The 54,763-nt window shown below is 67.7% G+C and carries 54 protein-coding genes, 2 tRNA genes and 1 riboswitch; of the genes, 21 read left to right on the forward strand and 35 right to left on the reverse strand.

Features of this window, described 5'->3' with window-relative positions:
* Window positions 1-87 precede the first annotated feature (87 nt).
* From VGF12_RS02855 to VGF12_RS02875, 5 genes are all read right to left on the reverse strand, one after another.
* Window positions 88-801: an RNA polymerase sigma factor gene (locus VGF12_RS02855; RefSeq protein ID WP_414709986.1), complete on the reverse strand. Its 714-nt coding sequence runs from the start codon at window positions 799-801 to the stop codon at window positions 88-90.
* 263 nt (window positions 802-1,064) lie between these two features.
* Entirely contained in the window at window positions 1,065-1,658 is a 594-nt protein-coding gene (locus VGF12_RS02860; protein WP_331174536.1) for a PEP-CTERM sorting domain-containing protein, read from the reverse strand.
* Between the two features lie 41 nt (window positions 1,659-1,699).
* Window positions 1,700-3,946 (reverse strand): phosphocholine-specific phospholipase C, encoded by a 2,247-nt coding sequence (locus VGF12_RS02865; RefSeq protein WP_331174537.1) that lies wholly within the window; start codon window positions 3,944-3,946, stop codon window positions 1,700-1,702.
* Between the two features lie 79 nt (window positions 3,947-4,025).
* On the reverse strand, window positions 4,026-4,751 hold the full coding sequence (locus VGF12_RS02870; protein ID WP_331174538.1) for a PEP-CTERM sorting domain-containing protein: 726 nt from the start codon (window positions 4,749-4,751) through the stop codon (window positions 4,026-4,028).
* 657 nt (window positions 4,752-5,408) lie between these two features.
* A complete protein-coding gene (locus VGF12_RS02875) occupies window positions 5,409-6,878 on the reverse strand; it encodes a S8 family serine peptidase (RefSeq protein ID WP_331174539.1) in 1,470 nt (489 codons plus the stop codon).
* Between the two features lie 418 nt (window positions 6,879-7,296).
* Between VGF12_RS02875 and VGF12_RS02880 the strand changes: the two genes are divergently transcribed.
* A complete protein-coding gene (locus tag VGF12_RS02880; protein WP_331174540.1) occupies window positions 7,297-9,921 on the forward strand; it encodes a glycoside hydrolase family 3 C-terminal domain-containing protein in 2,625 nt (874 codons plus the stop codon).
* Between the two features lie 39 nt (window positions 9,922-9,960).
* The gene (locus VGF12_RS02885) at window positions 9,961-10,887 is read left to right on the forward strand and encodes an alpha/beta hydrolase (RefSeq protein ID WP_331174541.1); all 927 of its coding nucleotides are present in this window, start codon (window positions 9,961-9,963) and stop codon (window positions 10,885-10,887) included.
* Between the two features lie 629 nt (window positions 10,888-11,516).
* Here VGF12_RS02885 and VGF12_RS02890 read toward each other — a convergent pair.
* From VGF12_RS02890 to VGF12_RS02960, 15 genes are all read right to left on the reverse strand, one after another.
* Window positions 11,517-11,592, reverse strand: a tRNA-Lys gene (locus VGF12_RS02890).
* Between the two features lie 73 nt (window positions 11,593-11,665).
* A tRNA-Lys gene (locus VGF12_RS02895) sits at window positions 11,666-11,741 on the reverse strand.
* Window positions 11,742-11,819: 78 nt separating this feature from the next.
* Window positions 11,820-12,596, reverse strand: a complete 777-nt coding sequence (locus VGF12_RS02900; RefSeq protein ID WP_331174542.1) for a tRNA threonylcarbamoyladenosine dehydratase — start codon at window positions 12,594-12,596, stop codon at window positions 11,820-11,822.
* Window positions 12,597-12,666: 70 nt separating this feature from the next.
* A complete protein-coding gene (gene ybgF / locus VGF12_RS02905) occupies window positions 12,667-13,446 on the reverse strand; it encodes a tol-pal system protein YbgF (RefSeq protein ID WP_331174543.1) in 780 nt (259 codons plus the stop codon).
* Between the two features lie 5 nt (window positions 13,447-13,451).
* Window positions 13,452-13,985: a peptidoglycan-associated lipoprotein Pal gene (gene pal / locus VGF12_RS02910; protein ID WP_331174544.1), complete on the reverse strand. Its 534-nt coding sequence runs from the start codon at window positions 13,983-13,985 to the stop codon at window positions 13,452-13,454.
* Between the two features lie 102 nt (window positions 13,986-14,087).
* A complete protein-coding gene (gene tolB, locus VGF12_RS02915) occupies window positions 14,088-15,362 on the reverse strand; it encodes a Tol-Pal system beta propeller repeat protein TolB (protein WP_331174545.1) in 1,275 nt (424 codons plus the stop codon).
* A 70-nt stretch (window positions 15,363-15,432) separates the two neighbouring features.
* A complete protein-coding gene (gene rng, locus VGF12_RS02920; protein WP_331174546.1) occupies window positions 15,433-16,926 on the reverse strand; it encodes a ribonuclease G in 1,494 nt (497 codons plus the stop codon).
* A gap of 48 nt (window positions 16,927-16,974) precedes the next feature.
* A complete protein-coding gene (locus tag VGF12_RS02925) occupies window positions 16,975-17,577 on the reverse strand; it encodes a Maf family protein (protein WP_331174547.1) in 603 nt (200 codons plus the stop codon).
* A complete protein-coding gene (gene rlmH, locus VGF12_RS02930; protein WP_331174548.1) occupies window positions 17,570-18,037 on the reverse strand; it encodes a 23S rRNA (pseudouridine(1915)-N(3))-methyltransferase RlmH in 468 nt (155 codons plus the stop codon). The genes VGF12_RS02925 and rlmH overlap by 8 nt, the downstream gene beginning before the upstream one ends.
* Window positions 18,037-18,714, reverse strand: a complete 678-nt coding sequence (gene rsfS / locus VGF12_RS02935; RefSeq protein WP_331174549.1) for a ribosome silencing factor — start codon at window positions 18,712-18,714, stop codon at window positions 18,037-18,039. Before rsfS ends, rlmH begins: the two co-directional genes overlap by 1 nt.
* On the reverse strand, window positions 18,715-19,302 hold the full coding sequence (gene nadD, locus VGF12_RS02940; RefSeq protein ID WP_331174550.1) for a nicotinate-nucleotide adenylyltransferase: 588 nt from the start codon (window positions 19,300-19,302) through the stop codon (window positions 18,715-18,717).
* Window positions 19,299-20,234, reverse strand: a complete 936-nt coding sequence (gene hemF / locus VGF12_RS02945) for an oxygen-dependent coproporphyrinogen oxidase (RefSeq protein WP_331174551.1) — start codon at window positions 20,232-20,234, stop codon at window positions 19,299-19,301. The genes nadD and hemF overlap by 4 nt, the downstream gene beginning before the upstream one ends.
* Complete coding sequence (locus VGF12_RS02950) at window positions 20,231-20,860, reverse strand: 1-acyl-sn-glycerol-3-phosphate acyltransferase (protein WP_331174552.1); 630 nt, start codon at window positions 20,858-20,860, stop codon at window positions 20,231-20,233. The genes hemF and VGF12_RS02950 overlap by 4 nt, the downstream gene beginning before the upstream one ends.
* Window positions 20,857-22,137, reverse strand: a complete 1,281-nt coding sequence (gene purD, locus VGF12_RS02955; protein WP_331174553.1) for a phosphoribosylamine--glycine ligase — start codon at window positions 22,135-22,137, stop codon at window positions 20,857-20,859. The genes VGF12_RS02950 and purD overlap by 4 nt, the downstream gene beginning before the upstream one ends.
* Window positions 22,137-22,859 carry a YebC/PmpR family DNA-binding transcriptional regulator gene (locus VGF12_RS02960; protein ID WP_331174554.1) on the reverse strand — a complete coding sequence of 241 codons (723 nt, stop codon included), beginning with the start codon at window positions 22,857-22,859 and terminating at the stop codon, window positions 22,137-22,139. The genes purD and VGF12_RS02960 overlap by 1 nt, the downstream gene beginning before the upstream one ends.
* A 76-nt stretch (window positions 22,860-22,935) precedes the next feature.
* Between VGF12_RS02960 and VGF12_RS02965 the strand changes: the two genes are divergently transcribed.
* The 7 genes from VGF12_RS02965 to VGF12_RS02995 all read left to right on the forward strand — a co-directional run bounded on the left by VGF12_RS02965 (window position 22,936) and on the right by VGF12_RS02995 (window position 31,032).
* On the forward strand, window positions 22,936-24,489 hold the full coding sequence (locus VGF12_RS02965) for a helicase HerA-like domain-containing protein (RefSeq protein ID WP_331174555.1): 1,554 nt from the start codon (window positions 22,936-22,938) through the stop codon (window positions 24,487-24,489).
* A 69-nt stretch (window positions 24,490-24,558) separates the two neighbouring features.
* Window positions 24,559-26,121 (forward strand): methyl-accepting chemotaxis protein, encoded by a 1,563-nt coding sequence (locus VGF12_RS02970; protein WP_331174556.1) that lies wholly within the window; start codon window positions 24,559-24,561, stop codon window positions 26,119-26,121.
* Window positions 26,122-26,207: 86 nt separating this feature from the next.
* Entirely contained in the window at window positions 26,208-27,275 is a 1,068-nt protein-coding gene (locus VGF12_RS02975) for a sensor histidine kinase (protein WP_331174557.1), read from the forward strand.
* Window positions 27,272-28,051 carry a LytTR family DNA-binding domain-containing protein gene (locus tag VGF12_RS02980; RefSeq protein WP_331174558.1) on the forward strand — a complete coding sequence of 260 codons (780 nt, stop codon included), beginning with the start codon at window positions 27,272-27,274 and terminating at the stop codon, window positions 28,049-28,051. Before VGF12_RS02975 ends, VGF12_RS02980 begins: the two co-directional genes overlap by 4 nt.
* A gap of 48 nt (window positions 28,052-28,099) precedes the next feature.
* Window positions 28,100-28,357 (forward strand): hypothetical protein, encoded by a 258-nt coding sequence (locus tag VGF12_RS02985; RefSeq protein WP_331174559.1) that lies wholly within the window; start codon window positions 28,100-28,102, stop codon window positions 28,355-28,357.
* A 23-nt stretch (window positions 28,358-28,380) separates the two neighbouring features.
* Window positions 28,381-29,196, forward strand: a complete 816-nt coding sequence (locus VGF12_RS02990) for a hypothetical protein (protein ID WP_331174560.1) — start codon at window positions 28,381-28,383, stop codon at window positions 29,194-29,196.
* A gap of 66 nt (window positions 29,197-29,262) precedes the next feature.
* On the forward strand, window positions 29,263-31,032 hold the full coding sequence (locus tag VGF12_RS02995; RefSeq protein WP_331174561.1) for a glutamine--tRNA ligase/YqeY domain fusion protein: 1,770 nt from the start codon (window positions 29,263-29,265) through the stop codon (window positions 31,030-31,032).
* A 15-nt stretch (window positions 31,033-31,047) separates the two neighbouring features.
* Here VGF12_RS02995 and VGF12_RS03000 read toward each other — a convergent pair whose 3' ends face one another.
* The 4 genes from VGF12_RS03000 to dbpA form a co-directional block, all read right to left on the reverse strand.
* Window positions 31,048-31,776, reverse strand: coding sequence for a substrate-binding periplasmic protein (locus tag VGF12_RS03000; protein WP_331174562.1), 729 nt, complete (start codon window positions 31,774-31,776; stop codon window positions 31,048-31,050).
* A gap of 130 nt (window positions 31,777-31,906) precedes the next feature.
* Window positions 31,907-32,131, reverse strand: coding sequence for a hypothetical protein (locus VGF12_RS03005; RefSeq protein WP_331174563.1), 225 nt, complete (start codon window positions 32,129-32,131; stop codon window positions 31,907-31,909).
* A 118-nt stretch (window positions 32,132-32,249) separates the two neighbouring features.
* Complete coding sequence (locus VGF12_RS03010) at window positions 32,250-33,104, reverse strand: hypothetical protein (protein WP_331174564.1); 855 nt, start codon at window positions 33,102-33,104, stop codon at window positions 32,250-32,252.
* 127 nt (window positions 33,105-33,231) lie between these two features.
* The gene (gene dbpA / locus VGF12_RS03015) at window positions 33,232-34,632 is read right to left on the reverse strand and encodes an ATP-dependent RNA helicase DbpA (RefSeq protein ID WP_331174565.1); all 1,401 of its coding nucleotides are present in this window, start codon (window positions 34,630-34,632) and stop codon (window positions 33,232-33,234) included.
* Between the two features lie 136 nt (window positions 34,633-34,768).
* On the opposite strand from dbpA, the gene VGF12_RS03020 reads away from it, so the two are divergent.
* The gene (locus VGF12_RS03020) at window positions 34,769-35,287 is read left to right on the forward strand and encodes a hypothetical protein (protein WP_331174566.1); all 519 of its coding nucleotides are present in this window, start codon (window positions 34,769-34,771) and stop codon (window positions 35,285-35,287) included.
* Window positions 35,288-35,294: 7 nt separating this feature from the next.
* On the opposite strand, the gene VGF12_RS03025 is transcribed toward VGF12_RS03020, so the two are convergent.
* The 3 genes from VGF12_RS03025 to VGF12_RS03035 form a co-directional block, all read right to left on the reverse strand.
* Window positions 35,295-35,639: a translation initiation factor Sui1 gene (locus VGF12_RS03025; RefSeq protein ID WP_331174567.1), complete on the reverse strand. Its 345-nt coding sequence runs from the start codon at window positions 35,637-35,639 to the stop codon at window positions 35,295-35,297.
* A 50-nt stretch (window positions 35,640-35,689) separates the two neighbouring features.
* Window positions 35,690-36,322: a PEP-CTERM sorting domain-containing protein gene (locus VGF12_RS03030; protein WP_331174568.1), complete on the reverse strand. Its 633-nt coding sequence runs from the start codon at window positions 36,320-36,322 to the stop codon at window positions 35,690-35,692.
* A 107-nt stretch (window positions 36,323-36,429) separates the two neighbouring features.
* Window positions 36,430-38,661, reverse strand: a complete 2,232-nt coding sequence (locus tag VGF12_RS03035; RefSeq protein ID WP_331174569.1) for a S9 family peptidase — start codon at window positions 38,659-38,661, stop codon at window positions 36,430-36,432.
* Between the two features lie 141 nt (window positions 38,662-38,802).
* On the opposite strand from VGF12_RS03035, the gene VGF12_RS03040 reads away from it, so the two are divergent.
* Window positions 38,803-39,462: a peroxiredoxin gene (locus VGF12_RS03040; RefSeq protein WP_331174570.1), complete on the forward strand. Its 660-nt coding sequence runs from the start codon at window positions 38,803-38,805 to the stop codon at window positions 39,460-39,462.
* On the opposite strand, the gene VGF12_RS03045 is transcribed toward VGF12_RS03040, so the two are convergent.
* Window positions 39,463-40,401: a LysR family transcriptional regulator gene (locus tag VGF12_RS03045; RefSeq protein WP_331174571.1), complete on the reverse strand. Its 939-nt coding sequence runs from the start codon at window positions 40,399-40,401 to the stop codon at window positions 39,463-39,465. It lies immediately after the preceding gene.
* A 119-nt stretch (window positions 40,402-40,520) separates the two neighbouring features.
* Here VGF12_RS03045 and VGF12_RS03050 point away from each other — a divergent pair, with 119 nt between their 5' ends.
* Window positions 40,521-41,762, forward strand: a complete 1,242-nt coding sequence (locus VGF12_RS03050; protein ID WP_331174572.1) for an MFS transporter — start codon at window positions 40,521-40,523, stop codon at window positions 41,760-41,762.
* Window positions 41,763-41,926: 164 nt separating this feature from the next.
* Window positions 41,927-42,610: a Crp/Fnr family transcriptional regulator gene (locus VGF12_RS03055; protein WP_331174573.1), complete on the forward strand. Its 684-nt coding sequence runs from the start codon at window positions 41,927-41,929 to the stop codon at window positions 42,608-42,610.
* Here VGF12_RS03055 and VGF12_RS03060 read toward each other — a convergent pair.
* Genes VGF12_RS03060 through VGF12_RS03070 form a run of 3 tightly spaced genes read right to left on the reverse strand, consistent with a single transcriptional unit; the run spans window position 42,607 to window position 44,584 of the window.
* Complete coding sequence (locus VGF12_RS03060) at window positions 42,607-43,530, reverse strand: tRNA dihydrouridine synthase (protein ID WP_331174594.1); 924 nt, start codon at window positions 43,528-43,530, stop codon at window positions 42,607-42,609. The two genes, VGF12_RS03055 and VGF12_RS03060, sit on opposite strands and share 4 nt — an antisense overlap.
* A 14-nt stretch (window positions 43,531-43,544) precedes the next feature.
* The gene (locus VGF12_RS03065) at window positions 43,545-44,039 is read right to left on the reverse strand and encodes a M48 family metallopeptidase (protein ID WP_331174574.1); all 495 of its coding nucleotides are present in this window, start codon (window positions 44,037-44,039) and stop codon (window positions 43,545-43,547) included.
* A gap of 53 nt (window positions 44,040-44,092) precedes the next feature.
* Window positions 44,093-44,584, reverse strand: a complete 492-nt coding sequence (locus tag VGF12_RS03070; RefSeq protein ID WP_331174575.1) for a 6,7-dimethyl-8-ribityllumazine synthase — start codon at window positions 44,582-44,584, stop codon at window positions 44,093-44,095.
* An 85-nt stretch (window positions 44,585-44,669) separates the two neighbouring features.
* A riboswitch (FMN riboswitch) is annotated at window positions 44,670-44,820 on the reverse strand.
* Between the two features lie 55 nt (window positions 44,821-44,875).
* Here VGF12_RS03070 and VGF12_RS03075 point away from each other — a divergent pair.
* Window positions 44,876-45,154 (forward strand): 2Fe-2S iron-sulfur cluster-binding protein, encoded by a 279-nt coding sequence (locus VGF12_RS03075; protein ID WP_331174576.1) that lies wholly within the window; start codon window positions 44,876-44,878, stop codon window positions 45,152-45,154.
* Here the strand turns inward: VGF12_RS03075 and VGF12_RS03080 are convergent.
* Window positions 45,138-46,805 (reverse strand): serine hydrolase domain-containing protein, encoded by a 1,668-nt coding sequence (locus VGF12_RS03080; protein WP_331174577.1) that lies wholly within the window; start codon window positions 46,803-46,805, stop codon window positions 45,138-45,140. The genes VGF12_RS03075 and VGF12_RS03080 overlap by 17 nt on opposite strands.
* Before the next feature lie 237 nt (window positions 46,806-47,042).
* Here VGF12_RS03080 and VGF12_RS03085 point away from each other — a divergent pair, with 237 nt between their 5' ends.
* Entirely contained in the window at window positions 47,043-47,633 is a 591-nt protein-coding gene (locus tag VGF12_RS03085) for a 1-acyl-sn-glycerol-3-phosphate acyltransferase (protein WP_331174578.1), read from the forward strand.
* Entirely contained in the window at window positions 47,630-47,872 is a 243-nt protein-coding gene (locus VGF12_RS03090) for a VF530 family protein (protein WP_331174579.1), read from the forward strand. The genes VGF12_RS03085 and VGF12_RS03090 overlap by 4 nt, the downstream gene beginning before the upstream one ends.
* Window positions 47,873-47,992: 120 nt before the next feature.
* Here VGF12_RS03090 and minE read toward each other — a convergent pair whose 3' ends face one another.
* Genes minE through minC form a run of 3 tightly spaced genes read right to left on the reverse strand, consistent with a single transcriptional unit; the run spans window position 47,993 to window position 49,959 of the window.
* Window positions 47,993-48,250 (reverse strand): cell division topological specificity factor MinE, encoded by a 258-nt coding sequence (gene minE, locus VGF12_RS03095; RefSeq protein ID WP_331174580.1) that lies wholly within the window; start codon window positions 48,248-48,250, stop codon window positions 47,993-47,995.
* Window positions 48,251-48,263: 13 nt separating this feature from the next.
* Entirely contained in the window at window positions 48,264-49,082 is an 819-nt protein-coding gene (gene minD, locus VGF12_RS03100) for a septum site-determining protein MinD (protein ID WP_331174581.1), read from the reverse strand.
* Window positions 49,083-49,122: 40 nt separating this feature from the next.
* Window positions 49,123-49,959, reverse strand: a complete 837-nt coding sequence (gene minC, locus VGF12_RS03105; RefSeq protein ID WP_331174582.1) for a septum site-determining protein MinC — start codon at window positions 49,957-49,959, stop codon at window positions 49,123-49,125.
* Window positions 49,960-50,553: 594 nt separating this feature from the next.
* Here minC and VGF12_RS03110 point away from each other — a divergent pair.
* The 5 genes from VGF12_RS03110 to VGF12_RS03130 all read left to right on the forward strand — a co-directional run bounded on the left by VGF12_RS03110 (window position 50,554) and on the right by VGF12_RS03130 (window position 54,760).
* A complete protein-coding gene (locus tag VGF12_RS03110) occupies window positions 50,554-50,736 on the forward strand; it encodes a hypothetical protein (RefSeq protein ID WP_331174583.1) in 183 nt (60 codons plus the stop codon).
* Between the two features lie 36 nt (window positions 50,737-50,772).
* Window positions 50,773-52,818 carry a methionine--tRNA ligase gene (gene metG, locus VGF12_RS03115; protein WP_331174584.1) on the forward strand — a complete coding sequence of 682 codons (2,046 nt, stop codon included), beginning with the start codon at window positions 50,773-50,775 and terminating at the stop codon, window positions 52,816-52,818.
* Window positions 52,819-52,871: 53 nt separating this feature from the next.
* Entirely contained in the window at window positions 52,872-53,591 is a 720-nt protein-coding gene (locus VGF12_RS03120) for a YoaK family protein (protein ID WP_331174585.1), read from the forward strand.
* A 29-nt stretch (window positions 53,592-53,620) separates the two neighbouring features.
* A complete protein-coding gene (locus VGF12_RS03125; RefSeq protein ID WP_331174586.1) occupies window positions 53,621-53,818 on the forward strand; it encodes a DUF3460 family protein in 198 nt (65 codons plus the stop codon).
* A gap of 99 nt (window positions 53,819-53,917) precedes the next feature.
* Window positions 53,918-54,760, forward strand: coding sequence for a ScpA family protein (locus VGF12_RS03130; protein ID WP_331174587.1), 843 nt, complete (start codon window positions 53,918-53,920; stop codon window positions 54,758-54,760).
* The last annotated feature ends 3 nt before the right edge of the window (window positions 54,761-54,763 follow it).

Here is a 54,763-nt window from a genome sequence, read left to right on the forward strand (position 1 = left end):
CATGCTGGGCTCGGCAAGGTAGTTGGCCAGCCGAGTGCCTATCGCCGAAAGCGGTATGTTCACGCGCACCTCTTGGGGCCCGACGCCTCACTCGCTGGGAGAAGCTCCATCGGAAGCGGCTCGGGCCAGCACGGCCGCGACGACGCGGTCGCAACGCGCCCCGTCGAAGGCAAACGCATCGCCAAGGGCGACGTCGATGTCGCTCGCCAAGCCTTCACGCAGCAGACTGCGGGCACGGAAGAAGCGTGTACGCACTGTGGCCTCAGGAATTCCGAGCACCTCCGAGACTTCCTCGACACTCAGCTCCTCGACGGCGCGCAGCACGAACACGCTGCGGAAAGTGTCGGGCAACAGGTCGATTCGCGCCTCCATGAGCTGACGGAGTTCCTCGCGCATGGCGATGCGCTCAGGCTGCCGATCCGGGTCGGCTGTCAGCGACATCAAGGTCTCGGGTTCGGTCGAGTTCATCGCGGCGTCCAGAGGAATGACTTGGGCTTCAACCCGCCGCAGCCGCCCGAAGGCTTCATTGATCACGATGCGTACCAGCCAGGTGGAGAGCTTGGCATCGGCTCGAAAGCGACTGAGCGCTCGCCAGGCACGCAGGTAGGTCTCCTGCAACGCATCCTCGGCTTCGGCGTCGCTCCTCAGGATGCTGCGCGCGGTGCGGAACAGCAATCGGTTGTTGCGACGCATGATGGCCTCGAAGGCACCGGCGTCGCCATTCGCGGCGAGCGAAACGAGGTCTTCATCCGGCGCCTGGTCGGCATGGGGCGTGGACATGGGGTGGTGCAGGTTTTGCATGAGGGCCTCCGCGCATTAGACGCATTGCCGGAGCTCGGCGTTCCCGAGTCTTTGCTCAATCGCCGATATGGCTTCCCGCCAGGCGCAGCAAATGCCCAGCGGCGTAGCCCCTCGGGCTTTGGCGCCTCCTCAAGGTTGAACAGCCCGCGATCGGCACGGTTTTGGGCGTGGAGACAATGACCAACGGCTCCGGGGAGCACCGTGGGGAGACCGCAGCTGTCCTCAACTCCGGCCAGTCCATGCAAGCACGGACTCCAGCTCTTTCACCGTCCAGCGCCGGCCGCCCGCCGCGACATGCGAGCGATGACAACGCCACCAGCCAGCATCAAGGCCCAACTGGCCGGCTCGGGCACGTCGCTGACCGGCGAGTAGGCAAAGTCGTCCATCACGTAGAACGCGTGCAGCGGGCTGGAAACGACCACCTTGTCGACCGTGCCGCCCCAGCCAGAAGCCAGGTAGGTCGGCGTGGCGGACAGGGTCAGTGTGGACGAGCTGGCCACCAGTTGACCGCCGCTGTAGAGGTCGAAGCGCACGGTAGCCTCACTGTAGCCGGCGAACCAGGCGCCCTCGAAGACGGCCGGCTGCGTGAAGCGGATGCTGCTGTCCGCGTCGTTGCTGCCCCAGGCAAGCGTGATGCGACCCTGGTCGGAATGCGGCGTGTACGGCGCCTGCTCGCTGGTCAGCACAGACCAGGTCGAGGCCGACCAGTCCAGGCCGCCGTAGCTGGCTGGAACAGCGCTGTAGTCATTGCTGCCGACGATACCGTCGAACGTCAGAACGGTGGTCGCAGCGGAGGCGAGCGGCGCGGCGAACGCCAGGCCAGCGCCGATCGCAGCCAGAGTGAACAGGGATTTCATCAAAGTTCCTATCAGTCTTGAGTGGGCAGGCAGGGTTCGGGTCAGCGCTGGCCCATGGCCGGGTCGCTGACGGTGTGCCGGCCGGTCTCAACGCGGCCGGCGAAGCGCCGCACGTACTCGGGCAGGCCGCTGACCTTGACGCTGAAGTCGTACCAGTAGTCCGCCGCGGCGACCGGCACGCGCAGCGTCGTCTCGCTGCGCGCCGTCAGCGTCTGCACGCTGCTCCGCGTGACGTAGGCATTCGCTCCCAGCGTGAAGGTGCAGGGCGCCGCGCCAGCATTGATAAAGCGCAGCACCAGCTCTCCAGTCGCTGCATCGCACTGCACCTGCACCTCAGGGCGCGGCTGGCCCGCAGCCGCGGCGCGCAGCGCACTGCCGGTGAAGTGGCGGTGGAAGCCGTTCGGGCCCAGCACCCACAGGTCGTAGGCACCCCCGACGGCAGGCGTCCAGGTGTCCGACAACGTCTTGCCCGACTCGACCATGTAGCGGCGCGGCAGCGCGGCCAGGTTGTTGCGGTCGTAGACGTGGAACACGGCAGCCTGGCGGCCAGTGTTGGCGAAGCTCAGCGCGACGGTCGTGGCGGCGAGCGACGCGACGCCGGGCTGCACTTCGCACATGGCGGCCAGTTCATACGGCAATGCGCGCGAAGGCCGCGTACCAGCCGCCTGCACCGGCAGCTGCGCGTTGGCGGGCGGCGTGATCTGCGGCAACTGCGCCTGTGCGCTGCGCAGCGCATCCGCCTCGGCTTTGGTGCGACGCCCGGCCAATGTCGGCAGCACCTCGGTGTTGGGCGTGGCGAAGTTGAAGGCACTGGTCAGATCGCCACAGACAGCGCGCCGGAACGCGCTGATGTTGGGTTCCTGCACACCGAATCGGGCCTCGAGGAAGCGCAGGACCGACGTGTGGTCGAACACCTGCGAGTTCACCCAGCCGCCGCGACTCCACGGCGAGATCACGAACATCGGCACGCGCGGGCCGGGGCCGTAGACGCGGCCGTCGGCGGCGGGCTGGCGCGTGCTGCCGGCCGGCTTGGCGTGGGTGTAGTACTCAGGGCCCATGTCGGCGGCCGACAGCGTGGTCTTGCCGGCATAGCCGCCGGCGCCGTTGGGCGACGGCGCGGAAGGCGACGGCACGTGGTCGAAGTAGCCGTCGTTCTCGTCGAAGTTGACGAGCAGCACAGTCTTGCTCCAGACCTCAGGATTGGCCGTCAGCGCGTCCAGCACCTCCTGCAGGAACCACGCGCCCTGCACCGGGCTGGACGGCCCCGGGTGCTCGCAGTAGATCGACGGTGCGTTCAGCCAGGACACCTGCGGCAGCTTCCCGGCGGCGATGTCACGCTTGAAGGCGTCGAGGTAGTTCTCGGGCTTGGTGCCGGGCAGCGTGTTCGCGATGCCCTTGTAAAGCGGGTTGTTGGCGTTGTCGGTGGCCGCGTCGTAGGCGTGGTACGGAAGAGCCTGGCCGGTGTTGGTGTAGGGCGAGTTGGGCGCGCCGCCACTGGATACCGGGTAGCCCGACGCGATGTTGGCGCGCTTGAACTGACGGAACGCGCCGAGCATGTTGTCGCCCCATTCGTCGGGCATGTTCTGGTAGCTGATCCAGTTGATGCCGGCTTCCTCCAGCCGTTCGGCATAGGTCTTCCACGTGTAGCCCGTGTTCACGCCGCTGGCCAGGCCGTCGATCGCATCCCACTCATTCGTGACGAAGGCGGCGCCGGTCGGCAAGGCGCCGTTGGTGCCTGTCAGGAAGAACGAGCGGTTCGCATCCGTGCCGGTGTGCATCGCGCAGTGGTAGGCGTCGCACAGCGTGAATGCATTGGCCAGTGCGAACTGGAAGGGGATCTCGTTGGCATTGAAGTACCCCATCGATATCTGGTTCTTGTAGCGCGGCCACTGGCCCATGCGGCCGTTGTCCCAGGCCTGCTGGCTATCGTTCCAGTCGTGCGGCGTGCCGTTGGCGCGCTGCGCATTGCCGACGCTGCCGTCCAGATGGAAGGGCAGCACGACATTGCCGTTGGCGAGGCGCTGCTGCCAGACGCTGCGACCATCGGAAAGCGGGATCGTGAAGCGATCACCAAAGCCGCGCACACCAGCCAGCGTGCCGAAATAGTGGTCGAACGCACGGTTCTCCTGCATCAGGATGACGACGTGCTCGACGTCCTGGATGGTCCCGGTGGCGTTGTGGGCCGGGATGGACAGTGCGCGCCGAATGGAGGCCGGGAAGGCGTTGAAGCTGGCGGCGGAGAGGCCGGCAGCGGCCGCGCCACCGAGGAACTTGCGACGTGAGGTCATGGCAGTTGTTCTGGCAGGAGATGACGTAGACGTACGAATGCGCCGTCAGGGCGCGTCCGCGGCGTGGGTGAGGCGGAGGTCAGCGACGGCGCAGGCGCAGCGCGCCAAGGCCCAGCAGCCCGGCGCAGAACAAGCCCAGCGTGGCGGGCTCGGGCACCGGCGTGAGGACCAACGACAAGTTGTCGGCATAGCCGTCGTTAGAGCTGCCGTTTCCGAAGCGTGTGGCCGTCAGCGTCAGGCGCGCCGCCACCGAGCCCGTGGGCACGAGGCCACTCGCCTCGCGGTACAGCAATCCCGTGGCGTTACCGCGGTCGGCGGCGGTGACCGGCGCCAACGTGGTGGTGCCGAGCACCGTGCCGAGTGGGCTGAACCAGGTCAGCGACAGGCTCATACTGTCGCTCTGCGAGGCGTAGCCGCCCAGCCATCCCGAGAGCGCGAAGCGCACACCGTCACCGGCCAGAGCGGCGGAGGCGAACGACAGGTTCAGCAACTGGCTGGCCGTGGACACAAGAGCGTTGCCGCCGGCGAAATGGTTGAAGCCGGCATTGGCGGGGCCGGGATTGGCCGGCGTCGTGCAAGGGTAGCCCGCCGGACAGCCGAGCGCGTAGGCGATGCCCATCATCTCGCCGGTGACGTCCCACCCCGGCAGGTTGCCGACGAAGCTGCTGCTGCCGTCGCCGCCCAGGCCGGCTTCGGCGCCTGCATTGACGATCACGTTGGTGGCGAACTGTGCCGATGCGGGCGCACCGCTCAACAGTGCGCAGAGCGCCAGTGGCAGCGCGGATTTGGCGGAAGGGATTTGCACTGGGGACTCCTCGGCAGGTCAGACGCTTGCCATGGCAGCGCGTCGAAGTGGCCGTAGGCTAGTGACCCACGGTGACCTCGGGATGACCCGGCAGTGACCTCGGAATGACGGGCCCCTAACCGATTGAGCCGACGGCACACGGCGAGTCGGTCGCTCGTCGCGAAGCCGTGGAGGATGCGCGTCTCTTCATCAAGAACCTGGAGTCACCGGGACCCGATGGACTGCGCCAGACCCGCGGCCGGCATCTTTCATCCGGCAAGAGAATGCTGAACGTTCTCAGTCAGCCCGGTCATTCGCAAATTCGCACGTTGAGGGCCCGTGCAACTCGCGGCAGCGACCGAGGGGTCCTCGTCGGGGAGGCTCCCCAAGGTGAATCACCCTCCTGAGCCGACCTTCAAGCGGGTGTCCGGCACCGGGATACGTTGCACCTGCTCGGAGATCACCCACCCTGGAAGCGCATCCCGAAGTGCGGTGATTGCTTCAGAGCTGGCGACACTCACCAGCATCGTCCGGCCACTGTTGTCCAGGATGTCACCACGTTGCGATGCAACGGCAGCGGCCACTTCGGCGGAGGAAGCGGCACTCTCCTCTGAACGGCGAAGGACGAGTCGCACCATGGCCAAAACTTAACACATCCGGCAGTTCCGGGTTGGCCGTCTACGGGATCAAACCGACTCCTTCCATGGGCTGGATGAACCCCAAGGTCTTGGCCGAACCCGTGATCAAGCCCATGATGGCGATAGAGCGGTCACGGTTGCGAGCCATGTTCAGCACGGGCGTGTTGGCAGACAGCAGCGCTGCCGTCACGCCGGTGACCGCAGGACAGGCCATGCTCGTGCCAGACATCACGCCGTACTTGCCGCCCGGCAGTGTCGACACGATGCCTTCGCCCGGCCCGCAGACATCGATCGCCGGCCCCACATTAGAGAAGGCGGAAACGTAGATCTTCGGATCGCTCTTCGCAAAGGGGGGCACCTCGTCCAGGATCTCATTGGACGTGGCCGGATAGGTGCCCTTCTTCCCCAAGCTGCTGACCGCCACGGCGACGTCCCACGCGGCTGGATATGACACCGGCTTGCGCTCATCGTTGCCGGCGGCCACGACGCAGACCGTCCCCTGATCGAAGGCGTCCTTCATGGCCGCGTGGACCGTGTCGTCTGGCACCTGCGATCCCAGGCTGAGATTCAGGAGGTCGCAGCCGTCCTTCACGCCTTGATCGATGGCCCGAATGATGTCGTAGTTGCTGGCTCCGCCCCCTGCGTTGGGGAAGACGCGGTAGCTCATCAGTGTCACCTGCGGTGCGATGCCTCGTTTGCCCGGCGCATGGTGGGCATCGTCGGGATGTGGCGCGCCGCGGCTGGCGATGATGCCAGCCACATGCGTGCCATGGTCACCGTCCTTGGCAGCCGGTCCGGATCCGCCAGCGTCGCCCTCATCGACGACGAACGCGGCTCCTCCTGCGACCACAAGATCCGGATGCGCACCGTCGACACCGGTGTCGATGACGCCGACCTTCACGCCCTGCCCTGCATTGACCGGCCGATTGCCGTACAACGCCGCAGCGAAGTCTGGCAGGGCAAGATTGACTGGCTCGACCGCAAGGGTCGAACCGGTCTTGAGGGTGAACTTCCTCTTGCCGTAGCCCCAGTAGCCCGCCGGCGAATAGGCCACCAACAGGTCCAACTTCACCGAGGTGCCGGGAAATCCCAGCGTCACCACGCCCTTGCTGTTGGTCGTGCCACTCGCCCCCTCCCGCTTGGCGAAGTTCGTGAAGGCCACCACCGTCACGCCTTTCACGGCCTTTTTCGTTTTCGCATCGACGAAGGTGACCTGCAGCTTGGTCGCCAGCGCGAGAGCCGCTGAAGCTGCCGCCTTGGTCACCACCTCCAACCTCGGCATGCGCATCAGCTCGTACTCGACCACCGGCAGGGCCTTCACGCCAGGATCCGACACTCGCAACGCGGCGATCTCTTCGGGGCCCATCTCGACCAACTTGGGGCCGTTCGCCTCGATCGAGTGAACCACCTTCATCACCGGCTTGCGAGCCTGCCCGGCCGTCGACATCACCGCCAGCCGGTTTGTCGCGGCTGCCGCGAACACCGCTCCTCTTTCGTCGACGTTCTTCATGTCCTCAGACGTGAAGCCCCGCAGCGGCATGAGGATGAAGCGGGCAGTGGTCGCAGTCTTCTTCGATGGCATTGCACGTCTCCTTCGCTGAACGCCAACACGTGTCGGGCCAGTACGGACCTGCAGTATTGAAGTCAGCCCCCACCGCAGCATCCCCAAAACTTACGAGGCCCCAAGGTCAGTCAGACGCCTGACAGCCATCGGGCCTGCGCATGCCGCCCGCCAACCCGCCGGATCTCGCCGTTCTCGGGCGCGAGGCCCTGCAGTCAGACGCAGACGCACAGAAGACGCCGCGGCCTGGATGCATGCGCGAAATCGGAGGAACCGGCCAAGGGAAAAACTCAGGCCAGACGTCGCAATCGACAAAATTGGTTGCGCTACCACACAATGCGTGCCAACAACGATTTCGGAGACAAGCTTGGAGCTGATTCGAACGGCCTTCTTGGCCTGTGGCGCAGCACTCACCGCCATGGCGGCATGGGCGACACCCCCAAGCGATGCGGCCCCCCGGGCCCGCCATATCGTCTCCCAGCTGACGATGGACGAGAAGGTCGAGCAGTTGCTCAATGGCGCACCTGCCATTCCACGCTTGGGCATTCCGGCTTACAACTGGTGGACGGAGTCGCTGCATGGCGCCTTTGGCCCAGGAGCGACAACCAACTTTCCGCAGCCGATCGGCTTGGCCGCGAGTTTCGACGACCAGCTGATGCAGGACGTGGCCGCCAGCATCAGCACCGAAGTGCGCGCCGTGTACGCGCTCGGCAGACACAAGCCCAGCCCCAACCGCATCGGCGGCGCACTGAACACCTGGTCGCCCAACATCAACATCTTTCGCGATCCGCGCTGGGGGCGTGGCCAGGAAACCTACGGGGAAGACCCCTTCCTGACCAGCACGCTGGCCAAGGCCTTCGTGAGCGGCATGCAAGGGCCGGACGCCACGCGACCTCAGGTCATCGCCAGCCCCAAGCACTTCGCCGTGCACAGCGGGCCTGAGTCCACCCGGCACACCGTGGACGTGTGGGTATCAGCCCAGGATCTGGAGGACACCTACCTACCGGCGTTCCGCGCCGCGATCGTCGACGCGCAGGCGGGCTCCATCATGTGCGCTTACAACCGCATCAACGGCGAGCCCGCCTGCGCCAGCCAGAGCCTGCTGGTGAAGACGCTGCGCCAAGACTGGCAGTTCGGCGGCTATGTGGTGTCGGACTGCGATGCCGTCGTCGACATCAGCGCGAACCACAAGTACGCGGTCGATGCTGCGGCCGGTGCCGCTGCGGCCATCAAGGCGGGCATGGACAACGAGTGCAACACCGCCACGCTCGGTCACAAGCCCGGCCTGGGCGAGCCCTACAAGCAGGCGCTGCAGCGCGGCCTTATCCGCGAGGCCGACATCGACGTCGCGCTGGTGCGGCTGTTCTCAGCCCGCGTGCGCAACGGCGACTTGTCCGGCATGTCGGAGCGCAGCTTTCCGAAGGCCGAGGTCATCAACTCGCCCGAGCACCGTGCATTGGCCCTGCGATCTGCAGTCGAGAGCTTGGTGCTGTTGAAGAATGATGGCGCGCTGCCACTGAAGGCCTCGGCCCGCATCGCCGTCGTCGGCCCGCTGGCCGATGCGCGGCGCGTCATGCGCGGCAATTACTCCTCCAGCCAGACCGGGCCGACACAGACAGTCTTCGAGGGTCTGGCTCGGCAGTTCGGTGCCACGCAGGTGAAGCTCGTGCCTTTCGGGGCGTCCATCACTGACGGTGACCCGCTGCCGGCCCGTGCCTTCATCGGCCCGGACGGCGGTCCAGGCCTGCAAGCCAGCTACTTCAACATGCAGCCCGCCTCGCCGACCGAGCTCGGCAAGCGTCGCTTCGAGGCCAGAGCCGTCGGCAGCCATACGGTCTTGCAGATCGAGTCGCGCCCTCAGGACGTGGACGGTGCGGGCGATGTGGTGCGGACGGTATGGAAGGGATTCTTCGTCGCGCCCGAGACAGGCAGCTACCGGCTGGGCATCTCGGGCATGAAGGGCCAGGTGCGCATTGCCGGCCGCGACGTGGTGCTGGCGAAGACGCCGACGCGCTGGGCAGAGCCGATCGCCTTGGTGCAGGTCGACCTGAAGCAGGGCAATCGCTACCCGCTGCAGTTCGAGACCGAATCGGGTGCCGGTGCACCGCCCGGCATGATCTGCAAGCGCGTGTCGCGCCAACCGCTGGCGGATTTGCGCGCAGGGGCGAGGGATACCGATGCGATCGTCGCCGTCGTGGGCCTCACGTCCGACCTTGAGGGCGAGGAGATGCCCGTCAAGATCGACGGCTTCTCGGGCGGCGACCGCACCAAGCTCGACCTGCCGGCCGACCAGCGTGCCTATCTGCATGCCGTGGCGAAGCTCGGCAAGCCGGTCGTGGTCGTGAACTTCAGCGGAAGTGCCATCGACCTGTCCTGGGCCAAGGACAACGCCGCCGCCGTGCTGCAGGCCTGGTATCCCGGCGAGGGCGGCGGGCAAGCCGTCGCCCAGGTGCTGGCCGGAGCAGCCAACCCGGCCGGCCGCCTACCGGTGACCTTCTACCGCGGCACCGCCGACCTGCCGCCCTTCGACGACTACCGCATGGCCGGCCGCACCTATCGCTTCTTCGGCAAGCCTGTGGTCTATCCGTTCGGCCATGGTCTGAGCTATTCGAGCTTCCGCTACGAGCCGGTGAAGGTCGAAGTGCATGACGACGGCAAGGACGTAGCACTGGTCGTGCGCACCGCCATCACCAACACCAGTGCGCGTGATGGGGACGAAGTCGCCCAGCTCTACCTGACGCCGCCGCGCTTCGACGGGGGACCTCGACTGGCGCTACGCGGCTTTCAGCGCCTGAGCCTGAAAGCGGGTGAGCGGCGCGGGGTGACCTGGCAGCTCAACGCCCGGGACCTGAGTTTCGTCGACCGTGACGGCTTGCGCCAAGTCATGCCCGGGAACTACAGCCTCAGCGTAGGCGGGGGTCAGCCGGGCACGGGCGCCACGGTGGAAAGCGCCACGTTCTCGCTGACACGCTGGCAGCCACTGCCGCGCTGAGCGCCTGCGGCATTTGTCCTTCCTCCTACTTCACCCGCTATGACCCTGTACGCGTTGCGCACCATCTTCTTCGCTTTCCTGCTTCCCGCCACGGCGGGTGCCTTCGCGCAGGACGGGACCATCCACCCCATCCCGGCACCGCCCGAGCCGCGGGCGATCAAGCTCAACACCGGGGGCGTCGATGACCAGCCCGCGACGGAAAGCTGGTTCCGCCAGTGGGGCCAACCGATGGCCCGCAACATCACGACGGCGACGCTCACCCCCTTCCTGCCCGAACCCGGCAAGGCCAACGGCGCGGCCGTGTTGGTGGTGCCCGGCGGCGGCTTCCGCTGGCTGGCCCTCAACCACGAGGGGTGGGCCGTCGCCAACGCACTGGCAGACCAGGGCATCGCCGCCTTCGTGCTCAAGTACCGGCTGCAGCCGACACCGGAGTCGCTCGATGGCTTCAAGGACTCGATGGACCGCATGTTTGCGTCCGCAGGTTCGGGCGATGGCAACCCGCGCTCGCTGCTACCCGACCTCGCGAACCAACTCGCAGACGCCGAGGCCGCCCACGCGCTGATCTTGTCGCGCGCGAAGGAATGGGGCGTGGACCCGAAGCGGCTCGGCATGATCGGCTTCTCGGCGGGGGCTGGCCTCACGATGCACGCCACGCTGACCTCCAAGACGATGAAGCTCGCCTTCATCGCCCCCATCTACGGGGGCATGGGCTCCGTCGACGTGCCCAAGGATGCGCCGCCGATGTTCAACGTCATTGCCTCCGACGACTTCCTGTTCCGGGGCCAGTTCGGCATCGTCAAGTCTTGGTACGACGCCGGTCGGCCGGTCGAGTTCCACCTCTTTCAGAACGGTGGACATGGCTTCGGCCTGGGCTATCCGGGCAACACGGCGAAGGGCTGGTTCGCCCTGTTCATACATTGGCTCGACGTGAACGGCCTTCTCAAGCCGAACCCTGCAAAGCCCTGAGGCAGGCACCGGCCTCGACAACATGAGCAGGCTGGCGCCCTGCCTGCCCCCTCGGAGTCGCAGCCGACCTGCGTGGCGCCTGCCCTGCAGACTTGCCGGCCGCTGGAGCTCGGGAGAACGGTCATCGCTGAATGGGCTTGGAGAGCACCACTACGTCGCCCCGGCCGCCCTCAGCGTTCCCTTGCGCGACCTCGGGGATCCGGACAGGTTTCGCGACCCGTTGGCCCCCTGACACCGCGCAAGCCGCGAGTTCGGTTGGCAGGCCCTGCCCCAGTGGCCTCTTCGTGGTCCCATCGAACAGTCTGCCGCTGGCCGCCTCCTTGGTTGTCTTCAGGCCGACGGTGTCGAGTACACAGGACTTCCACCTGCTGATACCTCTGCCGAGAAGAAGGCGATTGGTCGGAGATTCACGTTCCACGACCTACGCGCCTACGCGCCGACGACGTCACCCAAGACGAGGCGAGCTCCAGCGCCAGTCCGACGACGACGGCGAAGGTCTGCGGGCGCTCTAAGGTGGCAAAGCGACGCTCAATTTGACGACTCCATTTCCCACCATGGGAAATGAAGCCCATGGGCCGGAAAGCAAAACGGCGACAAGAACTTAAGTCCTTGTCGCCGCTGCGAAATGTTGGTGGGCCCTGTAGGATTCGAACCTACGACCAACGGATTAAGAGTCCGCTGCTCTACCAACTGAGCTAAGAGCCCTCGATTCAGCTTGGGTGACCTTGCTGAGCCAAAGATTATAGCGTGGATTCTTTCAAATCAGCGCTAGAAATTCTGGTGGGATGTGCAGGATTCGAACCTGCGACCAACGGATTAAAAGTCCGCTGCTCTACCGACTGAGCTAACATCCCGCGTCAAGCAGAGCCTGCCATTATAGGCAGGTTTTTTTCGGCTTCGCAAGAATTTTTGAATCCCTGCTGCTCAAAACATCAAGACGGCATGCTGGCCAGGTGCAGCCGTTGGAGTTCCGCGGCGGCGCACAGGCCGAAAGTCGCGGTGACGGTGACGCTGGAGCCATAGCCGTGGCAGTTGAGGCTGCCGTCCACATCGCACGCCTCGCCCTCGGTCTGCTGAGGCAGGTGAACCGGCTCGCGAGAGTAGACGCAGGCGATGCCCATCTTCCCCACACGCGGCGCGGCGTGCTGCTTGCGCAGGCGCTGACGCAGGGAGGCCAGCAGCGGATCGTGGGTGGTGGCGCTGAGGTCGTCGAGTTCCACGCGGTGCGGCTCGCGCTTGCCCCCGGCAGCGCCGACGGTCACAAAGGGCAGGCCGCGTTCGCGGGCCCAGGCTGCCAGTGTGGCCTTGGCGCGGACCTGGTCGCAGCAATCGATCAACCCGTCGAACGCCGCATCACCGACGAGCGCAGGCCAGTTGTCGGGTTCGACGAACTCCTCGATGACACGCACGGCGCAACCTGGATGGATGTCGGCGATGCGGTCCTTCAGCGCCTGCGCCTTGGCCATGCCGACGGTCGAGCCGAGCGCCTGGATCTGGCGGTTGATGTTGGATTCGGAGACCTGGTCGAGGTCGATCAGCGTCAGTTCGGCCACGCCACTACGCGCGAGCGCCTCGACGGCCCAGGAGCCGACACCGCCCAGACCCACGACGGCAAAGCGCGCGGCGCGCAGGCGCTGGTACGCCGCATCGCCATGCAGGCGACGCAGGCCGCCGAAGCGGCGCTCCAGATCAGCTTCGAGCTGATCCATCACGTCGCGCGCCGGGCTGCCCCGAGCGCGCCGTCCGCCCCGCACGAGGCAGCCCGCGGGTGCGGAAGCATCACTTCAAGGCGCGCAGACGTTCCTTGCCGGCTTGCGCAGCCTCCGTGCTGGGGTAGGTCTTGATGAGGTCTTCCAGGCTGCGGCGCGCGCCCTTGCTGTCCTTCAGCTCGATCTGGCAATTGGCCAGCGCGAGCAGGGCTTCGCCCGCTCGCGGATGGTCGGCATTGCCGGCGATGAAGGCCCTGAAGGTCGCGATGGCGTCCTTGTAGTCGCGCTTGCCGTACTGGGCGTTGCCGAGCCAGAAGCGCACCGAATCGGTGTAACCGCTGGCCGGGTAGCGCTTCAGGAAGGCATTGAGCGCGCCGACAGCCTCGGGGAAGTCGCCGCGACGCACGAGGCCGATGGCGGCTTCGTACTGACTGCGCTCGTCCGGGCTGACCTGGAACTCGCGGCCGTCAAGGCTGACCTTTTGCGGCTCCAGCGGCTTGAGGCGCGCTTCAACGGACTGCGACTGGTCGGTCAGCTTGCGCTGCGTGTCGGCCAGGTCCCGGGCGAGTTGCTCGTTGGCGCCGCGCAGCTTGGCGATCTCGGCGCGCAAGGCGTCGATCTGGCCATTCAGGTCCAGCAAACTGCGGCGCAACGGCTGCAGCTGATCCTGGATCAAGGCATTGAGCTGCTCGGCACGCTGCTTGGCAGCGTCCTCGTTGGCCTGCACCTTGGTGCGCAGTTCGAGGATGGCCTTGCGGGCCTCGTCATCCTCGAAGAGGCCCGCCTGGGCGGGCTGCATGAAGGCCGCGCCCACGGCGATCGCCGTGAGCGACAGTCGCAGAACGCGCATCACTGTCACTTGTCCTTGAGCTCGACGCGGCGGTTCTTGGCCCAGGCCTCTTCACCGCTGCCTTGAACGGCGGGACGCTCCTTGCCGAAGCTGACGGCTTCGACCTGGTTGGCACCGACGCCCAGCAGGGTCAGCGACTTGGCAACGGCTTCGGCACGGCGCTGGCCGAGGGCCAGGTTGTACTCACGGCCGCCGCGCTCGTCGGTGTGGCCTTCCAGGTTCAGGGCGGCCTTCTTGTTGGCATTCAGGCGCTTGGCGTGCAGGTCGATCAGCGGACGGTACTCTTCCTTGACGACGTCGCTGTCGAAGTCGAAGTAGACGACGCGCTTGTCCTTGACGTCCTGCGTGTACTTGCTGAACAGGTCCACCGTCGGCACGGCCGTCTGGGCCGGTTCGGCCGGCTGAGCCGGCGGGGTGGCCACGGCAGGCGTGGGCTGGCGCGTCTCGACCGGCGCGGGCTCGTCCAGCTTGACGGCGGAACCGCAACCGGCCAGGGCGGCGGCGGCAATCAGGGTGAGCGCATAGCGGGTCAGTTTCATTCGAATGTTCTCCACAACGGACGGGGGGCGAGGGAATGGCGCACGGCGCCAACAGCGGCGCGAGCCCGTGCATTGTCCAACAAGGGGCGGGGTGTCAAGTTACTAACGCGTAAATGGCCCCCAGGTCGGCTCACGCACCTCGACCAAGGTGACGAGCAGCGGGGTCTTGATCTTGCCGTCCAGCGTCGTCGTCATGAGCACTTCCTTGCCGCCTGCGCGGCTGGCGTAGACGATGAGCTTGCCGTTGGGCGAGAAGGCCGGGCTCTCGTCGTCGTTGGCGTCGCTGATCTGCTGCGACTGCCCCGTGCCGAGGTCCATCACGCTGAGACGGAAAGCGCCGCTGACTCGCGTGATGTAGGCCAGCGTGCGGCCATCGGGGCTGACGGCCGGGCTGATGTTGTAGTTGCCGCTGAAACTCACACGCTCGGCCGTGCCGCCGTCCGCCGGCATGCGGTAGATCTGCGGGCCACCGCCACGATCGCTGACGAAATAGATCTTGCTACCGTCCGGCGAGTAGCAGGCCTCCGTGTCGATCGCACTGCTGCGCGCCAGCCGGCGCAGGCCGGAGCCGTCACGGTTGATGACAAAGAGCTGCGTGCCACCCTCGCGCGACAGGCTGAGCACGAGCCGCTGCCCGTCGGGCGACCAGGCGGGCGCACTGTTGGTGCCCTTGAAGTCGGCCAGCACGCGGCGCTGGCCGGTCAGCACGTCCTGGATGCGCACGGTGGCCTTGCGACTCTCAAACGACACATAGGCCAGCTCGCGGCCGTTGGGAGCCCAGGCCGGCGAGATGATGGGCTCGGGGCTGGTCAGTGCGACCTTGGCGCCCTCTCCGTCCGCATCGGCCACGACGAGGCTGTAGCGCGGACCAGCCTTGGTGACGTAGGCCATGCGCGTCGCAAAGGCGCCGCGTTCACCAGTCAGCTTCTCGTAGATGGTGTCGGCGATGCGGTGGGCCGCCAGGCGTGCGTCGTCGGGATGCACGGCATGGGCTTCGCCGACCAGCTCGGTCCCCTTGACGACGTCCCAGAGCTTGAAGCGGATGTCCAGCCGGCCATCGGCAAGACGGGTGACCGAGCCGGCCGCAAGGGCGTCGGCCTGGCGCGCGCGCCAGTCGGGCCAGACCGGGGTGCTGGTCTCGCTGAGGCCTCCAGGAGCATCGACGCTGCGGAACAGGCCGCTGCGCTCGAGATCGGCGCGCACGATGGCGGCAATGGGCTGGGGTGATCTGGATTCGTCGCGGAAGTCGACGATACCCACCGGGATGCGGGTGCCGCCAACACCGGCGATGTCGATGCGGACCTGGGCGAGCGCGGGGCCGGCGCCCAGCGCGGCAAGGGCAGCAAGGCTGCGGCGGCGGGAAACGAGTTCGAGCATGACGCGCGATTCTGCCGCAGGCAGGCCATGGCAACGTCAGACAACGCCGCGTCGCGCCGCGGCCGGGCGTTCAGAGCAGCACGATGTCGTAGTGCTCGGTCTGATTGGTCGGCTCGGCCGTCAGCGAGATGGGCTTGCCAATGAAGTCGGACAGGCCAGCCAGATGGGCACTCTCCTCGTCCAGCAGCATCTCGACGACATTGGCCGCCGCGACGACGCGGAACTCCCTGGGCGAGAACTGGCGGGCCTCGCGCAGGATCTCGCGCAGGATGTCGTAGCAGACCGAGCGCGCCGTCTTCACCTGGCCACGACCTTCGCAGGTCGGGCAAGGTTCGCAGAGCATGCGAGCCAGCGATTCACGGGTGCGCTTGCGCGTCATCTCCACCAGGCCCAGCTGCGTGAAGCCGCCGACGGTGACCTTGGTGCGGTCGCGGGCCAGCTGCTTCTTGAACTCCGCGAGCACCGCGGCCTTGTGCTCTTCCCGCGTCATGTCGATGAAGTCGACGATGATGATGCCGCCCAGGTTGCGCAGACGCAGCTGGCGCGCGATGGCGCCGGCCGCCTCGAGGTTGGTCTTGAAGATGGTGTCGTCGAAGTTCTTGGCACCCACGAAGCCGCCGGTGTTGACGTCGATGGTCGTCATCGCCTCGGTCTGGTCGAACACCAGCGAGCCACCCGACTTCAGTTCCACCTTGCGCGCCAGCGCGCGGGCGATTTCGGCATCCACGTTGCACAGGTCGAAGATGGGCCGCTCGCCGCGATAGTGCTCCAGCTTGGCCGTCGCGGCCGGCATGAAGGTCTCGCCGAACTGGCGCAGCACGTCGTACTGCATCTTGGAGTCGATGCGGATGGAGCCGGTGCGCTCGCTCGTCAGGTCGCGCAGCACACGCTCGACCAGGCTGAGATCCTGGTGCAGCAGGCTGGCCGGCGGCGTGCTGAGCGCGCCAGCGCGAATCTGCTGCCACGTCTTGCGCAGGTAGGCGATGTCGGCAGCCAGTTCCTCGTCGCTCGCATCCTCCGCGTTGGTGCGCAGGATGAAGCCGCCTCCGCCGCCCTGCTCCTTGGTACCCACCAGCGCCACCATGCGTGCGCGCAGCGCCTCGCGCGTCTCAGGCGAGCCGATCTTCTGGCTGATGCCGATGTGCTCGTCCTGCGGCAGGTAGACGAGCATGCGGCCGGCGATGCTGATCTGGCTGGACAGGCGCGCACCCTTGGTGCCGATGGGGTCCTTGATGACCTGCACCGTCAGCGGCTGGCCCTCGAAGACGAGCCGCTCGATGGGCGTGGGCGGCATGTCCGGGCCATGGGCGCCCTGGTGCCGACCATGACCGAACTGCGAGGCGCTGTGCAGGTCGGCCACGTGCAGGAAGGCGGCACGCTCCAGGCCGATGTCGATGAAGGCCGACTGCATGCCCGGCAGCACGCGCACGACCTTGCCAAGGTAGACGTTGCCGACCAGGCCCCGCTCCAGCGTGCGCTCGAGGTGCAGTTCCTGTACGGCGCCGTTCTCGACCACCGCCACCCGCGTCTCCTGCGGGGACCAGTTGATCAGGATGTCTTCCATCTCTAATCCTTGAATGCTGATGCGTGCCGCCGCCCCCAGCGGCACGCATCAGAACTCGAAGCCGAATTTCTCCAACAGCGCGGCGGTCTCAAAGAGGGGCAACCCCATGATGCCCGAGTAGCTGCCGGCAATCTTCACGATCCAGGCGGCGGCCTGACTCTGGATGGCGTAGCTGCCAGCCTTTCCGAAGGGTTCGCGGCTGGCGACATAGCGCTCGATCTGCGCCGCAGACAGCGGCGCGAACTCGACCTCGGACACGTTCAGCGCCGCCACGCGCCGCGTCGCGTCGGCCACCGCGACGGCCGTGATGACGCGGTGGCTGCGGCCGGACATCAGCGCCAGCATGCGGGCAGCGTCGGCCTCGTCCTCGGGCTTGCCGAGGATCTGTGTGCCGACGGCCACCGTCGTGTCGGCGCACAGGATGGGTGCCAGCGGCAGGTCGCGCGCGGCGTGACGGGCCAGCGCCGCATCGAGCTTGGCGGCCGTGACGCGGGCGCAGTACGCTTCGGGCAACTCGCCGGCCAGGACCGCCTCCAGCGCCTCGGCGTCCTCGTCGTCCCCGGGCAGGAGCAGCTCGTGCTCGACGCCGATCTGCGCCAGCAACTGGCGGCGGCGCGGGCTTTGCGAGGCGAGGTAGACAAGCTTATTCACGGTGATAGGGGTGGCCGGTCGTCACCGTCCAGGCTCGGTACAGCCCTTCGGCCAGCAGAACTCGGGCGAAGGCATGGGGCAGGGTCAGGTCGGACAGGCGCAGCGTCTCGTCGGCGGTGGCCTTCAACGCGGGATGTAGTCCGTCCGGGCCGCCGATGACGAGGGCCGCGTCACGGCCCTCGCCCATCCACAGCCTCAGACGCTCGGCGAGTTGCACGGACGTGCGGCGTTCGCCACGCTCGTCCAGGATGATGCGGCGCACACCCTTCGGCAGCGCGGCCTCGATGCGCGCCGCCTCGGCCGCCATCAGCTGCTCCGCCGTCTTGCTGCCGCGCGTCTCAGCCTTGACGACCTTGAGCTCGAGCTTCAGCTCCGGCGGGAAGCGCTTGGCGAAATCCTCGTAGGCCGCGTCGGCCCAGGCCGGCTGGCGCTGGCCCACGGCGACTAGCAGCAGGCGCATCAGGCCTTCTTGGCGGCGGTCTTCTTGGCCGGTGCCTTCTTGGCCACGACCTTCTTGGCCGGCGCCTTCACGGGTGCCGCCTTCACGGGTGGCGCCTTCTTGGCGGCGGTCTTGGCCGGAGCGGCCTTCTTCGCCGCAGGCTTGGCTGCGCCGACCTTGATGGTCTTGGCCGCCGGCGTCTTGCTGCCGACGACGCGGCTCACGCCCTTCTTCGCAGGCGCAGCCTTCTTCGCCGCCGATGCCTTCTTGGCCGGCGCCGCAGCCTTCTTGGCCGGCGTGGCCCGCTTGGCCGGGGCAGGCTCTTCGGAGGCCTTCACGAGCTTCACCTCACCGCTGCCGAGCTTGAGCTTGACGGGCTTGTCGCCCCAAATCTCCTCGAGGTGGTAGTAATCGCGGATGGAAGGTTGCATCACGTGCACGACGGCAGCGCCGCAGTCCACAATGATCCATTCACCGTTGTCCTCACCTTCGGTACGCATGACCTGCATGCCACGACCCTTGACGGTCTCACGGACGCTGGAGGCCAGGGCCTTGGTCTGCCGGTTGCTTGTGCCGGACGCGATGATGACGCGCTCGAACAGCGGAGACAGATGCTCGGTATTGAACACGACGATGTTCTGAGCCTTCACGTCTTCGAGACCATCGACGATGGCGCGTTGCAGCTTGCGGATATCCATTCAGTGCTTCTTCTCGTAGAGGCGATGCGAGGCAATATAGCTCGCGACCTCGGCGCCCACCATGGGGCTGATGTCCTCGCCACGAGCGACGGCGTCGCGCACGGCGGTGGACGAAAGGGGCAAGTCGGGCAGGGCCAGCACCTGGATGCGGTGCTCAGGCAGGCCCGGCGGCGCGACGACGGCTTCGCCGCCGCGGGGCACGACGACCAGCGTGGCCAGTGCCATAACGGTTTCGACCTGATACCAGGTCGGCAGCCGCGCGTATTGGTCCTGGCCGATGAGGAACATCAGCTCGGCACCCGGATTTTGGGCGGCGAACTCGCGCAGCGTGTCGGCCGAAAAGCTGGGGCCGCGGCGATGCAGCTCGCGCTCGTCGAGCACGAAACGCGGCTCATCGGCGATGAGCCGCTGGATCATGCCCACGCGGTGGACGGCGGCGGCCATGACCTGATCCGGCTTCTGCCATTGCCGGCCAGCGGGCAGCCAGACCAGGCGGTCCGGCGCCAGCGCGTCCAGCACGAAGCGGGCAAAGGCCAGATGGCCCAGATGCGGCGGGTCGAAACTGCCCCCGAAGATGGCGAGTCTCACAGCCACAGCCCCGACGGCGTTTCATCAGCCCAGTCGCGCGGGCGCAGGAAGTCGGTGTACAGCCGCGCCTCCGGCGTGCCCGGTTCCGGCGCCCAGTCGTAACGCCACTTCACCTGCGGCGGCATGGACATCAGGATGGACTCCGTGCGCCCACCGGACTGCAGGCCGAACAGCGTGCCGCGGTCCCAGACCAGGTTGAACTCGACGTAGCGGCCCCGACGGTAGGCCTGGAAATCGCGCTCTCGCTCGCCGTAGGCATAGCCCTGGCGGCGCTCGACGATGGGCAGGTAGGCGTGGACAAACGCGTCGCCCACCGAGCGGATCAGCGCAAAGCCGGCATCGAAGCCTCCCTCCGCGAAATCGTCGAAGAAGATGCCGCCGATGCCGCGCGGCTCGTTGCGGTGCTTCAGGAAGAAGTAGTCATCGCACCATGTCTTGAACTTCGGATGCAGGGCCGGCCCATGGGGCGCCAGTGCATCGCGGCAGACGCGGTGGAAATGCTGGGCGTCACGCTCGTAGCCGTAGTAGGGCGTGAGGTCCATGCCACCGCCGAACCAGGTCACCGCTGGCGCGTCCGGCGGCAGGGCAATGAAGGCGCGCACGTTCATGTGCACCGTCGGCACGAAGGGATTGTGCGGGTGCAGCACCAGCGACACGCCCATGGCCTCGAAGGGCGCCCCGGCCAATTCCGGCCGATGCTGGGTGGCCGAGGGCGGCAGCACACGGCCCTTGACGTGCGAGAAGTTGACGCCACCGCGCTCAAACACCGAGCCGCCCTCGATAAGGCGGGACAGGCCATCGCCTTCGAGCCGGCCACCTGGCTCACGGCTCCAGCCGTCGCGCAGGAAGGCATTGCCGTCGGCCGCCTCCAGGGCGGCGACGATGCGCTGTTGCAGGTCGAGCAGATAGTCGCGGACGGCTTGGGTGTTCATGGACGCGGGCGCAGGGGCTGGATCGGGCTGGCAAGCTCGGGGCGCTTGCCGGCGCGGGGGCCGAGGTAGTCGGCAAAGGCGGCGAAGTCGGCCTGCACGTCACCGGTCAGCTTGATGAAGCGCGTCAGCGATACCACGCGCTGCTGGAAATCGAAATAGCACAGCCCCACCGGCACCCCGGCCTGCACGGCCACCTGGTAGGCGCCGGTGCGCCAGCCGGACGTCAGCGAGCGGGTCCCTTCCGGCGCGACGGCCAGCCAGAAGCGCTCGCCGCGAGCGGCGGCGGCCTGCATCTGCTGCACCGTGTCGTTGACGATGCCGTGGCGGCTGCTGCGGTCCACGGCCACGCCGCCAATCCAGCGCACCCAGCGTCCCAGCAGCGGCACCTTGAAAAGGCTGTCCTTGCCCCAGAAGCGCAGCTGCAGGCCCAGGGCCCACTTGGCCAGCACGCCGACGACAAAGTCCCAGTTGGATGTGTGCGGGTACACGAGGATGACACCCTGCTGCGCGGGCAGACCGGGGGCGTCCACCATCCAGCCGAACAGGCGCAGCAAGCCACGCGCCAGGCGGCTCTGTCGGCCGTGGGGAAGCAGCGGCCCGGTCAGGACGGCAGGGGTCTGGGTCAACGCTTGATGGCCCGGTGGCCGATGTCGGAGCGATACTGGCGACCGGCGAACTGGATGCCCGAGGCCGCGTCGTAGGCGCGCTGCGCGGCCGTGCGCACGGACTCGCCCAGGGCCGTCACGCAAAGCACGCGGCCTCCGCTGGTCACCAGGTGGCCGTCGGCCATGGCCGTGCCGGCGTGGAAGACCATGGCTTCGTCTTCATCGTCGGGCAGGCCGGTGATGGTGTCTCCCTTGCGAGGATTCAACGGATAGCCCTCGGCAGCGAGCACGACCCCCAGTGCCACACGGCGGTCCCATTGCAACTCGACCTGATCCAGCGTGCCGTCGGTGGCGTGCATCAGCAGCTCGAAGAGATCACTCTTGAGCCGCATCATGATGGGCTGAGTCTCGGGGTCACCCATGCGAGTGTTGAACTCGACGGTGCGCGGCTGGCCCTGGTCGTCGATCATCAGGCCGGCGTAGAGGAAGCCGGTGAAGGGACGACCGTCCTTGGCCATGCCGGCGATGGTCGGCTGGATGATCTCGTGCATGACCTTGGCGTGCACGTTGGGCGTCACGACCGGTGCAGGCGAGTAGGCCCCCATGCCGCCGGTGTTGGGGCCCTGGTCGTTGTCGAGCAGCCGCTTGTGGTCCTGGCTGGTGGCCAGCGACACGACATGCTTGCCGTCGCAGACGACGATGAAGCTGGCCTCTTCTCCGGCGAGGAAGTCCTCGATGACCACACGCGCGCCACCCTCGTTGTGCGTCACGCCGAGCTTGTTGTCCTCCAGGATCCACGCGATCGCCTCGTGGGCCTCCTCCAGCGTCATCGCGACGACGACGCCCTTGCCCGCTGCCAGGCCGTCGGCCTTGATGACGATGGGGGCGCCGCGGCCGTCCACGTAGGCGTGGGCGGCGGCCGGGTCGGAGAAGGTCTCGTAGGCGGCCGTGGGGATGCCGTGGCGCTTCATGAAGTCCTTGGCGAATGCCTTGGAGCTCTCGAGCTGGGCCGCGGCCTTGGTGGGACCGAAGATGCGCAGGCCGCGGGCGCGGAACTCGTCCACCACGCCGGCGGCCAACGCCGCCTCGGGGCCGACGACGGTCAGCGTGATCTTTTGCTCGACGGCGAAGTCGGCCAGCGCCTTCACATCCGTGAGGGGCACGTTCTCCAGCCGCTCGTCGCGCGCCGTGCCGCCATTGCCGGGCGCCACGAACACCTGGCTGACACGCTCGCCCTGGGCCAGCTTCCAGGCCAGTGCGTGTTCACGGCCGCCGTTGCCGATGACAAGGACTTTCATCAGCCGAGTTCCGCGTTGTGATAGACAGCCTGGACATCGTCGAGATCCTCGAGCACGTCCAGCAGCTTCTGCATGCGCTCGGCGTCCTCGCCGGTGACCTCGATCGGGTTCTCGGCCCGCATCGTCACCTCGGACAGCTCGGGCGTCAGGCCCGCGGCTTCGAGCGCGGCCTTGACAGTCTCGTAGTCGGCCGGCGCGGTCAGCACCTCGATGGCGCCGTCGTCGCCGGAGACGACGTCCTCTGCACCGGCATCCAGCGCCACTTCCATGACTTTGTCTTCCGACGTGCCGGGCGCAAAGATCAACTGGCCGCAGTGCTTGAACTGGAAGGCCACCGAGCCTTCGGTACCCAGGTTGCCGCCGTACTTGCTGAAGGCATGGCGCACCTCGGCCACGGTACGGACGCGGTTGTCCGTCATCGTGTCGAGCATGACGGCCGCGCCGCCGATGCCGTAGCCTTCGTAGCGGATTTCCTCGTAGGTCAACCCATCGATGTTGCCGCTGGCCTTGTCGATGTTGTACTTGATGCGGTCGGCCGGCATGTTGGCGGCCTTGGCCTTGTCGACGGCCAGCCGCAGGCGCGGGTTGTCCTTGATGTCAGGCCCACCCTGGCGCGCGGCGACCGTAATCTCACGGATGATGCGCGTCCAGATCTTGCCGCGCTTCTCGTCCTGGCGGCCTTTGCGGTGTTGGATGTTGGCCCATTTGGAATGTCCGGCCATAAGGTTTGGCTCCCGGCGGCTGAAGGTCAGCGGCCTGATTTATCGTTGGCAGAAGTGTGATTTTAGAGGAGCGCCCATGATCGACCCCATCCTGCTGGCCCGACACGGGGAGACCGAGTGCCTGCTGCTGCCGGCACTGGCCAACCGCCACGGGCTTATCACCGGCGCCACGGGCACCGGCAAGACCATCAGCCTGCAGAAGCTGGCGGAGAGCTTTTCCAAGCTGGGCGTGCCCGTCTTCATGGCCGACGTGAAGGGCGACCTGACTGGCATCAGCCAGCAAGGCAACCCCAGCGAGAAGCTGCTGGCCACGCTGAAGGATCGCGGCATCGAAGCGCCTGAGAAGCTGGCCTGCCCGACGACGCTGTGGGACGTCTTCGGCGAGCAGGGCCACCCGGTGCGGGCCACGGTGTCCGACATGGGCCCGCTGCTGCTGGCCCGCATGCTGGCGCTGAACGAGACCCAGGCCGGCGTGCTGCAGATGGTATTCAAGATCGCCGATGACAACGGTCTGCTGCTGCTGGACCTGAAAGACCTGCGGGCCATGCTGCAGTACGTGGGCGACAACTCGAGTCAGTTCACGACCCAGTACGGCAACGTGTCGGCCGCCAGCGTCGGCGCCATCCAGCGCGGCCTGCTGCAGATCGAGGCCCAGGGCGGCGACAAGTTCTTCGGCGAGCCCATGCTCAACATCGCCGACTTCATGCAGACCGAGGGCGGGCTGGGCGTCATCAACGTGCTGGCCGCCGACAAGCTGATGAACGCGCCACGGCTGTACGCGACCTTCCTGCTGTGGATGCTGAGCGAGCTGTTCGAGCAGTTGCCCGAGGTGGGCGACCTGGATAAGCCGAAACTGGTGTTCTTCTTCGACGAGGCCCACCTGCTGTTCAAGGACGCACCGGACGCGCTGATCGAGCGCATCGAGCTGGTCGTGCGCCTGGTGCGCTCCAAGGGCGTGGGCGTCTACTTCGTGACGCAGAACCCGCTCGACATCCCCGACGCCGTGCTGGGCCAGCTCGGCAACCGCGTGCAGCATGCGCTGCGCGCCTTCACGCCGCGCGACCAGAAGGCGGTCAAGGCAGCCGCCGAGACCATGCGCGCCAAGCCAGGCCTCGACATCGAGACCGCCATCACCGAGCTGGCCGTGGGCGAGGCGCTGGTGAGCCTGCTGGACGAAAAAGGGCGACCCAGCGTCACAGAGCGCGCCTTCGTGCTCCCCCCGGGCAGCCAGATCGGCCCGATCACCCCGGCCCAGCGCCAGGCGTTGATCGCGAATTCACTGGTGGCCGGCGTCTATGAGAAGCAGCTCGACCGGGAGTCCGCCTACGAAAAGCTGACCGGCCGGTCCACCGCAGCGCCCGCGGGCGGCGGCATGGCGGCCGAGGCCGGTTCGGTGTTCAAGGGCGGCCAAGCCGCCCCGCCCCCCGCCGAGCCGACTGGCGGGGGCATGCTGGACGGCCTCAAGGACGTCCTCTTCGGCAGTACCGGCCCGCGCGGCGGCCGCCACCCCGGGCTGGCCGAGAAGGCCGCCCAGTCCGCCGTGCGCAGCATGGGCTCGGCCGTAGGCCGCGAGATCATCCGTGGCGTATTGGGCAGCATCCTCGGAGGAAACAGCAGCCGTAGGCGCTGATCCCGTCGACGCGGCCAGGCCGTTCATGCAGACTCGCAGTGCCCGACGAGGCCACTTAAAGGGAATGGCATGAATGCTCTGAAGCAATTGCGCATCGGCAGTCGACTTGGCATCGCGTTCGCGGTGGTGCTGGCGCTCATGCTGGTTGTCGCCGCGGTCAGCGTGCGCGGCATCTTCAGCGTCGCGGCCGGATTGGAGACGGTCTACCGCGACCGCACCGTGCCGCTGGCCCAGCTGGGCGAGCTGAACAACCTCTCCACGCGCAACCGACTCATCATCGTGGAGATGCTGCGCGCGCCGGGCTTCGACGAGATCAAGCGCCGCAGCGACGAGCTCGCCGCCAACCTCAAGCGTGGCCAGGAGTTGCTGGATCAGTACCTGTCCAGCCATCTGACTGACCAGGAGAAGGACCTGGCGCAGCGCTTCACCGCCACGCGCAAGGCTTACATCGATGAGGGCCTGCTGCCTGTCAGCACAGCGCTGTCCACCGGCGGCATGAGCACCGCACTGCTGATCTACGAAGAGAAGACGCTGCCGCTGGCCACGAAGTCACGGGAACTGTCGGACCAGCTCGTCAAGCTGCAGATCGACGAGGCCGCCGCCGAGTACCAGCGAGGCCAGGACACGCGAGGCACAGCGATCGCGATGACCGTCCTGCTCACCTCCGTCGCCCTGCTGCTGGGCGGCGCCCTCGCCTGGCTGATCACGCGCTCGATCACCGAGCCGGTGCGGCGCGCCGTCGGCTTCGCCCAGGCTGTGGCGGGGGGCGACCTGACGACGGCCATCGACGCCGACGGTCGCGACGAGATCGCGACGCTGCTGGGTGCGCTGAGCCAGATGAACGAAGGCCTCGTCAACATCGTGCGCCAAGTGCGTCATGGCGCGGATTCCATCCTCACCGGCGCCGGCGAGATTGCCAGCGGCAACGCCGACCTGTCCCAGCGCACCGAGGAGCAGGCCGCCAACCTCGAACAGACCGCGGCCTCCATGGAGGAGATGAACGCCACGGTGCGGCAGAACGCCGACACCGCGCAAACCGCCACCCAACTGGCCGAGTCGGCCAGCGGCGTCGCAGTCCGCGGCGGCGAGGTGGTGCAGAAGGTCATCGCGACCATGGGCGACATCTCGGCCAGCTCGCGCAAGATCGCCGACATCATCGGCACCATCGACGGCATCGCCTTCCAGACCAACATCCTGGCGCTGAACGCCGCGGTGGAGGCGGCGCGCGCCGGCGAGCAGGGGCGGGGCTTTGCCGTCGTGGCCGGCGAGGTGCGGGCGCTGGCCCAGCGCAGCGCCCAGGCGGCGCGCGAGATCAAGGCCCTGATCGGCCAGAGCGTGGACAACGTCGATGCAGGCTCCCGCCTCGTCGGCGACGCCGGCACCACGATGACGGAGATCGTCTCCCAGGTCAGGCGCGTGGCCGACCTGATCGGCGAGATCGGCTCCGCCACGCAAGAGCAGACCACCGGCATCGGCCAGGTCAGCGAGGCGGTGTCGCAACTGGACAGGGTCACGCAGCAGAACGCGGCGCTGGTGGAGCAGGCCGCCGCCGCCGCAGACAGCCTGCGCAGTCAGGCGCAGCGCATGAACGAGGTGGTCGGCGTGTTCAGGATCGCCGCCAGCGGCCACTGACGCCCGCCTGCCTCCGCTGACGCCCGCCCTGCCCCGCCCGTCGCAGCCGGCTGGCGCCACGCGCGCCAGGGCATCATGCTGCACCGATGAGCACCCGCACCGACCCGACCGGCGAATGGCGCACCCTGATCCTGGGCACGATCGGGATCTGCACCCTCGTGGGCCTGCTGAACTTCCTGATCCGCGGCGGTCAGTTGGGCATGAGCATGCTGTATTCGTTCGCCATCGGCACGCAGATCTCGGCCTACATCTCGCTGCTGCACATGGGTCTGGAACGGCTGCGTCGCCGCGGCCGGCCCGATTTGCCGCAAGGTGCATGGATCAGTTGGGGCTGGATGATGCCCTGCATCCTCATCGGTTCGGTGGCCGGCTACGCCGGCGGCCAGTGGCTGGCCGACCTGGTCAGCGGCAACCAGTCCGTGCCGCTGTGGCAGCTGCCGGGCCGCCGCGTGTCCCTCTCCCTCGGCTTCACGCTGCTGGTGTCGCTGCTGGCCTCGATGTTCTTCTTCGCGGTTTACAAGCTCAACACCGCCCGGCTGGCCCAGGCCGAGGCGCAGCGCCAGGCGGCCGAGGCGCAGCTCACGCTGCTGCAGAGTCAGCTGGAACCGCACATGCTGTTCAACACGCTGGCCCACCTGCGCGTGCTCATCAAGCTCAGGCCCGACGAGGCTCAGCAGATGCTGGACCGCCTCATCGACTACCTGCGCGCCACGCTGCAGGCCAGCCGGGCCACCGAGCACGCCCTGGCTGACGAGTTCGAGCGCCTGTCCGACTACCTGGCGCTGATGCAGCTGCGCATGGGCGAGCGGCTGCGCGTGGCGCTGGACCTGCCCGGCGACCTGGGGGGCGTCCCCATCCCGCCGCTGTTGCTGCAGCCGCTGGTGGAGAACGCCATCAAGCATGGGCTGGAGCCCCATGTGGATGGCGGCGAGCTGCGCGTGGCGGCGCGGCGCGAGACCGGCCGCCTGGTGCTGGAGGTGCTGGACAGCGGCGCCGGCCTGGGCACCGCCAGCGAGCTGCCCGGCGTCGGCACCGGCTTCGGTCTCGCCCAGGTCCGCGAACGGCTGGCCCGGCGCTACGGCGACGAGGCCGGTTTCACACTGACGCCCCGCCCGAGCGGCGGCAGCGCCGCACGCATTGAGATCCCGACATGACCCCCACCGCCCTCATCGCTGAAGACGAACTCCTGTTGGCTGTCAACCTGCGCGCCGAGCTGGTCGCGGCCTGGCCCGCGCTTGAGATCGTGGCCCAGGCCGCCAACGGCACTGCCGCCGTCGAAATGGCCATTCAGCACCGGCCGCAGCTCTGCTTCCTGGACATCCGCATGCCCGGCATGACGGGGCTGGAAGCAGCGCAAGCCATCACGGAGGACTGGCCCGGCGACGCCGGCGCCCTGCCACTGTTCGTCTTCGTGACGGCCTACGACCAGTACGCCCTGCAGGCGTTCGACGCCGCCGCGGCCGACTACCTGCTCAAGCCCGTCACGCCGGAGCGACTGGCCCAATGCGTGCGACGACTCCAGGCACGACTGGCCCAGCCGGCAGCGGAGGACGCCACGCTGGCCTCGCTGCGGCGGTTGCTGGCCCAGGCCGCCACGCCCGTGCCGCGCCTTCGCCACCTGCAGGCGACCGTGGGCGAAGCCATCGAACTGGTGCCGGTGGACGACATCGTGTACCTCGAAGCCGCCGACAAGTACGTGCGAGCCGTCACGGCCCAGCGTGACTACTGGGTGCGCGCGCCGCTGCGCGACCTGCTGCCGCAACTGGACGGCGAGCGCTTCTGGCAGGTGCACCGCTCCACGGTCGTCCAGATCGACGCGGTCGCCCGCGCCCAGCGCCAGGAGAACGGCACCGTGGTGCTGGCGCTGCGCCAGCGGCCAGAGACGCTGACCGTCAGCCGCGTGCACGCGAATCGTTTCAAGGCGTTGTAGCGCGGTAGCGGCAAATCGATGGAAACCGTATAAACGGTTTTCATCATCATGAGCCGCGACCGCAAACCCGCCCCCAGCCCGGAGCGCGCCCGACTCGTGCGCGATGGCTTCACCATGCCCGAGGCCGACTACGCCTTGCTCAAGGAGCTCAAGTACCGGCTGCACGAGGCGCACCGCGAAGCCAAGAAGAGCGAACTGCTGCGTGCCGGCCTGCGGGCGCTGGCTGAACTGGACGCACAGTCCCTGGCCGCCGCACTGGACCGGCTGGAACCCGTCAAGACCGGACGGCCGCGCAAATCAGGCTAGGCCTGCGCCCCGAGGAGACAACCATGAGTGACGCAACCTACTGGTGGCATCTGCTCTGCGCCATAGCCGGCCTGAACCTCGTCGCCTGGACGGCCTCCACCGCCTGGCTGCACCGCAACCGGCCCGACGGCACGACCTGGCCCCACCAGCGCCTGCAGCTGCTGCTGTCGGCGCTCTACGTGCTGGGCTGTGGCTACCGCTCCGTGCTGCCGGTCTTCGACGTGCCCCGCGTCGTCATGGTGGATTCCTGGGCGTCCAGCGTTCTCGTGGGCCGCACGGTGGCGACGCTGGCAGAGCTCAGCTTCGCCGCGCAATGGGCGTTGCTGCTGCGCGGTGCCGCGCTGGCGACGGGGCACCGCGCCAGCCTGTGGCTGTCGCATGCCGTTCTGCCGCTGATCGCGCTGGCCGAGCTTCACTCCTGGTACGCAGTGCTGACGACACGCAACATCGGTCACGTCGTCGAGGAGACCCTGTGGGGCACCGTCGCGCTGCTCAGCGTGCTGGCCCTGCTGGCGCTGTGGCCCCGCACGACGGCGCGCGCGCGGCGCTGGCTGGCCCTGGCCATCGTGGCCGGCTCCCTCTATGCGGCCTACATGTTCGCGGTGGACGTGCCCATGTACTGGGCGCGCTGGCTGGCCGACGAGGCCGCCGGCCGGTCCTATCCCAGCCTCGCGGCAGGCGTGGCCGACGCGGCCCACCGCTGGCATGTATCGCACGACTGGGCGCACTGGCGCAGCGAGGTAGTCTGGATGACGCTGTACTTCAGCGTCGCGGTGTGGATCAGCATCGGGCTGGCCCATGTCAGGCTGCCGCTGCGACCGCATCCGCCGGCTCCGTAAAATCGCCCCCTTCCTGCCGGGCCAGGCTCCTGCCTTGGCCCGGTTGCCGTTTCCCAGAAGCCCCCGATGAGCCAAAACTCCCCCGCGGCCGCCCCGGCGACCAACTTCCTGCGCCAGCGCATCGAGCACGACCTCGAGACCGGTGCCTTCGCCGGCCGCCATTTCGCCGGCACCCCCGGCGACGCGGCCCACCATGGCGCCGGCCCGCTGGATGAGGCACGCGTGCGCACCCGCTTCCCGCCGGAGCCCAACGGCTACCTGCATATCGGCCATGCCAAGAGCATCTGCCTGAACTTCGGCCTGGCGCGCGACTACGGCGGCGCCTGCCATCTGCGCTTCGACGACACCAACCCCGAGAAGGAGGAGCAGGAGTACGTCAACGCCATCAAGGAGATGGTGCAGTGGCTGGGCTGGAGCTGGGGCGACAACCTCTACGAAGCCAGCAGCTACTTCGACTTCATGTACGCGGCCGCCGAGGCGCTGGTCAATGCCGGCCATGCCTATGTGGACGAGCAGAGTGCCGAGGAGATGCGCGCCAACCGCGGCGACTTCGGCAAGCCGGGCACCAACAGCCCCTTCCGTGACCGCACGCCGGCGGAGAACCTGGCGCGCCTGCGCGAGATGCGCGACGGCCAGCATGCCGACGGCACCATGGTGCTGCGCGCCAAGATCGACATGGCCTCGCCCAACATCAACCTGCGCGACCCAACGCTGTACCGCATCAAGCATGCGGAACACCACGCCACGGGCAGCAAGTGGTGCATCTACCCGATGTACACCTACGCGCACCCCATCGAGGACGCGCTGGAGCGCATCACGCACAGCATCTGCACCCTGGAGTTCGAGGATCAGCGCCCCTTCTACGACTGGCTGCTGGAGCACCTCGCCGACCTCGGCCTGCTGGCCCGGCCGCTACCCCAGCAGATCGAGTTCGGCCGCCTGAACCTGAACTACGTCGTCACCAGCAAGCGCAAGCTGCGCCAGCTCGTCGAGGAGAAGCACGTCAGCGGCTGGGACGATCCGCGCATGCCCACCCTCGTGGGCCTGCGTCGGCGCGGTTTCACGCCCGAGAGCATCCGCGCGATGGTGGAGGCCACTGGCGCCAGCAAGCAGAACGCCTGGATCGACGACACTGTGCTCGATCAGGCCCTGCGCGCCGACCTGGAGCCGCAGGCCGCCCGCGCCTTCGCCGTGCTGCAGCCACTGAAGCTCAAGCTCACGAACTATGCCGAGGTCTTCGGCAGTGCCGACCACCGCGAGCCCTGCGAGGTCGCCGCGCACCCGCACAAGCCCGAGCTGGGCCTGCGCAAGTTCTCGCTGGGCCCCGAGCTGTGGATCGAGTCCGAGGACTTCATGGAAACGCCCGTGAAGGGCTATTTCCGGCTGTTCCCCGGCAACAAGGTGCGCCTGAAGGCCGGCTACGTCATCGAGTGCACGGGCGCCGAGAAGGATCCCGACGGCAACCTCACCGCCGTGCTCGCCACCGTGATCCCCGACACCAAGAGCGGCACGCCCGGTGCGGATGCGGTCAAGGTCAAGGGCGTCATCGGCTGGGTGGGCGCGCACGAGGCCGTGGCCGCCGAGGTGCGCTTGTACGAACGCCTGTTCGCCGAGCCGCAGCCGGATGCCGGCGGGCGCGACTTCATCGAGTTCCTGAACCCGAACTCGCTGCGCGTCGTGCAGGGCTTCGTCGAGCCGTCACTGGCCGGTGCACCGGCGGATGCCCGCTGGCAGTTCGAGCGCCATGGCTACTTCGTGACCGACCGCATCGACCACCGCGCCGACAAGCCTGTGTTCAACAAGATCACCGGGCTGAAGGACAGCTTCGGCCGCTGACCGCGGCGGTGCCGCTCAGGCCGGCATGCGGTCGTCGCCGAACTCCGCCAGCGCCCGCTGGTAGAGCCGGCTGATGCTGCCGTCGCGGTGCAACGACTCGACGGCCTTCGTCAGCCGATCGATCAGCTCCGGCGTGGCGCTGCGCCGGGACAGGTGCAGCCAGAAAGACTGCCGCTCCACGACCAGCGGCCGCGCGAACTCCTGCATGCGCAAGCCCAACCCGCGCGCCGCGCCGAACAACCCCAGGTTGCTGCCATAGGCAGCATCCACGCGGCGGCTCATCAGCATCTGGATGGCATGCTCGTTGTTGTTCACCGACTGCAGGCGCAGCCCCGCAAGGCTCGTCAGGCTGTCCGGCAGCGGGAAGCTGCGCGGGACGGCCAGCGACTGGCGCGACAGATCCTCCAGCCGCTGCAATGCGGCCTCGCGGCGGGTGACCACCACCGTCGGCAGGGCCAGCACCGGCGCCACCTGGTGCGCCACGGCCTTGAGCTCGTCGTTGGAGAAGCGCAGCACCAGGTCGGAGACACCGTTCTGCAGGCTGAGCACCGTGCGGGCGTAAGGCACGACATGGTTCTCGACCGCCAACCCGGCACGCCGCGCGATCAGCATGCCGATGTCGTACATCAAGCCGCTCGCCCCCTGCGGGCCAACCCGGCCGAAGGGCTCGGACTGGATGGTCTCGATGCGCAGCACCCGGCGCTCGCTCGCCCCCGCCGCGCCGACCGCCCACCAGGCCAGCAAGCCGACCGCGCAGGTTCTACGCCGGCAATCGGGTGTATCCCCGCCGTCCGGATCCCCAGATGTAACTCCCATGCAGGCATTCCACCATGGCCATGGGGGCGTCGAGGGGCATGGGCCGCTCCGAACGAGATCAATTCCTCACCCCACGGGAGCGCAGCACGATGGGCGTGGCGTATTCGCGCCCGACGACGGCACGGGCGAACAGATAGTTCTGCCGCGCCCGGTCACTGAGCGCATCCAGGCTCACGCCGCCCTGCGCGTCGCAGGGGAAGGCGAGCGCGCGTCCGGCCTTGAAAAGGGATTCGAACCGCAGCTCGTAGTCATCGCATATCAGGGGCATGGGGCGTGAGTTCATGGGACACCTCGTCTTGTCCCCAGACTAGGCGCCACGCCCGGTCCTGCACGGTAAAAGTTCGCGAATGCCGGCACCACCCCCCGCGGTTGACCGTCACACCGCCAGGAAGTCACGCCCGTCAGCGCAGCGCTCGCAACACGTCGATCTGGAAGGGCCGGTCGTTCATCTCGACAACGGTGGGGCTGGGCGCGCTCAGCGTCATCAGCCGACGCTGGCCGAGATTGAGCAATGCCAGCGAGGGTTTCAGGTGCTGGCGCAGCAGGGTCTGCAGCGAGCCGTCGGCAAAGGCCTGGCGCAAGCCGCGGGAGATGCGGTCGATGGCGGCGTGGTTGCCGGGGTGGGTGTAGAGGTATTGCGGCAGGTCGTAGGCCAGCAGCAGGCTGTCGTCCAGCGTCAGATCCTTGAGGGCGACATGGGCCTGCAACTCCTGCCCCACCTCCAGCACGCTGCGGCAGAACAGGTCGGCGCGGCCGAGGGCGACCATCTGGAACAGACCTTCGTAGCCGTTGACCTCGGCCACATTGAAGCCGTTGGCGCGCAGGATGTCGGCGTCCGCCCAGCCTCGACCCTGCACATGGCGCAGCCGCGCGACGGCATTCAGCGTGTCGGCCTTGCGCACGAGGGCGCGGTGCGGCGCGTACATGAGGCAGACGCGGTAGCGGTTCACGCCGAGGTGGATGGGAAAGAGCACCGGCACCAGGCCGGCGGCGCGGCCGGCATCCGGCCCGGCGACCAGCATGAAATTGGGCTCGGCCTGCTGGGCCGCCTCCAGCAGCGCGCGCCGCTTGTTCATGGGCGCGGAGAGCTGCAGTTTGTAGGGACCGTCGCTGACGCGCGTCTTGTCCAGCGCCAGTTGCACCGCGTCGCGGATGTAGGCGTTGCGCAGGTCGGTCTCGCTGTCGGGCGCGCGCAGCGTGATCGTCAGCTCCTGCGCACGAGCAGGCCTCGCTGCCGCGATCAGCAGCCCGGCCATCCCCTGAAGCCAACAACGTCTTTTCAGCATGGACAAGACCCGTGTGGGCGCCAATGTAGCGTCGCCATCCGGGCCGAGGAACGGGGGGTTTATCCCCAGGACTGTGCGTTAGGCCGCACTCGGCGCGTCAGTCCGCCAGATCGGCCAGCCGCCGGACCTTGACCTTGCGGCCCTTGAGCTTGCCCAGCGAGAGCCGGCGCACGGCCTCCTGCGCGATGCTGCGCTCCACGGCCACGTAGCTGTGAAAGTCGGTCACGTTGATCTTGCCGATCTGCGTGCCGGCAAAGCCCGCCTCGCCGGTCAGTGCGCCGAGGATGTCACCGGGGCGGATCTTCTCCTTGCGGCCACCGAGGATCTGCAGCGTGTCCATGGCCGGCAGCAGCGGGCCGCCCGGCGCATCCTTGAGGCTGTCCAGTGGCTGCCACGTGAATGGCTCACCCTGCAGTTGCTCGATGCGGCCGATGCGCCCCATTTCGTCCAGGCTGGCCAGGCTCAGCGCGAGGCCCTCAGCCCCCGCGCGGCCGGTACGACCAATACGGTGCACATGCTGCTCGACGTCGGCGCTGATGTCGACGTTGATGACACAGGCCAGGTTGGCGATGTCCAGCCCGCGCGCAGCCACGTCGGTGGCAACGAGCACGGAGGCGCTGCGGTTGGCGAACTGGATCAGTACCTGGTCGCGGTCGCGCTGCTCCAGGTCGCCGTGCAGGGCCAGCGCGACAAAGCCCTGCGCCGCCAGCACGTCTTCCAGGTCGCGGCATTGCTGCTTGGTGTTACAGAACGCGATGGTGGATTCGGGCCGGAAGGCGCGCAACAGGCGCGGGACGGCGTCCAGGCGCTCGGCATCCGTGACCTCGTAGGCGATCTGACGGATGGTCGACGTGGCCGCACTCGTCGCGCCCGCGACCTTCACCGCCTGCGGATCGCGCATGAACTTCCGTGCGATGTCCTTCACGCCCTCGGGGAAGGTGGCCGAGAACAACAGCGTCTGGCGCCGGGCCGGCGCCCGCGCGGCGATGGACTTGATGTCGTCGAGGAAGCCCATGTCCAGCATGCGGTCGGCCTCATCCAGCACCAGCGTGTTCAGCGCGGCGAGGTCCAGTGAGCCGCGCTCCAGGTGATCGATGAGCCGGCCCGGCGTGCCCACCGCGATGTGGGCTCCGAAGGAAAGGCTCTCCATCTGAGGGCGCATCGGGCTGCCGCCGCACAGGCTCAGCACCTTGATGTTGTCAGCGGCGCGAGCCAGGCGGCGGATCTCCTGGGTGACCTGGTCTGCCAGCTCTCGCGTCGGGCACAGCACCAGCGCCTGCACACGCGGCAGCGCGGCGTCCAGGCGGTGCAGCAGCGCGATGGCGAAGGCGGCCGTCTTGCCCGAGCCGGTCTGGGCTTCGCCGATGATGTCCTGCCCGGCCAGGGCCGGCGGCAGGCTGGCGGCCTGGATGGGGGTCATCCGGGCATAGCCGAGCTGGTCGAGGTTGGCCAGCATGGCAGGGCTGAGCGGCAGGCGAGAGAAGGCGGTATCGGTCATCAAGCAATTGTCGAGGCTGTGACTTCCTTCGCAGAACCCGGCGCCGGCGGCACCCGGAATTGCAATTCCTCACATTTCACGGGCTTTCGCTCAATAGCATGCCGCTCGCCCCTGCGTCCGCCCCCCAGCTACTCCCATGCCCGCCGATTCACCCACACCGCCTCCACCATCCCAGCGTCGCTTGCTCAGCGGTGCGGGCGGCACAGGCCGTACAGGCGGCACAGGCAGCACCCGCAGCGGCGGGAGCACGCGTGCGGGCACCGCCGCGGCTGCGGACACCTTCACGGCCACCACGCCCTTCAGCCGTCCGCCGCCCCAGGCCACGCCCCCCGCCAAGGAGAGCCTGCCTCGCTGGGCCAAGGGAGTCGTCATCGGCGGCGTGCTGCTGGCCGTGGCCATGCCGGCCTCGGTGCTGCTGTCACGCTCGATGGCGGTGCAGGGCATGCTGCAGGAGCAGAGCACATCGAAGGCAGCCCTGGTCTGCACGTCCGCCGAGGGCCGTGCGAACGACGACTCCAGCGTGTTGGGCTGGCTGTTCGGTGGCTCGCGCGTGCAGTGCAGCGAATGGGAGACGCGCGAGGCCCGCCAGCAACGCGAACGTGAGCAGTACGAGGCCAATTACCTCGCGCGCCAAAGGGCCAAGCAGGGCTACTAGGCTCGGATCAGCCGCCTGCGCGCTTCACTGTCCAACCCTCAGGCCGGGCCTTCAGCCAGGCGACGAGCTTGTCAGCATGGTCGCCCTGGATCTCCACGACGCCGTCCTTCACCGTGCCGCCGCTGCCGCAGGCGGCCTTGAGTTGCTTGCCCAGCGCGGCAAGTGCCGCGTCCTCCAGGGGCAGGCCGCGCACGACGGTCACGCCCTTGCCCTTGCGGCCGGCCGTTTCGCGGCTTACGCGAACGACGCCGTCGCCCGCGGGCCGCGCCTTGGCCTTGCACGCGCACTGCGCAACCGCCAGGCCGCAAACCGGGCAGGCTCGGCCGAAATCCGTCGAATAGACCAGTGTCATGTTCCGGACTGTAGTGGCCGGCCCGGGGCACTGCCCCGGCCGCGGGTCGTTCAGCGCCCTGCCCGGCCGCGTCGCTTGAAGCCGGCCAGCACGGCGACGCCTGCCAGCCACAGCAGCGCGGTTTCCGGCTCGGGCACGGCGGTGATCTGCGTGACGAAGTAGGCGTGGCCAGTGTGGCCCTGGCTCCAGTCCGCCTGATAGGCCCAGATGGCGGTGGCTTGCGACGACACCCCGGCGAACTGCCCCCAGATCTGCAGGCCTGGCTGGTTCACGCCCATGGACACAGGCGTCTGGGTGGCGGTGGCGAAGCTGGTCTCTGAGACCTTCCAGTTCACGGTGTCGGTGGTCAGGCTGGTCTGGCCGTTGGCAAAGCGCAGGTCACCTCCGCTCAACGTGAAGTCGGCCAGCAGCATGGCCGGACCGCCGAAGGCGTTGTCGGCATCGATCAGCAGATAGACCGACTGCCCGGGTTGCAGCGTGAGGGCGGCGCTACCCAGCGACGACCAGCCGCTGGTCTTGTCGAAAGCCACCGCGCCGGGGTTGCCCAGGTCGGTGGCGATGTAGAGCTTGAAGAAGTCGTCGGCCGTGCCGTTGACCGTCAGCGTGTCGGCAAACGCAGCGGGACCCGCGGCCAGGGCCGCGGCCGACGCAGCGAGAGTCAGGGCATGGGCAAAACGACGCATCGGAGCCTCCTTGAGCTGCTGGCCATGCTAGCCAGTGCAGCACGGCCAGGACAGATCCCCAAGCCCCCGCCTCGGGCGACGCCCCACCCCTCCATCCGAGGGGGACCTCAATGTCCGGTTTGCAGGTGCCGCCCGAAGAAGGCGTCCATCGTGCGGTACAGGTGCAGCCGCGCCGTGCGGCCGGCGATGCCGTGGGCCTTGCCGGGGTAGATCTGCAGGTCGAAAGTCTTGCCGGCGGTCTGCAAGGCCTCGACGAGGCGCAGCGTGTGCTCGAACAGCACGTTGTCGTCGGCCGTGCCATGGACGAGCAGCAGCGGCCCCGCCAGCAGCGCGGCGCGCGACGGCAGGTTCGCGCCGGCATAGTTCGCGGCCTTGCCGCCGTCCGGCATGCCCAGGTAACGCTCCGTATAGGCGGTGTCGTAGAGCGTCCAGTCAGTCACCGGCGCGACGGCCACCGCGGCCGCGAAGGGGGTGTCGCCATCGAGCATTGCGCGTGCGGCCAGGAAGCCGCCATAGCTCCAGCCGAAGAAGCCGATGCGGGCCGGGTCCACGCCAGGAACGCGGCCGGGCAGTTGGCGCACCGCGGCGAACAGGTCTGCCACCTCGACGTTGCCGAAGGCGGCCTGGTGGGCGCGCGTGAACTCGCGGTCGCGATGGGCCATGCCTCGCGTATCCAGCGTCATCACGCCATAGCCACGCTGTTGCCAATAGGCGATCAACGGCATGTCACGGCCCCAGCCCCAATTCACGGTCTGCGCCCCCGGCCCGCCGTAGGCCAGCACGATGGCCGGGCGCTTGCCGTCGCGGCCGTCCCGCGCGGGGAAGAAGAAGGCATTCAGCGGCGTCCGGCCGTCGGCGGCCGCCAGTTGCAGCACCTGCGGCGTGTTGGCGTAGGACTTCAGCTGCGGGTCGGGCGCATCACCGGCCAGCACGATGGCAGCGTCCTGCCCCATGCTGCGCAGCTCGAGGTGCGGCGGCTGGCCCCAGGCGGAGCGCGTAACGAGCAGGCGGCCGCAGGCGCCGTCGGCCTTGGCATCGCGCCACTGACGCGGCGCGGCGCCCGGCACGGGCAGGGCCTTGCCGCCGGCCAGCGGCATGACGAACAGCTCCTGGCTTTTGCCCAGGTCGCCTGCAGCGGCAAAGACCACGCCGCGCGCGCCCACGCAGACGGCGTGCGCGACGGCTTCCGGCTGCTGCGTCAGCGGCGTGCGCGCGCCGCTGGCGCGATCGACCAGCAGCAGCTGGCGACGGCCCGATGCCTCGCTGGACCAGAGCAGGCCCCGAGGTGTCTCAATGAGGTCGTCATGCACCTCCACCCAAGCCGCATCGGTCTCGACGGTGACGTCGCGCGGGACCGAAGCCGCCTTGAACTCGGTCAGCGTCAGCCGCTTCTGGTCGCGCGTGAACCATTGCAGCCAGGGCGTGCCGTCGTCGAACCAGCCGGCACGGGCGATGTATTCGGCCCGGTCCTTGCCGGACCGTGGCAGCGGCAATTCACGGCGCTGGCCACTGGCGGCATCGATGACGAAGGCGGCCACCTGCGCGTTGGCCTCGCCGGCCGCGGGGTAGCGCTGCTCGGTCATCGTCGTGCGGTCCGCGAAGATCTGTGCCCGCGTCTTGATAGCGACGCCCGCGTCGTCCACGCGCAGGGCCAGCAACGACTTGCCGTCCCTGGACCACCAGTAGCCGCGCTGGCGCGAAAGCTCCTCGGCAGCGATGAACTCGGCCAGTCCCCAGCTCAAGGTCTCGCTGCCGTCCATGGTCAGCTGACGCGGCTGCGCGCCGGCGGCGTCCGGGGCGAGGGGCAGCACGAAGAGGTTGCCGCCCTGCACATACGCGAGCGAGCGGCCGTCGGGCGCGCAGCGCGGCTCCTGCTTGGGTGCGCCGGCGTCCAGCGCCAGCTTCTGCGCCTGGGGCCCAGCGGCAGCCAGGCGGACGACATAGAGGTCGCCCGACAGCGGGAACAGCAGCGCGCTGTCATCGCTGCCGCACCACTGATAGCCGGTGATGCCACGCTGGCTGATGCGCTGACGCTCCAGCGCCATCTTCTCGGCTTCGCTGAGCTTTTGCTCGGCGCCGCCCAGCAGGTCCGCCGCGGCCACTAGCTTGCGCGGCTCGCCGCCGGTCGCCGGCTGGGCCCAGAGTTCCAGCACCTCGCTGTCAGCCTGCGACGGACGCAGAAAGCTGACCCATTGCCCGCCCGGCGAGATCTCGGCCTGGCGGGGCAGGCGGCCGGCCAGCGGCGGGTCGGCAGTGATGCGCTCGAGGCTGAGGGCGGCAGGCTGGGCCAGCGCAGCGCTTGTGGCGCAGGCGGCCAGCAGGGACATGATCAGTTTCATCTCCACATGCTAGCTGCGCACCCGGAGCGCGCCGCCCGGCGGCGACTCGATAGACGCATTCCGAACAAGCACATGCACAACACGCATTGGCTTCGTTCATATCATGAGGGCTTGCCAATCGCCATCCATGGAGCAGCCACCATGTCCCTTCGTATCAACGACATCGCCCCCGACTTCACCGCCCAGACCACCCAGGGCGAGATCCGGTTCCACGACTGGATCGGCGACCAGTGGGCCATCCTGTTCTCCCACCCCAAGGACTTCACCCCGGTGTGCACAACCGAGCTGGGCTACATGGCCAAGATCGAGCCCGAGTTCACCAAGCGCAACGCCAAGCTGATCGGCCTGTCGGTGGACCCGGTGGACCACCACCACCGGTGGGCCGCTGACATCGAGGAGACGCAGGGCTACCTGCCCAAGTACCCCATGATCGGCGACCACGACCTCAACGTCGCCAAGCTCTACAACATGCTGCCGGCCGACGAGGCAGGCTCCTCCGACGGCCGCACTGCGACGACCAACGCCACCGTGCGCTCGGTCTTCGTCATCGGCCCGGACAAGAAGATCAAGCTGATGCTGACCTACCCCATGACCACTGGCCGCAACTTCGACGAGATCCTGCGTGTGCTGGACTCGCTGCAGCTGACGGCCAAGCACAAGGTCGCCACGCCGGTGAACTGGAAGCAGGGGGAGGACGTCATCATTGCCGGCTCGGTGTCGGATGAGGACGCCAAGACGCTGTTCCCGCAGGGCTGGAAGGCGCCCAAGCCCTATCTGCGTATCACCAAGCAGCCCACCTGATCAGCCCGAACGACGCGGCTTCGCCGCCGCGTCGCGCTCCCAGGGCGGCACGCCACCGATCTTCTCCACCATGAAATCGATGAAGGCGGTGACGCGCGCCGGCACCAGCCGACGTTGCGGCATCACCGCGTGGATGCCCGTCTCGGGCAGCCTGCAGTCCGGCAACACGACAGTCAGCCGTCCCGCACGAAGGTCGTCGGCCACGTGCCAGGTCGAGTGGATGGCGATGCCCATGCCAGCCACGGCCGCGTCGCGCAGCACTTCGCCCTGGCTGCTCTCCAGCGGGCCGTCCACCTTCACGGCGAGCTCGCGGCCACGCCTGTCATGCATGCGCCACACGTCCGCCCGGCCCTGGCTGCCGACGAGGACGAGGCAGTCGTGCCCGGCCAACTCCTCAGGCCGCGCAGGACTGCCGCGCCGGCGCAGGTAGGCAGGCGACGCGCACAGGACTCGGCGGTTCGCGGCCAGGCGCCGCGCGACGAGACTGGAGTCCTCCATCGCGCCGATGCGCAGAGCCAGGTCGAAGCCGGCCGTCACGAGGTCATGCATCTGGTCCGACAGGTCCACGCTGAGCCGCAGCTGTGGGTGACGCCGCATGAACTCCGGCAAATGCGGCGACACATAGTGCCGCGCGAAAGTGGCCGACGTCGTCAGGCGCAGCGTGCCACTGACACCCGTGCCGGCCTGGCGAAGGCCCGACATCAGCGTCTGCAGGTCGTCCACCAGCGGACGGCCCTGCGCGGCGAGCGCCAGGCCTTCGTCGGTGGGTGTGAGGCTGCGCGTCGTGCGGTGGAAGAGCCGAACGCCCAGCGAATGCTCAAGCGCCCGCAGCCGCTGGCTGGCCACGGCCACCGACAGGTCCAAGCTGCGCGCCGCGGCACTGATGGAACCGGCGTCGAACACGCGAAGGAAGAGGTTCAGGTCATCGACACGGCTCATGCCTGGCACTTTGTTTAAGAAGAATTCGTTGAATCTGATTGAGCGTTTTGGTGGTTTTTACATCGAATGCGGATTCCTAAGCTGGCGGCCACGTTCAACTTGACCGCGAAAGTCCTGCCATGCACGCCACTCCCGCCGCCACTGCGGCGTCCGCCCCAACACCCGCCCGGCGACCCTGGGCGCTGTACGCGCTGACCGTCGGCGCCTTCGGCATCGGCACGACCGAGTTCGTCATCATGGGCCTGCTGCTGCAACTGGCTGGCGACCTGCAGGTCAGCCTCGCCGCGGCCGGCCTGCTGATTTCGGGCTATGCGCTGGGCGTGTTCGTCGGCGCGCCGCTGCTGACGGCCGCCACCAGCCGCGTGCCGCGCAAGACCGCACTGCTGGTGCTGATGGCCGTCTTCACGCTGGGCAACATCGCCTGCGCGGTGGCCCCCAGCTACTGGGTGCTGATGGCGGCACGCGTCGTGACGTCGCTGGCGCACGGCACCTTCTTCGGGGTGGGCGCCGTCGTAGCCACCAGCGTGGTGCCGGCCGACCGCAAGGCCTCGGCCATTTCGACGATGTTCACAGGCCTGACCGTGGCGACACTGCTGGGTGTGCCGGCTGGCGCGTGGCTGGGCCTGCACCACGGCTGGCGCGCGACCTTCTGGGCCGTCAGCGCCATCGGTCTCGTCGCGATGGCCGTCATCGCCCTCTTCGTGTCGGCGCGTGAGGCCGGCGCTGGCAGTGCCGTCTCCCTGCGCGAGGAGTTCAAGGTCCTGCGCCGCCCGCAGGTGCTGCTGGGCCTGGCCGCGACCGTGCTGGGCTTTGCCGGCGTCTTCGTGGTCTTCACCTATGTGCAGCCCCTGCTGACCCGCGTGAGTGGCTTCGGCGAGTCCGGCGTGTCGGCCATCCTGCTGGTGTTCGGCGTCGGCATGATCCTCGGCAACATCGTCGGCGGCCACTACGGCGATCGTGCGCCGGTGCGTGCGCTGCTCGGATCGCTGGCGGCGCTGGCCCTCGTGCTGACGCTGATGGGCTTCGTCATGCAAAGCCAGCCGGCCGCCGTGCTCTTCATCGGGCTGCTCGGCGCGGCGGGCTTCGCCACCGTCGCACCACTGCAGTTGCGTGTGCTGAGCAAGGCCGAGGGGGCGGGCCAGAGCATGGCGTCCAGCCTCAACATCGCGGCCTTCAATCTGGGGAACGCACTGGGCGCGTGGCTGGGCGGTGCGGCCATCGACCAGGGACTGGGCCTGGGCCGGCTGCCCTGGGTCGCCACGCTGCTGACCCTGGGCGGCCTGGCCGTGGCCTGGGCCAGCGTGCGGCTGGAGAGGGGGGGTGCCTCCCGGCCCGCCGCCACCTTGCCGGCGGGCTGCTGAACTGCCCAGCGGTCAGCGGCTCCACGATGCGGCGCATGCGGGCATCGGTTGGCGCGCAACAGCAGCCATAGACCTGGCCGTCGGTGACGTCGTTGTGCCACCAGCGCACGCGGGGCCGACGTCGCGTCGGCAAGCCGCTCCGTCGCCCCCATAAACTGCCCACCATGCTGGACATGCGGGCCTATCTGGAAGCGACACCCCTGGGTGCGCGGCTGACGCCGCCCGAGCTCCAGGAACTGCAGGCCCGTGCCGTGGAACGCAGCTTCGCCCGCGGCGCGCATCTGGTGGCGGTGGGGGCGGTGCCCACGCACTGGATCGGCATCATCGATGGCCTGGTATCCCTGTCGGTGACGCACGCGGATGGCGACCAGACCATGCTGGACGCCGTCGGTGACGGCGGCTGGTTCGGCGAAGGCACGCTGCTTAAAGGACTGGCCTGGCAGTTCGACGCAGTGGCCCTGCGAAAGACCCGCGCAGTGCTGATTCCGGTGGCGCAGTTCCGGCGCCTACGCGACACCAGCCTTGGCTTCAACCATTTCCTGCAGGACCTGCTGAACGCACGCCTGGGTGCGTTGATCGGCACAGCCATCTGCGCACGGCACGCCCCGCTGGAAGCGCGCGTCGCCCGCGCGGTGTCCGACCTGGCGCAGCGTGCGCCGTCGGGCGAAGCGCTGCTGCGGCTCTCGCAGGCGGAGGTGGCCCTGCTGGCTGGCACTTCGCGGCAGCGCGCCAACGTGGCGCTCAAGCGGCTGGCGGCGCAGGGGCTGGTCGACGTGGTGCGCGGGGGTATCCGGGTGCGCGACATCAAACGTCTGTCCGCGCTCAGCGCCGCGGAAGCGCCGGCCTAGCCGCCCGGCCGCGCGTCGAAGAGGCGTTGCGACAGCTCGTCGGCCGCATTGACGGTGCGCAGCTCGGCATAGGCGGCCTCCGCTTCGGGGTAGGCGCGCTTCAGGTAATGCAGCCACTGCTTGAGACGGCCGCCCTGATGCCGTGGGGCTACGGTGGCACGGACCTGCGCGAAAAAGATCTGCATCAGCGGCAGCAGTTGCTCCCAGGGCAGGCGCTCGCCGCGCGCGCCGGCCACGCGCAGCGCCAGGCCGGGGTCGGCCACCATGCCGCGGCCCAGCATCAGGTGCTCGCAGCCGCTGCGCTCGCGCGCCAGTTCGGCATGCTCCACGGTCCAGATCTCGCCATTGGCGATGATCGTGATCGGCACGGCCTCGCGCACTTCGGCAATCCGCTCCCAGTAGGCCGGCGGCTTGTAGCCATCGGCCTTGGTGCGAGCATGCACGACGATCTCCTGCGCGCCGGCCGCGTGGATGGCACGGGCGACGTCCAGCGTCCTGCTGGTATCCATGTAGCCCAGGCGCATCTTGGCTGAGACCATCACATCGGTCGGCACAGCGCGGCGCACCGCGGACACGATCTCGTGGATGAGCTCGGGCTCGTCCAGCAATACCGCGCCGCCACGATGGCGGTTCACGCACTTGGCGGGGCAGCCGAAGTTCAGGTCAATGCCCTCGGGCTTGAGCTGGGCCAGGCGCGCGGCGTTCTCGGCCAGGCAGCTGACGTCCGAGCCCAGCAGTTGGGGGTGCACCGGCACGCCGGCGGCCGTTCGGCCACCGTTCTTCAGCTCCGGCACGATGCGGGTGAAGACACGGCTGGGCAACAGCTGGTCGGTCACGCGAATGAACTCGGACACGCAGCGATCCACGCCGCCCACACGCGTCAGCACGTCGCGCAGGATGTGGTCCAGCAGCCCTTCCATGGGCGCCAACAGGATCACGCCGGGTTCTCCATGTTCATCAGATAGAGGCGCAGGTCGAACTCCAGCTGGAAGTAGTCCGGCTCCATGTGCTGGCACAACTGGTAGAAGGCCTTGTTGTGGTCCAGTTCACGCAGATGCGCCAGTTCGTGCACGACGATCATGTGCAGCAGCGCGGCCGGCGCCTCCCTGAACAAGGTGGCAACGCGGATCTCGCGGCGCGTCTTGAGCTTGGCACCTTGGACCTGCGTGCGGCGGGTGTGCGTGCCCAGCGCGTGCTGCAGCACACGCAGCTTGGCGTCGAAACCCACGTATTGCAGGGGGCCCGCATTGCGCATGTGGCGGTTCTTCAACGCCTGCACATAGTCGAACAAGGCCGAGTCGCTGCGCACCTCGTGCGCTTCGGGCAGTCGGCGGGCCAGGTGGCCGGCGAGGCGGCCGTCCAGGCGCAGCTGTTCGGCCTGGGCAATCAGTTCAGGGGGATAGCCGGCAAGGTAGCGGGCGGCAAGCATGGAGTCGGGTCAGAAGGCGCGGCGCCGGATCAGGCACCGCGCCGGGAGCGAGGTCAGGCGGACAGTGCGTTCAAGCTGTCCAGGCTCGCTATTGTCGCGAGGCAGGCGCGCGCTACTTCCTGGCCCTTGGTGGAGAAATGCTCGGCGAAGAAGCGTTTGTGCTCGCCATGCTCGTGGAAGTGGTGCGGCGTGAGCACGGCGGAGAAGACCGGCACGTCGGTTTCGAGCTGCACGTCCATCAACGCCTGGATGACGGCCTGCGCGACGAAGTCATGCCGATAGATGCCGCCGTCGACAACGAGCCCGCAAGCAATGATGGCGTCGAAGCGGCCCGTGCGCGCCAGGCGCTTGGCATGCAACGGGATCTCGAAGGCGCCGGGCACGTCGATGATGGTGATCTGCTCCACCGGGATTCGACATCGGTCGAACTCATGGCGGATGGCCGACACGGCCACGCCGACGATGTCCTTGTGCCAACTGGCAGCCAGGATGGCCACGCGTGGCACGCGAGACAGGTTGAAAGTGGGATTGAGGGGCTGATTCATGGTGTCCTCTTGAAAGACGGTGTGGCCAGAATCAGGGCAAGCGCACGCAGCAGCGGCGTGCTCCTTGCGCGAGCACGCCGACACGACGCGATCTCTTTCATCCGGACTATGACCGTCGGCCCTGGCATCGCACCAGGTCTGCTGACCCTTCGCTGCCGAGACGGCGAAGGCGCTCGCGGGCTCGTGCTTGCGCACATACCGCCGGTGGGGAATTCCGCCCCGCCCTGAGAACGCTGCCGATCTTGCGGATCGGCAGCTGCATCCTAGCGGGCAGCCGGCATGATGGCGGTCATGTCCGAGACATTCCGCGTCACGCTCCTGCCCGGCGGTGAGACCTTCACCGCTGCGGCCGACCAGCCCCTGTTGCTGGCCGGTCTGGCGGTCGGCATCGCCCTGCCCTGGTCCTGCCGCACGGGCACCTGCCGCACCTGCATCTCGCGCCTCGTCGCAGGCCGCGTCGAGCACCGCATCCCTTGGCCCGGCCTGTCACGCGAGGAGAAGGAGGACGGGTTCATCCTGCCGTGCGTCGCCGAGGCGCGCAGCGACGTCACGCTCAATTGCGGGCCATGACCAGTTGATTGCCGCCCTGGGTCAGCGTGACCGAGGCAGGCCGTCCTTCTTCGGCGCCGAAGTCCAGCTGGGCCCCGACCTGGGGCACGTGGGCACGGCGCGGCGTGCTGGCCATGAGCTCGAAGGCGGGCTGGCCCGGGGCCTGGCCTTGCAGCCGGCCCTGGGCGTCGATGAAGACCTTGATCGCGAACCGCGGCGAGCTGTAGTCGCCCACCAGCGCCTGCTTCTGCTCGGCGCTCAGCGCGATGAAGACGAGTTCCGGTGGCAGCTCGCCGCTGCGCACCCAACGCTCGGCGTCGTTTTCACCGTTGTTGAACAGGCGCAGGGCCACCACCTGGCCATCAGCGCTGCGCTCGAGCTGCAGCTCGCTCAGCGAGGCCGGGAAGGCGAAGCGGTTGTCGCCGATCGGAACCAGCGCAGCAGGAGCAGCGCCCATGCGCTGGCTTAGCAGCACGCCGTCCTTCAGCCGCAGGGTGCGGGTCTGCTTGTCCTCGCGGGCGTAGAGCCCCTCGGCGGCCTTGAGCTGCTCGGCCGGCACGGCCACCGGCTTGCGGTCGACAAAGGGCTCACCGATGGCGAAGGCAGCCAGCTTGCGCGACACCAGGTCCATCGCGAAGCCGGGGCCGTCACTGTTGCGCAACACGACGACCGTCGTCAGGCTCTGCGGCAGGTAGCTCAGCAGCGACGTGAAGCCATGAATGCCCCCGCCATGCGACAGCATGGGATGTCCGCGCAGCACGCCGGTACCGATGCCGAAGCCGTAGTGGTTGGCCTTGGCCACGCCCTCGGGCGTGGTCATGCCCTGATAGCTGCTCGGGCTGATGAGCTTGCCACCATGCAGGGCCAGATTCCAGCGCCACAGGCCCTCCGTGTTGGCGATCAGCGCACCTGCCGCGTGCGGCTGGGTCATGCTGAGCAGGCCAGCCGGTGCCACCTCGCGCTCGCCATTCAGCGTGTAGCCCTGGGCCATGCCCTTGAAGAGCTTGTCGCCCGCCTGGAAATGGACGCTGCTGACCTGCGCCGGCTTGAGCAGCAGCTCGTCGATGGCCTGGTGCCAGCTCTTGCCCGAGATGGCCTCGACGACGGCACCAACCAACACGTATCCCGAGTTGTTGTAGGCCCATTTCTCGCCCGGCGCGAAGTCCACCGGCTGGTCCTTGAACTCCTTGATCAGCTCGGCCGTGCCCAGGTCGCGCCTGATCGGGTTGCGCATGTAGCCCGGAAGGCCGGTGTAGCTCCTGACGCCGGAGGTGTGATTGAGCAGTTGCCGCAGCGTGATCCGGCCACCGTTTGGATAGTCAGGCAGGAACTTGGACAGCGGGTCTTCCAGAGCGGCCTTGCCGTCGTCGATCTGCCTGAGCAGGGCGGCGGCCGCGAACTGCTTGGTGACGGAGCCGATACGCATAAGCTGGTCGGGCTGCATGGGTACGCCCAGCTCGATGCTGGCCATGCCACGCGCACCCTTGTAGAGCAACTGATCGCCGCGCGCGACGAGGACGGTGACGCCGGGGCCGTCGCGTGCAATCTTTTGTTCGTCGAGCAGCCGGTCGGCGTAGGCCGCCATCGCGGCCGGCGTGGCGGGCTGTCCGGCCTGCGCCGAGGGAACGAGCAGGGCCAGCAGGACGGCGACGGGAATCTGGGGGTGACGCATGGGGTGGAAAGCGGAAGATGGGACGACGCGCAGCATCGCGGCCCCGCAGCAGCCGGACAAGCCGTGGTCCGACGGAATGCACGAACAAGGTCATGGGCTGCATCCGAGCCATCCACAGCGCCTGTGGACAAACCCGTGAACAGCCTGCGGGCGCATGCGCCAAGTCCTTGGTCATTCAGGACTTTTCTTAATCTGCCTCAGTTTCAGGCAGAGGGTCCGGACGGGACAATTGCGGACATGCACCGCACCATCTTCACGACGCCTGGCGTCAGCACGCTGCTGCGCGGCTTCTCGCTCGCCTGGCTGAAGCTGGCGGGCTGGACCGTGCAGGGCTCGTTGGCACCCGAGGCGCGCAAGAGCGTCTTCATCGCCGCCCCGCATACCAGCAACTGGGACCTGCCCTACACCTTGTTCGCCGCATTCGCGCTGCGCCTGACGCCCTACTGGATGGGCAAGGCCTCCATCTTCAGGTTTCCGTTCGGTGGGCTGATGCGCTATCTCGGCGGCATCCCGGTGGACCGCAGCAAGTCCAGCAACCTCGTCGCCGCGTCGGCCGAAGCGCTGCAGGCCGCCGACGGACCCGTGCAGCTCATCGTGCCTCCCGAGGGCACGCGCAGCAAGACCATCTACTGGAAGACCGGTTTCTACTGGATCGCCGTCACGGCCAAGCTGCCGATCGTCATGGCGCACATGGACTACCCGCGCAGACTCGTCGGCCTGGGGCCGCTGTTCACGCCGACGGGCGACGTCGATGCCGACATGGCCAGCATCAAGCGCTACTACGCCCAGTTCAAGGGCAAGAACTCAGACCAGTTCACGCACGAATGAACGGCAACAAGGATCCCCTGCACGGCCTCACGCTCGAGGCCATCGTGACCGCTCTGGTCGACTATTTCGGCTGGGCCGAACTGGGACGGCGCATCGCCATCAAGTGCTTCCAGGTCGACCCCAGCGTGGCGTCGAGCCTGAAGTTCCTGCGCAAGACGCCGTGGGCGCGTGCGAAGGTGGAGGGTCTCTACCTGTTCATGCGGCGCGAGCAGGCCCGCGCCGCCCAGTCCGAGAACTAGCCTCCTGCATCACGGTCCGAACGCCGGGAGCGCTGGCCGCCCCATCAAGGCGATATGCCTGCAGCTCAAGACTGCAAGTCCGGACTCGCCCGCATCCCGCGTGGCGAGGCGTGCAACGGACTATTTCGTCTCCGGCAACTCGATCTTCACCTCGAGCACCTCCAGGTCGCCCTGACGCTCCATGTGGACCTTGATGTCGTCGGGGTTGATCGAAACGTACTTGCTGATGACGGCCACCAGCTCCCGCTGCAGCTGGGGCAGGTAGTCAGGGCTGCTGCTGCGGCCGTTGCGCTCGTGCGCGAGGATGAGCTGCAGCCGCTCCTTGGCCACACTGGCGGAGCTCTTCTTTTCGCCGAGGAAGAAGTTCAGGAATCCCATCGCGAGGCTCCCTTCACTTGGCGCCGAAAACGCGCTTGAACCAGCCTTGCTTCACGGCTTCGGTAAAGCGCATGGGCTTGTCCTCGCCGAGGAACCGCGCGACGACGTCCTTGTACGCCTCGGCCACGTCGCTGCCCTGCATGTGGATGGCCGGAAGGCCCTGGTTGGACGCCTGCAGCACGCTCTCGCTCTCGGGGATGACGCCGATCAGTGGCGTGCGCAGGATCTCGTGGATGTCGTCCAGGCTCAGCATCTGGCCGCCTTCGACACGGTTGGGGTTGTAGCGCGTGATGAGCAAGTGCTCCTTCACAGGCTCACCGCCCTCGATGGCACGCTTGGTCTTGCTGCTGAGCATGCCGAGGATGCGATCGCTGTCGCGCACCGACGAGACCTCGGGATTGGTCACCACCAGCGCCTCGTCGGCGTAGTGCATGGCCATCAGCGCGCCGGTCTCGATGCCAGCCGGCGAGTCGCAGATGATGTAGTCGAACTCCATCTCCTTGAGCTCGTTCAGCACGCGTTCCACGCCCTCCTGCTTCAACGCGTCCTTGTCGCGCGTCTGCGAAGCGGCCAGGATGTAGAGCTTGTCGAGCTGCTTGTCCTTGATGAGCGCCTGGGTCAGCTTGATCTCGTCGTTGACGACGTTGATGAGGTCGTAGACCACGCGGCGCTCGACACCCATGATGAGGTCGAGGTTGCGCAGGCCCACGTCGAAATCGATGACGCAGGTCTTGAAGCCGCGCATCGCGAGGCCGGTAGCGAAACTCGCGCTGGTGGTGGTCTTGCCGACCCCGCCCTTGCCGGAGGTGACGACGACGATCTTGGTGGTCATCTGGGCTTTCCTGTTCGTTCAGTTCGATTCAATGGGCGATTCAGAAGGCGAGGGGCTGCATCAGCAACTTCTCGCCCTCGAGCAGGACCTGGGCCGGCTTGCCCGCCACATCGGCCGGCAAGGGGTTCTCGGTCGTGCGGTAGATGCCGGCAATGGACAGCAGCTCCGCCTCCAGGCTGTGGGCGTAGATGCGTGCCGATGTATCGCCGCGTGCGCCGGCAATGGCCTTGCCACGCAACGGCGCGTACACGTGCACGCTGCCATCGGCGATGACCTCGGCGCCATGGTTCACCAGGGCGAGCACGACGAGGTCGCCGCCCTTGGCGTAGATGCGCTGGCCGGACCGCAGCGGCTTGTCGACGACCAGCGTCGGCGCGGGGGCTGCGGGCTTCTCGATGATCTTCTCGACGATGACCTCGCGCACGACCTCGGTGGTGGGCGCCGATGATGGCGCCGCGCGTTCTGCTGCGGGCTCGTCGGCCGCGTCAGCCAGGCCCAGCTCATGCGCGAGCACCAGTTCCTCAGCGGTCGCTCCGGCCACGGCCACCGGCTGAAGCTGGCTGGCGCGGAGCATCTCGACGATCGCGCGCAGATCCACGGGCGCCGGGCCGTCCAGCGCCAGCGGCGCCTGGCCTTCGGTGGCGGACGTGGCTGCTGCGCGCGGCACGCTGCTCAGGTCGATGACGACAGGCTCATGCTCGAAGCCGCCCGCACCGGCGCGCTGGGCCCAGTCGGCGGCCAGCTCGGCCATGTCGGCGCTGTGCAGCACCAGGCCCAGCAGGCTGAAGCGGCGCGACTTCAACTCGAAAGTGCCGGTGCGCGAAGCACTCTTGCGCCCGCTGCCCTCCCGCGTGAATTCCGCCTTCGATTCCCCCATGTGCCCCGCTGCCGCCTCTTCAAAAGGCCGGGAGTTTAGCCGCCGCCCTCATTCCGCCCTCTCGGGGCTGCCCCCAAATGCAGCGCCTCAAAAACGGGCAGGGCAGCCCGTGGGACGGCCGATCAAGCACTTAGCGCCGCTGTCGTCAGCCGGCCCACAGACTTGTCCACAGCGAGCGGGGATAAACGTCGCAACGGTGTCATCCAGACCCGTGACATCCGTCGGTGTCGGCTTGACTTATCCCCAAATCTGGCAGGCGTCAAGCGTTTTGGACCCTGAGCGTTGAAACCGCCGCCACTTCAGCGGCACCAACCCTAAGTGGTTGATTCATATAGGCCACTCGGCACTGCTTAAAAATTCAGCAACCTAAGCGGAGCCGCATCACACAAGGGCTTGGCCGCGATGGGAGCAGGTTCTCCACAAAGTTTTCCACAGACTCGGTGGATAGCTTAAGGAAGTGTTACGCATCAGTGACTTAGAGGTGTTCTTTGAGGTGGTCTGTAGCTTTCGGTGCCAAGTAGGAGCGCATGCCGTGCAGGCCCGCGGGTTACATTGGACGATGCCCGCGTGTGCGGGAGCCCCAGGAGACCGCAGTTGGCCACACCGAATTACAGCTACGAGAAGCGCCAGCGCGAACTGGCGAAGAAGCGCAAGGCTGAAGAGAAGCGCCAGCGCAAGCTCAATGGCAAGCCGGCGGATGACAACAACGTCGCCGAGCCCGATGCCGAGACCCAGCCTGAAGCCGGAGACACCGGCCCCGCTGAGCCGCAAACCTAAAATCCTCTGTTTCCCCGCTCCGCCGCCCTCGTCTCCATGCCCCGCCAGCTTTTCGTCACCACTGCCCTGCCCTACGCGAACGCCGGTTTCCACATCGGCCACATCATGGAGTACACCCAGGCCGACATCTGGGTTCGCTACCAGCGCATGGCAGGCTCTGAGGTGCACTTCGTCTGTGCGGATGACGCCCACGGCGCGCCCATCATGATCGCGGCGCAGAAGGCCGGGAAGACACCTCAGGACTTCGTCGCCGGCATCGCTGCCGGCCGCCGGCAGTACCTTGACGGCTTTCACATCAGCTTCGACAACTGGCACTCCACCGACGGAGCCGAGAACCACGAGCTGTCCAAGGCCGTGTACCTGGCGTTGCGGCATAACGAGCTGATCACGACCAAGACCATCGAGCAGTTCTTCGATCCGGACAAGGCCATGTTCCTGCCGGACCGCTTCATCAAGGGCGAGTGTCCCAAGTGCGGCGCGAAGGATCAGTACGGCGACTCGTGCGAGGTCTGCGGCGCTGTCTATGCGCCGACCGAGCTGAAGAACCCCTACTCGGTGCTGTCGGGCGCGACGCCGGTGCTCAAGACCAGCGAGCACTACTTCTTCAAGCTGAGCGACCCGCGCTGCGTGGAGTTCCTGACTCAGTGGACCCAGGAGACCGGCCGCCTGCAGCCCGAAGTGCTGAACAAAATCCGTGAGTGGTTCGCCACTGACGACGATGGCAATAACAAGCTCAGCGACTGGGACATCAGCCGCGACGCCCCCTACTTCGGCATCGAGATCCCTGATGCGCCGGGCAAGTACTTCTACGTCTGGCTGGACGCGCCAGTGGGCTACCTGGCCTCGTTGAAGAACTATTTCGGCAAGATCGGCAAGGACTTCGACGCCTTCGTCGCCGACCCGGCCGTCGAGCAGGTCCACTTCATCGGCAAGGACATCGTCTATTTCCACACGCTGTTCTGGCCCGCGATGCTGCACTTCAGCGGTCGCAAGACGCCCAACCACGTCTTCGTGCACGGCTTCATGACCGTCAACGGCGGCGAGAAGATGAGCAAGAGCCGCGGCACCGGCCTGGACCCGCTGAAGTACCTCGGCCTCGGCTTGAACGCCGAATGGCTGCGCTACTACATTGCCGCCAAGCTCAACGCCAAGGTCGAGGACATCGACTTCAACCCCGAGGACTTCGCGGCCCGCGTCAACAGCGACCTGGTCGGCAAGTTCATCAACATCGCCTCGCGCGCTGCAGGCTTCCTGACCAAGCGCTTCGGCAGCACGCTCAGCGGCGACCTGGGCGTCGAGGGATCGGCACTGCTGGAGACACTGCGCGCGCACAGCGGCAACATCGCCGAGCTCTACGAGACCCGGGAGTTCGGCAAGGCCCTGCGCGAGATCATGGCGCTGGCGGACAAGGTCAACGAGTACGTCGACCAGCACAAGCCCTGGGAACTTGCCAAGCAGGAGGGCATGGACGCCGCACTGCACGACGTCTGCAGCGTCTGCATCGAGGCATTCCGACTGCTGACCATCTACCTCAAGCCGGTGCTGCCGGCCCTGAGCGCGCAGGTCGAGTCCTTCCTGAAGGTGGAGCCGCTGCAGTGGAGCGACAGCGCCCGCGCGCTGGGCGCCCACCAGATCGGCGCCTACCAGCACCTGATGCAGCGCGTGGACCTGGCCAAGGTGGAGCAGCTCTTCGAGGCCCCGCCGGCGCCGAAGGTCGTGCCCGGCGGCGAGGACATCGCTCCCGAGATCAAGATCGACGACTTCGCCAAGGTCGACCTGCGCATCGCGAAGATCGTGAAGGCCGAACATGTCGAGGGCTCGGACAAGCTGCTGCGCCTGACGCTGGACGCCGGCGAGGGCCGCACACGCAACGTCTTCAGTGGCATCAAGAGCGCCTACAGGCCCGAAGACCTGGAAGGCAAGCTGACCGTGCTCGTCGCCAACCTCGCGCCGCGCAAGATGAAGTTCGGTATCAGCGAGGGCATGGTGCTCGCCGCCAGCCACGCCGACGAGAAGGCTCATCCCGGTATCTTCGTGCTGGAGCCCCAGCCGGGCGCCCAGCCCGGGATGCGGGTGCGCTGACATCACGGCGGCCCCGAGAATCGGGCCCGTCGCAGCCCAATCCCGGAGCCGCCATGCCCCACCACTACGCACGCCGACTGCTGGCGAGCGAACGCACTGCCGAAGGCAACGCCCACCTCGGCTGGATGCTGGCGTTCGTGGCTGGCGCCACCAACGCCGGCGGCTTCCTGGCCGTCCAGCAGTACACGTCGCACATGACCGGCATGGTCTCGGCCGCAGCCGACGGCCTCGTGCTGGGCCAAACCCAGGCCCTGGTCACGGCTATCGGCGCGCTGCTGTCCTTCGGCGCTGGCGCGGCCTGCACCACGCTGCTCGTCAACTTCGGCCGCCAGCGCCAGGCGCACAGCACCTTCGCGCTGCCGCTGTTGCTGGAGGCGGCCTGCCTGCTGCTCTTCGGCCTGCTGGGCGCCTGGCTGGCCGGACTGCGCGCCCTCTTCATCCCGGCGGCAGTCGCGGTGCTGTGCTTCACGATGGGGCTGCAGAACGCGCTGATCACCAAGGTGTCGCGTGCCGAGATCCGCACCACCCACGTCACCGGCATCGTCACGGACCTGGGCATTGAGCTGGGCCGCAGGCTCTGCGGCGCCGGTGCCAATGCCACCCGGTTGCGCCTGCTCGGCGGCCTGCTGCTGTCCTTCGCCATCGGCGGCCTCGTGGGCGCCTGGGCCTTCAAGGTCATGGGCTATGCCGCGACGCTGCCGCTCGCCGCGGCGCTTGGCCTGCTCGGCGGTGTGCCAGCGCTGGACGACCTGGATCGGCTGCGCGCCCGATAAAATCCCGCGATTCGATTGAGAGACCCGCCATGCCGCTGTTCTGGAAGCCCTACAAGTCCGAAGTCACCCAATTCATCGACCAGCTCAAGGCCCAGCGCCCGACGCTGGAGGCCGAGCAGCGCGCCGGCCGTGCCCTGCTGTGGGACAAGGAGCAGGACCGCAGTGCCCAGGCCGGATTCAACCAGGCTCGCGTGCCGCAGAAGCCCTACGTCTACCAAACGGAGTAAGTTCACCCTGCCGGCTCTGCCGCCCCACGATGGGGAACTGTCCGCGGCCCGGCCAAGCCGGCTCCGCGGCAGTGGCTGGGTCGCTGACCCGATCTGTCGATGACCCCGGTCGCCACGAACGAGAACACTGAGATTTCGTCGGATCTGCCCGAAGCGGTGGATACCGTGGCCGTTGCTCGCCTGTACGGCGAGCCGCTGTTCCAGTTGCCCCTGGACCTCTACATCCCGCCGGACGCGCTGGAAGTCTTCCTTGAGGCCTTCCAGGGCCCGCTGGATCTGCTGCTGTACCTGATCCGCAAGCAGAACTTCAACATCCTCGACATCCCGCTGGCCGACGTGACGCGCCAGTACCTCAGCTATGTCGAGCAGATCCGCAAGCACAACCTCGAGCTGGCCAGCGAGTACCTGCTGATGGCCGCGATGCTGATCGAGATCAAGTCGCGCATGCTGCTGCCGCCCAAGAAGACCGAGGACGGCAAGGAGGCCGAGGACCCGCGTGCCGAGCTCGTGCGCCGCCTGCTGGAGTATGAGCAGATGAAGCTCGCCGCTGCCCGCCTGGACCGGCTGCCGCTGCTCGGCCGAGACTTCCTGCGCGCCCAGGTGCACATCGAGCAGTCGCTGACGCCGCGCTTCCCCGACGTCAATTCCGACGATCTGCGTGAAGCCTGGTTGGACATCCTCAAGCGCGCCAAGCTCAACCAGCACCACAAGATCAGCCGGGAGCAGCTGTCGGTGCGTGAACACATGAGCATCGTGCTGCGCCGGCTCCAGGGCCAGCGCTTCGTCGAATTCGAGAGACTTTTCGACGTCGACAAGGGGCAAGCGGTCCTCGTCGTCACCTTCATCGCGATGCTGGAACTCGCCAAGGAGCGGCTCCTGGAGATCACGCAGGCCGAGGCCTTCGCGCCGATTTACGTGCGGCTGGCCTACGCGCCGGCCTGATGC

The sequence above is a fragment of the Roseateles sp. genome, from assembly GCF_036404855.1.
In the GTDB taxonomy this organism is placed as follows: Bacteria; Pseudomonadota; Gammaproteobacteria; order Burkholderiales; family Burkholderiaceae_C; genus Pelomonas.

Bases quoted from the DNA above. Each gene is read 5' to 3' on its own strand.
- minE (WP_331174580.1), bottom strand. From the start codon at position 48,250: ATGGGATTCCTGAACTTCTTCCTCGGCGAAAAGAAGAGCTCCGCCAGT.
- rng (WP_331174546.1), bottom strand. From the start codon at position 16,926: ATGGAAGACATCCTGATCAACTGGTCCCCGCAGGAGACGCGGGTGGCG.
- purD (WP_331174553.1), bottom strand. From the start codon at position 22,137: ATGAAAGTCCTTGTCATCGGCAACGGCGGCCGTGAACACGCACTGGCC.
- VGF12_RS03020 (WP_331174566.1), top strand. From the start codon at position 34,769: ATGCCCGCCGATTCACCCACACCGCCTCCACCATCCCAGCGTCGCTTG.
- VGF12_RS02860 (WP_331174536.1), bottom strand. From the start codon at position 1,658: ATGAAATCCCTGTTCACTCTGGCTGCGATCGGCGCTGGCCTGGCGTTC.
- VGF12_RS02885 (WP_331174541.1), top strand. From the start codon at position 9,961: ATGACCCTGTACGCGTTGCGCACCATCTTCTTCGCTTTCCTGCTTCCC.
- VGF12_RS02985 (WP_331174559.1), top strand. From the start codon at position 28,100: ATGAGCCGCGACCGCAAACCCGCCCCCAGCCCGGAGCGCGCCCGACTC.
- VGF12_RS03120 (WP_331174585.1), top strand. From the start codon at position 52,872: ATGCCCCACCACTACGCACGCCGACTGCTGGCGAGCGAACGCACTGCC.
- tolB (WP_331174545.1), bottom strand. From the start codon at position 15,362: ATGCTCGAACTCGTTTCCCGCCGCCGCAGCCTTGCTGCCCTTGCCGCG.
- VGF12_RS03075 (WP_331174576.1), top strand. From the start codon at position 44,876: ATGTCCGAGACATTCCGCGTCACGCTCCTGCCCGGCGGTGAGACCTTC.
- dbpA (WP_331174565.1), bottom strand. From the start codon at position 34,632: ATGACCGATACCGCCTTCTCTCGCCTGCCGCTCAGCCCTGCCATGCTG.
- VGF12_RS02970 (WP_331174556.1), top strand. From the start codon at position 24,559: ATGAATGCTCTGAAGCAATTGCGCATCGGCAGTCGACTTGGCATCGCG.
- VGF12_RS02875 (WP_331174539.1), bottom strand. From the start codon at position 6,878: ATGAAGAACGTCGACGAAAGAGGAGCGGTGTTCGCGGCAGCCGCGACA.
- hemF (WP_331174551.1), bottom strand. From the start codon at position 20,234: ATGAACACCCAAGCCGTCCGCGACTATCTGCTCGACCTGCAACAGCGC.
- VGF12_RS03065 (WP_331174574.1), bottom strand. From the start codon at position 44,039: ATGCTTGCCGCCCGCTACCTTGCCGGCTATCCCCCTGAACTGATTGCC.
- VGF12_RS03040 (WP_331174570.1), top strand. From the start codon at position 38,803: ATGTCCCTTCGTATCAACGACATCGCCCCCGACTTCACCGCCCAGACC.
- VGF12_RS02990 (WP_331174560.1), top strand. From the start codon at position 28,381: ATGAGTGACGCAACCTACTGGTGGCATCTGCTCTGCGCCATAGCCGGC.
- pal (WP_331174544.1), bottom strand. From the start codon at position 13,985: ATGAAACTGACCCGCTATGCGCTCACCCTGATTGCCGCCGCCGCCCTG.
- VGF12_RS02960 (WP_331174554.1), bottom strand. From the start codon at position 22,859: ATGGCCGGACATTCCAAATGGGCCAACATCCAACACCGCAAAGGCCGC.
- VGF12_RS02980 (WP_331174558.1), top strand. From the start codon at position 27,272: ATGACCCCCACCGCCCTCATCGCTGAAGACGAACTCCTGTTGGCTGTC.
- VGF12_RS03060 (WP_331174594.1), bottom strand. From the start codon at position 43,530: ATGGAAGGGCTGCTGGACCACATCCTGCGCGACGTGCTGACGCGTGTG.
- VGF12_RS03050 (WP_331174572.1), top strand. From the start codon at position 40,521: ATGCACGCCACTCCCGCCGCCACTGCGGCGTCCGCCCCAACACCCGCC.
- VGF12_RS02995 (WP_331174561.1), top strand. From the start codon at position 29,263: ATGAGCCAAAACTCCCCCGCGGCCGCCCCGGCGACCAACTTCCTGCGC.
- VGF12_RS03085 (WP_331174578.1), top strand. From the start codon at position 47,043: ATGCACCGCACCATCTTCACGACGCCTGGCGTCAGCACGCTGCTGCGC.
- rsfS (WP_331174549.1), bottom strand. From the start codon at position 18,714: ATGGATATCCGCAAGCTGCAACGCGCCATCGTCGATGGTCTCGAAGAC.
- metG (WP_331174584.1), top strand. From the start codon at position 50,773: ATGCCCCGCCAGCTTTTCGTCACCACTGCCCTGCCCTACGCGAACGCC.
- rlmH (WP_331174548.1), bottom strand. From the start codon at position 18,037: ATGCGCCTGCTGCTAGTCGCCGTGGGCCAGCGCCAGCCGGCCTGGGCC.
- VGF12_RS03045 (WP_331174571.1), bottom strand. From the start codon at position 40,401: ATGAGCCGTGTCGATGACCTGAACCTCTTCCTTCGCGTGTTCGACGCC.
- minD (WP_331174581.1), bottom strand. From the start codon at position 49,082: ATGACCACCAAGATCGTCGTCGTCACCTCCGGCAAGGGCGGGGTCGGC.
- VGF12_RS03030 (WP_331174568.1), bottom strand. From the start codon at position 36,322: ATGCGTCGTTTTGCCCATGCCCTGACTCTCGCTGCGTCGGCCGCGGCC.
- VGF12_RS02965 (WP_331174555.1), top strand. From the start codon at position 22,936: ATGATCGACCCCATCCTGCTGGCCCGACACGGGGAGACCGAGTGCCTG.
- VGF12_RS03025 (WP_331174567.1), bottom strand. From the start codon at position 35,639: ATGACACTGGTCTATTCGACGGATTTCGGCCGAGCCTGCCCGGTTTGC.
- VGF12_RS03035 (WP_331174569.1), bottom strand. From the start codon at position 38,661: ATGAAACTGATCATGTCCCTGCTGGCCGCCTGCGCCACAAGCGCTGCG.
- VGF12_RS02975 (WP_331174557.1), top strand. From the start codon at position 26,208: ATGAGCACCCGCACCGACCCGACCGGCGAATGGCGCACCCTGATCCTG.
- VGF12_RS03010 (WP_331174564.1), bottom strand. From the start codon at position 33,104: ATGGCCGGGCTGCTGATCGCGGCAGCGAGGCCTGCTCGTGCGCAGGAG.
- minC (WP_331174582.1), bottom strand. From the start codon at position 49,959: ATGGGGGAATCGAAGGCGGAATTCACGCGGGAGGGCAGCGGGCGCAAG.
- VGF12_RS03005 (WP_331174563.1), bottom strand. From the start codon at position 32,131: ATGAACTCACGCCCCATGCCCCTGATATGCGATGACTACGAGCTGCGG.
- VGF12_RS02900 (WP_331174542.1), bottom strand. From the start codon at position 12,596: ATGGATCAGCTCGAAGCTGATCTGGAGCGCCGCTTCGGCGGCCTGCGT.
- VGF12_RS03125 (WP_331174586.1), top strand. From the start codon at position 53,621: ATGCCGCTGTTCTGGAAGCCCTACAAGTCCGAAGTCACCCAATTCATC.
- ybgF (WP_331174543.1), bottom strand. From the start codon at position 13,446: ATGCGCGTTCTGCGACTGTCGCTCACGGCGATCGCCGTGGGCGCGGCC.
- VGF12_RS03130 (WP_331174587.1), top strand. From the start codon at position 53,918: ATGACCCCGGTCGCCACGAACGAGAACACTGAGATTTCGTCGGATCTG.
- VGF12_RS03090 (WP_331174579.1), top strand. From the start codon at position 47,630: ATGAACGGCAACAAGGATCCCCTGCACGGCCTCACGCTCGAGGCCATC.
- VGF12_RS02855 (WP_414709986.1), bottom strand. From the start codon at position 801: ATGCAAAACCTGCACCACCCCATGTCCACGCCCCATGCCGACCAGGCG.
- VGF12_RS03055 (WP_331174573.1), top strand. From the start codon at position 41,927: ATGCTGGACATGCGGGCCTATCTGGAAGCGACACCCCTGGGTGCGCGG.
- VGF12_RS03070 (WP_331174575.1), bottom strand. From the start codon at position 44,584: ATGAATCAGCCCCTCAATCCCACTTTCAACCTGTCTCGCGTGCCACGC.
- VGF12_RS02865 (WP_331174537.1), bottom strand. From the start codon at position 3,946: ATGACCTCACGTCGCAAGTTCCTCGGTGGCGCGGCCGCTGCCGGCCTC.
- VGF12_RS03080 (WP_331174577.1), bottom strand. From the start codon at position 46,805: ATGCGTCACCCCCAGATTCCCGTCGCCGTCCTGCTGGCCCTGCTCGTT.